This window comes from Elioraea rosea, from assembly GCF_007644105.1.
Classification (GTDB): Bacteria; Pseudomonadota; Alphaproteobacteria; order Acetobacterales; family Acetobacteraceae; genus Elioraea_A; species Elioraea_A rosea.
In genome coordinates this window covers 1-56,589 of sequence record NZ_VFAC01000010.1, presented here as the reverse complement: position 1 = coordinate 56,589, position 56,589 = coordinate 1, and the positions used below count along the sequence as shown (strand labels likewise).

Below are 56,589 nucleotides of genomic sequence, written 5' to 3'. Positions count from 1 at the left end.
GCTGGTCTCACGGCGCGCCGTTGGCGAGCCAGCCGCCATCGACAGGCAACACCGCGCCGGTGATGTGCGCCGCAGCGGGCGAAGCGAGGAACAGCGCGAGCGCCGCAACCTCCTCGGCCTGGCCGAGCCTGCGCTGCGGACTGCGCGCGGCGATCACCGACGTGTCGATGCGGCCTTGCGCGACGAGGGCGGAGACGAGATCGGTCTCGATGTAGCCAGGCGCGATGGTGTTCACGCGCACCCCGTGCCGCGCCCACTCGCAGGCGAGTGACCGCATCATGCCCGCCACCCCCGCCTTGGTCGCGCAATAGGCGGAACGATCGGCCGCGCCCGCGACCGAGTAGATGCTGCCGAGCGCGAGGATCACGCCGGAGCCCTGCGCGACCATCCTCCGACCGGCCGCCTGGGCGGTGAAGAACACGCCGTCGAAATTGAGCGAGACGATCTGCCGCCACCGCTCTGGCGTCAGCTCAAGCGCGGGGATCTTCGCCGCCACCCCCGCGTTCGCGACCGCGACGTCCACCCCGCCCCAGGCCGCATCTGCCGCGGCGAAGGCGGCTTCGATGTCGGCGGGATCGGAAGCGTCGCCGCGATGCGCGATCGCGCCATCGGGCAGGGCGTCGATGTCGTCACGGTCCTGCATCAGAACGCGCCCGCCATGTGCGGCGAATCCCTCCGCGATGGCCCGCCCGATGCCGCGCGCGGCGCCTGTGACGAGAACGCGAAGCCCCGTTTCGGGAACGGCGGAAAGCATCCTCACACTCCGAGATAGGCGCGGCGGACATGCGGGTCGCGCAGCAGCGCAGGGCCGGTGTCCTGCATCACGATGCGGCCGTTCTCCAGCACATAGCCGCGCGTGGCGATCGACAGCGTGTGGTAGATGTTCTGTTCCACGATCAGCACGGTCGTGCCCGCCGCCACGACGCGGTCGACGATCTCGAACACCTGCTTGACGATCATCGGCGCGAGGCCGAGCGAGGGCTCGTCGAACATCAGCAGCCGTGGGTTGGCCATCATTCCCCGCGCGATCGCGACCATCTGCTGCTCGCCGCCCGAGAGGCTTCCCGCGTACTGGTCGAGCCGCTCGCGCACGCGGGGGAACAGCGCCAGCACCTCCTCCATCCGCTCCGGGATGGCGGCGCGCGCGGCAGGCTTGTAGGCGCCGAGCATCAGGTTCTCGCGCACCGACATGAAGGGGAAGAGCTGCCGCCCCTCCGGTACGAGCGTGATGCCGAGATCGACGATGGCGGGGGGCTTCAGGGCCGAAACGTCGCGCCCGTCGATCAGCTTCCGCCCCGAGCGCGGGCGGACCAGCCCCGCGATCGTCCGCAGGATGGTCGTCTTTCCCGCGCCATTGGCGCCGACGATGGTGACGACCTCGCCGGGGGCGACGTCGATCGTGACATCCGACAGCACCTCGACCGCGCCGTAGCCAGCCGAGACGTTCTCAAGCCGAAGCAGCGACATATTCCTCGCCCAGATAGGCCTCGATGACGGTCCGGTCCTTCGCGATCGCCTCCGGAGAGCCTTCCGCGATCATCCGCCCGGAGTTGATGACGACGATGCGATCGCTGATCGCCATGATCGCGGCCATCACATGCTCGATCGCGATGATCGAGACACCGCTGTCGCGGATCGTGCGCACGAGCTCGACCGCGAGCGCGACGTCGGACGGGTTCAGCCCTGCCATCACCTCGTCGAGCAGCAGGATGCGCGGCCGCATCGCCAGCGCGCGCGCGACCTCGAGCCGCTTCGCACCGCCCACCGTGAGGCTCCGTGCCTCGAGGTCGAGCAGGTGGCCAAGCCCGCAGAGCGCCGCGACGCGCTCCGCCTCCGCTTCGGCCTCCGCGCGCGAGCGGGCGTGGTGGAACGCGCCGAGCATGATGTTCTCGCGCACGGACAGGCCTGCGAAGGGCTGCACGATCTGGAAGGTGCGGCCCACGCCGGCATCGGCGAAGCCGTGCGGTGCATCTGGCGTCACCCACTGGCCGGATGCGTCGCGCACGCGTACCGAGCCCTCGTTCGGCGGGAGGAAGCCGGAGAGAAGGTTGAACAGCGTCGTCTTGCCCGCGCCGTTCGGGCCGATGATGCCGAGCACCTCGCCCTCGCGCAGCGTCAGCGAGACGTCGTTCGTCGCCACGAGGCCGCCGAAGCGGCGCGTGAGGTTCCGCGCCTCGAGGATCGGCTCGCCGATCGGCGGGCGCGCGCGCGCCTCGTCGCGCGCTGGCGCCGCCGGGGGAGGGCGGTGCGCCGGGCCGGCCCAGAGGGCGAAGCGCGGCTTCAGCGCGCCGACGATGCCTTGCGGCATGGTCAGCACGATGCCGACGAGAACGAGGCCGTAGACGAGCCCGTGCAGCCCGTTTGCCGTCGCGCCGAGCCAGCCGCGCGCGGCCTCCGCGATCGGCACGACGAGGAGGGTGCCCGCCACCGGCCCCGCCACGGTCCCGAGCCCGCCGATCAGCGCGAACATCGCGAGCTGGATGGCGGTCGCGAGGCTGAACATCGTCTCCGGCTCGATGAAGTTCAGGTAGATTCCGTGGAACGAGCCGACGAGGCTCGTCAGCGCCGCGGAGACCGCGACGGCCGCGAGCTTCACGCGCGTGGTGTTCACGCCCACCGCCTCAGCCGCATCCTCCCGCTCGCGCACCGCGAGAAGCGCGTAGCCGAAGCGTGAGCGGCGTATGAGGGTGGCGACGGCGATGCACAGCACGAGCAGCCCGAAGGCGATGAGGACGGTGTTTTCCCTCTCGCGGAACAGCATCCAGGCCCAGCCGATGCGCTGCTCCATCCCCGTCGCGGTCGTCGCGAACATCGGCACGGGAATACCTGCGCTGCCGCCCGTGAAGTCCTTGAAGTGGATGGCGAGAAGCCGCACGACCTCGAGGAAGGCGATGGTCGAGAGCGTGTAGAAGGGCCCCCGCAGCCTCAGGCACGGCCAGGAGACGAGGACGCCCGCGGCCGCCGAGACGGCCGCGCCGGCGAGCATGCCGAACCAAGGAATGATGCCGAAATGCTGGTTCAGCAGCACCGCCGCATAGGCGCCGATGCCGTAGAAGATGGTGTGGCCCAGCGAGAGCTGGCCCGCGAAGCCGCCGACGATGTTCCACGCCGTCGCCATCGCCGCGTAGACGAAGATGGTGACGAACACATGCTGCCAGAATCCGGCATCGGCGATCAGCGGGATGATCCAGTACGGAAGCGCGAAGAGAAGCGCGAGCGCGGCGAGCCCGGCGATCGAAAGCGGCCTCACTCCGACCCCCTGACGCCGAACAGCCCCGCGGGCTTCAGCACGAGGATCAGAAGGAAGATGAGGAAGTAGACAACCTCCTTCAGGTCGGGCGCGACGTAGTAGCCGGCGAGGCTGTCGACCAGGCCGATGATCAGCGCACCGGCGACGGCCCCTTCGAGTGAACCCATGCCGCCGAGCACGACGATGACGAAGGCCGTCAGGGCGAAGTATGTGCCCACCGTCGGGAAGGCGGGGAAGAGCGGCGAGAGCACCGCCGCCGCGAGCCCGACGCAGGCAGAGCCGATGCCGAAGGTGATGATGTAGATGCGCGGCACGTCGATGCCCATAAGCGGTGCGGCGTTGCGGTTCTGCGCAACCGCGCGGATGGCGCGGCCGAGATGGGTTCGCTTCAGGAAGAGCACGAGCGCGGCGGTCGCCACCATCGAGACGGCGAAGGCGACGAGGAAGCCGCGCGCGACCGACAGCCCGGCAAAGCGCACCGGCTCACGCGCCCAGGGCAACTCGGAGGTGCGGATGTCAGCGCCGAACAGGATCAGCGCGAGGTTGATCAGCGCCGTGCCGACGCCCACGGTCGCGAAGATCTGGATATGCGGGTCGGCATCCATCAGCGGTTGGATGATGAAGCGCTGCATCGCCGCCCCCGCGGCGAACAGGATGACGACCAGCGGCACCGCGGCGAGATAGGGCGTGAGCCCGACCTTGGAGGAGAGCAGCCAGGCGCCGAACAGCCCGGCCATGAAGAGCTCGCCATGCGCGAAGTTCACGACGCGCACGATGCCGAACACGAGGGTGAGGCCGATGCTGATGAGAGCGAAGGCGCCGCCGAGCAGCAGGCCGTTCACGATTAGCTGCGGAAGCACTTCCATGCGGGAGGAACCGGGTCGTGTCGGAAAGGAGAAGGGGCGGCGTTGCCGCCGCCCCCCATGCGTCGTCTCAGGTGGCGCCGAGGCCGATGCGGAGCTCGGCCACCGCCGCCTCGGGCGGGAACACCGTCACCTGCTGCTCGCCCTGCCACTGCAGAAGGAACGGCCGTGCGCGCGTGTTCTGGCCCTTCTCGTCGAACTTCGCACCCCAGCCTGTCGGCGTCGTGTACTCGGGCACGTCTGTCGCGAGCACGGCGGCGCGCACGCGGTCCTTGTCCATCGAGCCGGCGCGGGCGAGCGCGTCGAAGAACACGCGCGCGCCCATGAAGTTCGCGAGGCTGTGGCCGGAGCGCGGCGGGTGGCCGTACTTGCGCGCATAGGCCTCGACGAACTGCTTCACGCCCGGCGCGACGCGCTCGTTCACCGCGAACTGGGTGAAGTCGACATTCAGCGTATTCTGGAAGTCGGACCCCACGGCCTTCATCGTGTCCGTCAGGCTGTATCCGGCTCCGGAGCCGATCACCGCCTTCGGCTTCCACCCCGCCTCCTTCATGCCGCGATAGAACAGGAGGATGTCGTTCTGGTAGCCGGTGTGCAGCACGACATCGACATTCGCCCCGCGCAGCCTCTGCACCACCGAGGAGAGGTCGACGGCGCGGACGGAGTAGGACAGGTCCTCCACCATCTGGTAGCCCAGCTGCTGGATGCGTGCCTTCTGCGCCGCCGACACGGTCGTGCCGTAGATGCCGTCCTCGCGGAGCACGGCGATGCGGAGCGATTTCGGGTCCTGCCCCAGCTTCTGCGCGATGCCGGTGACGGCGTCGACCGTCCCTTCGCCGAAGAACTTGGCGACTGGGCAGGTGCGGAACAGGTAGCGGAATCCGCGCTCGGTGATCGGGTCGGAGATCGCGCCAAGCTCGAAATAGGGGGTGCCGGCAAGCTCGGTCACCTGCGTTGCGGCGAAGGACAGCGGCGAGGCGTAGGTGCCGAAGATCGCCTGCACCCGCTCGACGCTCATCAGGCGGCGCGCCTCGCCGATCGCCTGGTTCTGGTCGACCGCGTCTCCGCGGATGATGCGGATGCGGGCATTGCCGATCCCGCCGGCCGCGTTGCGTTCCTCGACCGCGAGCTCGAAGCCGCGGAAGCTCTCGTCCCCGAGGAGGGCGAGGGGGCCGCTGAACGGGTAGAGCGCGCCGAAGCGGAGGTCCGATCCTTGTGCGGTGGCAGACCGTGCGGCCAATGCAACCGTCCCGGCGAGCGTGCCGGCCAGAACGTGTCTCCTCCTCATCCCCGTTTCTCCTTGTTGTGGCGGCGCATCTTGCGCGGGCGGGAACGGCTCGGCAAGACGGAGGCTGCTTGACGCGCGGCAGGCTGGCCAACACCTTCCGGTGACAACGGAAGCGGCGGGAGGAGAGGGCATGGCACTGCCAGCGACGATGCGGCACATCGCGACGACGGGGGTGGGCGGCCCCGAGGTCATGGCCGTCGCGAGCGGGCCGTTGCCGGTGCCGGGGCCGGACGAGCTTCTCGTCGAGGTGCATGCCGCGGGCGTGAACCGGCCCGACGTGCAGCAGCGTCGCGGTGCCTATCCGCCCCCGCCCGGTGCCTCGCCGATCATCGGCCTCGAGGCGGCGGGCGTCGTCGTCGGCATGGGCAGCCAGGTGAGCGGCTGGCAGCTTGGCGAGCCGGTCTGTGCGCTGACCAATGGCGGCGCCTATGCCGAGTACGTTGCCGTTCCGGCAGCGCAATCGCTTCGTCCGCCGAAAGGCTACGACCACCTGCGCGCGGCAGCACTGCCCGAAACCTACTTCACCGTCTGGGCCAACCTGTTCGACCGGGGCGGCCTGCGCGCGGGCGAGAGCGTGCTGATCCATGGCGGCTCGTCCGGCATCGGAACGACGGCGGTCCAGCTCGCCAAGGCCTTCGGCGCGACGGTGATCGTGACGGCGGGGAGTGCGGAGAAGCTCGCAGCCTGCCGCAGCCTCGGCGCCGATCACGGCATCAACTACCGCACGGAGGATTTCGTCGCCGAGGTCGCGCGCATCACCGACAGGCGCGGCGTCGATGTCGTGCTCGACATGGTCGGCGGCGACTACATCCCACGCAACATACGCTGCCTCGCGCTCGATGGCCGGCTCGTGCAGATCGCGTTCCTGCAGGGCTCGAAGGTGCCGGAGTTCGACATGCTTCCTGTGATGACGCGGCGGCTCACCCTTACCGGATCGACGATGCGGCCGCGCTCGACCGCACAGAAGGGTGCGATCGCCGATGCGCTGCGCGAGAAGGTGTGGCCGCATCTCGATGCGGGGCGCTGCGCGCCGGTGATCCATGCGACCTTCCCCCTCGAGCAGGTGGCGGCGGCGCATGCGCTGATGGAGAGCAGCGCGCATGTCGGCAAGATCATGCTCAAGGTCCGTTAGGGATGATCGACCTCTCCGGCCGCACGCTGGTCCTGACAGGGGCCGCTGGCGGTATCGGCTCTGCCATCGCGCGGCTGTTCCGCCGCGCCGGCGCGCGCATGCTGCTCGCCGATCGCGCCGCGCCCGCCACCCTCGCCGTAGCGCTCGACCCCACGGGAGAGCAGGTGGCCGCCGTGGCCTGCGACGTGACCGATACCGCCTCGGTGCAGGACATGGTGGCCGAGGCGGTCGCGCGCTTCAGCCGCATCGACATCGTCGTGCCCAATGCCGGCGTGTTCCCCGACGCGGCGCTCGAGGGGATGACGGATACCGCCTGGCGCGAGTGCCTCGCCGTCAACCTCGATGGCACGATGGCGGTGTGCCGCGCCGCGCTGCCGCACATGGGGCATGGCGGATCGATCGTCACGATCGCCTCCGTTGCCGGCCATCGCGGCAGCCGCGGCCATGTGCACTACGCCGCCGCGAAGGGTGCGGTACTCTCCTTCACGCGCTCGATCGCGAGCGAGCTTGCGCCGCGCGGCATCCGCGCCAATGCGGTGAGCCCGGGCGTCATCGGTACGGCAATGGTCACCGGCCTGATGGCGGAGCGTGGCGAGGCGATCCTCGCGCAGACGCCGCTGCGCCGCCTCGGCAGGGCGGAGGAAGTGGCCGGCGCGGTTCTGTTCCTCGCCTCCGACCTCGCCTCCTTCGTCACCGGCGAGACGCTGCACGTCAATGGCGGTCTGTACATGCATTCCTGAGGCCGCCCGCGAGCCCCGAGCCTGCGAGCAAGGCCGCCCGGCCGTCATTGCCCCGAAGTGTGCGCCAGTTAACCCCTGCTTCATGGTCGTTGCGGGAAAATGGGCCCGTGTCGCATGGCGTGACGACAACTCAGGGGATGGGCGGATGCGAGAGGCTGACGGGCCGGTGACCGATCTGTGCCGCGTAGCGATGGCGGCGGGCCTGCCGCGCTTCGACGTGGCCTTCCAGCCGATCGTCTGCACCGCATCGGGCGGCATCAGGGCCTACGAGGCGCTGCTGCGCGGCCTCGGCGGAACACCGGCAGACGGGGTGCTCGCGCGTGTTCCCGCGGCGCATCGTTCCGCCTTCGAGGTCGCGGCCGTCGCCGCCATCCTGCCGCGCTTCGCCGCATCCGCCTCGCCGGGCGACGTGCATGTAAACATCTCGCCTGGCGCGCTAGCGGGCGCCGACGACATGCTCGCCACTATCGCGGGCCTTGCCGGGGCGGCTGGGCTCGAGCCTGCGCGTCTCGTTGTCGAGATCACCGACGCGGCACGGATCGAGGATCCCGCCTGGCTCGCGCGCATCATCGCAGGAGCGCGGGGCAAGGGCCTTCGCGTCGCGCTCGACGATTTCGGGACGGGCTATGGCGGGATCGGCCTCCTGACGGAAGTCCGCCCGGATCTCGTCAAGCTCGACAGGACGCTGATCCGCGGCATCAACCACCACAGGATCAGGCACCCGATCGTCGCGCGCATTGTGGACGCGGCGGGGAGTCTCGGCGTTCCCGTCGTCGCCGTGGGCATCGAGACGGAGGGCGAGTTCCATTGCCTGTCCGAGCTCGGCCTCGGCTTCGTGCAGGGTTTCCTCGTCTCGCCGCCGAGCCGCGAGCGCCTCGCGCTTGCAGACGAGATCACGCTTCCCGTCCGCCGCGCGGTACCGCCCTGGCTCGGCGCAGTGCCGGGGCGCGAGGACTGGCTGCACCGGCACTGAGCGGCGACGCCGGCCCTTGCGGCGCGGCTTCGGGCATGCGCTCCTCGCGCACGCATGCCCAGCCGCCCGCTTCTCTCCCGCGCCGCGCTTGCACAGCTCGGCATCGTCGTTCTGGTGTTCGGTGCGGCGGGGCCGGTCATCAAGATCGGGCTCGCCGAGGCGACGCCGGCCTGGCTCGCGTTCTGGCGCGCCCTGCTGTCTGCCATCGTCACGGCCCTTCTCGTCGGCGCGCGCGGGCGCCTTGCCTGGCCGAAGCGGCGTGACTGGGCGGCGATCGTCGCCGTCGGGGTGTTCCAGCTCGCCGCCTTCTTCGCGCTTCTGCATGCCGCGCTCGCCGTGGTTCCCGTCGGGCGGTCGGTGCTGCTCTGCTACACGACCTCGCTCTGGCTGGTGCCGATCTCCATCCTCGTCATGGGCGAGCGGCTTGACCGGTATCGAGCGCTTGCCGTCGTGCTCGGCCTGTCCGGCATCCTCGTCCTCGCCAATCCCTGGACGCTCGACTGGTCGGACGGGTGGCAGGTCCTCGCGCATGGCCTGCTGCTCGCCGCGGCGCTCTCCTGGGCGATTGCGATCGCGGTGCTCCGTGGCACCTCTGCCGCGACGCCGCTGTCGGACCTTCTCCCCTGGCAGTTCGGCCTCGCCGCGATCCTTCTGCTTCCGGCCGCGCAGCTTCTCGAGCCCTCGGGCGGCGTCACGCTCGGCTGGTCCTCCGGCCCGGCGCTGCTCTATCTCGGCGTACTCGGCGGGCCTGTCGCGACCTGGGCGGCGGCGAGCATCTCGCGCCAGCTTCCCGTCATCGTCTCCTCGCTCGGGTTCCTCGGCGTGCCGGTCGTCAGTGTCGCCCTCTCCGTCGCCTTCCTTGGCGAGGCGGCGAGCCTCTCGCTTCTTGGTGGCGGTGCGCTGATCCTCGCGGGGCTGGCCACGCTCGCGCTCCGCCGCTAAGCCTGCCGGCATGGCAGTTCCGCTCAACGTCACCTCGCTCGGCCAGGGCCGGCCCCTTCTCGTCCTGCACGGGCTGTTCGGCCAGGGCGGCAACTGGGGCGGGCTCGCCAAGCGGCTGGCGCTGCGCCGCCGCGTGCTCCTCGCCGATCTCCGGAACCACGGCGACAGCCCGCACGATCCGCGGATGGACTACGAGGCGATGGCTGAGGACCTTGCCGCGCTGATCGAGGGCGAGGGCGGCAGCATGGACGTGCTCGGCCATTCTATGGGCGGCAAGGCGGCGATGCTGCTCGCGCTCCACCATCCCGCGCGGGTCGGGCGGCTCGTCGTCGTCGACATCGCTCCGGTGCGCTATCCGTCCTCGTTTCGTCCCTACGCGGAGGCGATGCTCGCCCTCCCCCTCAGGCCCGAGCTTCGCCGTGCGGAGGCCGATGCAGCGCTTCGCCCTGCTGTGCCGGACGCTGCTGTGCGCGCCTTCCTTCTGCAGAACCTCCGCTATGGTGAGGGCGGGCCGGCCTGGCGCTGCAACCTGCCCGTCATCGCCAGCGCGCTCGAGGCAATCTCGGGTTTCCCCGACCTGCCCGACCACCTCGCCTGGCCCGGCGAGGCGCTGTTCGTTTCGGGCGAGAACAGCCCCTATGTCGATGCGACCGGCCGCGCCGCGGCACTCGCCCGCTTCCCCGCCGCGGCCTTCGCGGTTGTCCCTGGCGCGGGGCACTGGGTGCATGCAGAGGCGCCCGAGGCCTTCCTGCGCGTCGTCGAGCCGTTCCTTGCCACGGGCGGGTGACGGAGAGCGGCAGCGCCCCACATCCTCCGCACGATGACCCTTCCCGAACCGACGCGTGCCGCGGCGCTTGCCCGCCTCGCCGCCTTTACCTCCGCCATGGGCCGCGCCTACGCCGCGACCCGCAACCACGACCACGGGCCGGAGAATCGCGGCAATGTCTCGCTCCTCTCCCCGCATGTCCGTCACAGGCTGGTGGGCGAGGAGGAGCTCGTTCACGCTGCGCTCGCCGCGCATTCGCCTTCCGCGTGCGAGAAGTTCGTCCAGGAAGTGGTCTGGCGCGGCTACTGGAAAGGCTGGCTCGAGCAGCGCCCGGCCGTCTGGGCCGAGTACCGCGCCGACGTCCAGCGCGAGACCCATGCGCTCTCGACCTCGGGCGGGCTGAGGCGCGCCTTCGAGGATGCGGTTTGCGGGCGCACCGGTATCAGCTGTTTCGATGCCTGGGCGCGCGAGCTGGTCGAGACCGGCTACCTACACAATCACGCACGGATGTGGTTCGCCTCGATCTGGATCTTCACCCTGCGCCTTCCCTGGCAGCTCGGCGCGGATTTCACTTACCGCCACTTTGCCGATGGTGACCCAGCCTCGAACACGCTCTCCTGGCGGTGGGTGGCGGGGCTGCACACGCGCGGCAAGCACTACCTCGCCCGCGCGGCCAACATCGCGCACTACACGAATGGCCGGTTCGATCCCGCGGGCGCACTCGACGAGCGCGTCCCGCCGCTCGACGGCGAGCCGCCACCGACACCCCGCCCCCTGCCGCGCCGCGACCCTGGGCCGGCGGGGCGCGTCGCGCTTCTGGTGACCGAAGAGGATTGCCTGCCGGAGACGCTTCCGCTCGGGCCTGCGCGCGTCGTCGCCCTCGCCGGGGCGACGTGCACCGACCTGCGCAGCCCCTCCGGCGTGGGTGCCGTCGCGGCACGGTTCGCTTCCGGTGCCGTGGACGATGCGCTCGCCCGCGGCGGTGCGGCGTTCGGGGTCGCGACGGAGCGGCTCGCGTCGTTCGACGGTGTCGTGGGCTGGGCGGCGGCAAGCGGCGCAGAGGCGGTGGTGACGGCTTATGTGCCCGTCGGCCCGGTGGCCGAGGCGCTCGAGGCGATCCGCCCCGCCCTCGCCGCGCGGGGCCTGCCGCTCATCCGCCTCCGCCGGAACTGGGACGAGGCGCTGTGGCCGCACGCGACGAAGGGCTTCTTCCAGCTCAAGACGAGGATCCCGGAGCTGCTTCGCGTCCTGCGGCAGGCGGCGGCATGACAGGCCTCGTCATCGAGGGGCTCACCTGCCGGTACGGTGACGCAACGGCGGTCGACCGTCTCGACCTCGCCGTGCCCGATGGCGCTCTCGTCTGCCTCCTCGGCCCGTCGGGCTGCGGCAAGACGACGACGCTCCGTGCGGTGGCCGGCCTCGCCGAGCCCGATGCCGGGCGCATCCTGCGCGGTGAGGAGGTGTTGTCCGAGCGCGGCCGCGTCGTTCCGCCCGAGGCGCGGCGCATGGCGATGATCTTCCAATCCTACGCGCTCTGGCCACACATGACGGTGGCGGGCAACGTCGCCTACGCGCTGCGGCTTCGCGGCATGCAGCGGGCCGAGCGGGACGCGCGCGTCGCCTCGGTGCTGCGCGCCGTGCGGCTCGAGGCGATGGCCGACCGCATCCCCGCCGATCTGTCGGGCGGGCAGCAGCAGCGCGTGGCGATCGCCCGCGCTCTGGCGATGGAACCGCGAACGCTTCTGATGGACGAGCCGCTCTCGAACCTCGATGCCGGCCTGCGCGAGGAGATGCGGTTCGAGCTGCGCCGGCTGCACGAGGCGCATGGCGTGACGACGCTCTACGTCACGCACGACCAGGCAGAGGCGATGGCGACGGCCGACCTCGTCGCGGTGATGCAGGCCGGGCGGCTCGCGCAGCTCGGCACGCCGGAGGAGATCTACGCCGTACCCGCCTCGGGCTTCGTCGCCCGCTTCATCGGTGCGGCGAACCTGCTTGCCGGCCGGCATCTCGGCGGCGGCATTGTCGCCTGCGGCGGCTTCGCCCTCGCCTGCGGGTCCGGCAGCCAGGCGCCCGCTGGCGCAGCACTCGTCGCGATCCGCCCGCACGCGATCCGGTTGGCCGAGCGTGCAGGCCCCAACGTCGTGCCGGCGAGGCTCCTGCGCGCGACCTTCCTCGGGCCGGTTCGCGAGCTTGCCTGCGAGGCGGAGGGTGGCTTCGCCCTGCGCGTGACGGTGCCCGCATCGGCGCCGCTTCCCGGCGAGGGCGCGCTGCTGCTCTGCCTGCCTCCCGAGGCCTGCCGGATGCTGCCTGGCGAGTGACGGCCGGCAGGCCCGCTCAGCGATAGACGATGTCGCGCAGGAACAGCGTGATGCCCGGCACGTAGCTGATGATCATCAGGCAGGCGACGATCACGGCGATGAAGACGGGCAGATACCGCATCATGCGATCGACCCCCGTCTCCGCCACCTGCGCGGCGGCGAAGAGGTTCACGCCGAAGGGCGGCGTGACCATGCCCAGCGCGAGGTTCACCACCATGATCGTGCCGAAATGCACCGGGTCGATGCCGAACTTGATCGCCGCGGGCGCGAGGATCGGCCCGAGCACGATGATCGAGGCCGAGGTCTCGATGAACATGCCGACGACGAACAGGAAGAGGTTGACGCCGAGCAGGTAGAGTGCGGGGGAGCCGAACACCGAGACCAGCCACTCTGCCATCATGTCCGGCACGCCCTGGCGGTTCAGCAGCCAGGAGAACAGCCCCGCCGTGGCGATGATGAACATGATCACCGAGGAGGTGACGACGGAGCGCCGGAAGATCGGCCAGAGGTCACGGAAGCCCAGCTCGCGGTGGATCACGAGACCGACGATAAGGGCGTAGAGGACGGCGATCACCGAGGCCTCGGTCGGCGTCGTGATGCCGCCATAGATGCCGCCCAGCACGATGACCGGCATGAGCAGCGCCCAGAACGCGTCCTTCGTCGCGTGCGGCACGGTGTCGCGCCCTTCGCCGTCACGCTTGCCCCAGCCATTGATCCGGCACCAGACGAGCACGGTGATGGAGAGCACCGCGCCGATCAGCAGCCCGGGCCCGAACCCGGCGATGAACAGCTCGGGGATCGAGGTCTGCGTCGCGACGCCGTAGAGGATCATCGGGATCGAGGGCGGGATGACGACGCCGAGCTCCGCGGCCGAGGCCTGAAGCGAGCCTGCGAAGGCGGCCGGATAGCCGAGCCGCTTCAGCGCCGGTACCATGATCGCGCCGATGGCGAAGGTGGTGGCGACCGAGGATCCGCTGATCGCCGCGAAGATCATGCAGGTGAGCACGCAGGTGACGGCAAGGCCGCCCTGCACGCCGCCGACGAGCGCGCGGGCGAAGTTCACGAGCCTCCGCGAAATCCCGCCGATCTCCATCAGGTTGCCGGCGAGGATGAAGAACGGGATGGCGGCGAGCGGGAACCGGTCGAGCGCGACGTAGATCTGCTGCGCGGCGACGATCAGCGGGAAGCGGGTGAACTCGACGATCCCGAGGATGGCGGCAAGCCCGATCGCGACGGCGACGGGCACCGACAGGGCGAAGAGCCCGAGCATCACCGCGAGCATGGTGCCGGCCATGGCGCGTGCCTCTCCCTACACCTGGCCTTCGGTGGCGTGGTCCTTCCCGGGGCTCCGATCGACCAGCGCGGCGAGCGCGCCGATGATGGCGAAGACCGAGCCGACGGGAATCGCCGCATAGCCCCAGGCGATCGACACCTCGAGCCCGGCGATCGACTGGAAGCGGACGCGCCTGGCCATTTCCCAGCCGAACCAGAACAGCACCGCGAACAGAAGCACGATGGCGGCGAAGATGATGATGTCGAGCACGAGCCTCGCCCGGCCCTTCAGCGCCATGCGCGCGACGTCGATCGCGACCAGCGAGCCCTGGCGGATCGCGCCGGCGACGCCGAGCAGAACCATCCAGACGAGCGCCTGCCGCACCAGCGCCTCCGACCAGGGCGAGGGCGCCTCGAGAAGGAAACGCGTGAACACCTGCCACGCCCCTGCGGTAACGGCGACCGCGAGCGCGAAACAGGCGGCCAAGAGGGCCGCCTGCGTCGTGATGCGGTCGATGCCGAGGACCGCGCGGGCGAGGCCCCGTGTCACGAACCGGGGCGCCAGTTGCGGATGCGGTCGATGTTCGCGGCGCCGAACTGCTGCGAGTAGGCCTGGAAGGCTGGCGCCAGAGCGGCCTGGAAGGCGGCCGTATCCACGTTCTCGCGCACCGTCATGCCGCGGCGGCGGAGCTCGGCCACGCCGGTCTGCTCGTCCTCCGAGACCTTGTTGCGGTTCGCGTCCACCGCCGCCTTGGCGGCCTGCATGAAGATCGCCCGGTCGGCCGCGTTGAGCCCGCCGAGGAAGCCCGGATTGCCGATGAGCACCGCGGGCGAGTAGACGTGGCGCGTCAGCGACAGGTAGCGCTGAACCTGGTTGAGGTTGTTGGCCACGATCACCGGGATCGGGTTCTCCTGCCCGTCCACCGTGCCCTGCTGCAGCGCCGGAACGAGCTCGGAGAAGGCCATCGGAGTGGGCAGCGCGCCGAGCGTGGTGAAAGCGCGCATGTGCACCTGGTTCTCCATGGTGCGCACCTTCAGCCCCTTCACGTCGTCCGGTGCGTTCACCTCGCGGCGGCTGTTCGTCAGGTTGCGGAAGCCGTTCTCCATCCACGCCACGCCGACGAGGCCGCGTGCGTTGAACTTGGCAAGGATCTCCTGCCCGATCTGGCTGTCGAGAACGCCGCGGGCATGCGCGTAGTCACGGAACAGGAAGGGGATGTCGAGAACCAGAACCTCGGGGACGAAGTTTCCGACGGGACCGGTCGAAGTGATGGTGAATTCCTGCGTGCCGATCTGCGTCGCCTCGATGCCCTCGCGCTCGTTGTCGTTGCGCTGGATCGTGACGCGGTAGCGGCCGTTCGAGAGCCGCTCCACCGCTTCCTTGAAGGCCTGGCTGCCGGCGCCGTAATGGCTCGCGAGTGGCAGCGGGTGGGTGATCGTCACGTTCGTCTGCGCAAGGGCCGGCGCGATCGCGGCGGGCGCGATGGCGGCGAGGCCGGCGAGCAGAAGGCGGCGCGTGGCGCGCATACGGATGTCCTCCCCTTTGGTGGGCACGTGATTGGGCCGGGAAGCCCGGCGGAGGCGGGACCATAAGCGAGCCGGAAGGCCGGGGCAACGCGCCGCCGCGGCGCCTCAAGCGCCCTTGAGCACCGCCACCCAGAACCCGGCCGAGGCGAGGGCGGCCGCCCCTGTCCACCACAGCCGCCGGTAGAGCGCCTGTTCTGTCGTGCCGTCGGCGGCAAGTGCCGCCGTGGCCGCAATCCGCATCGGCGCGAGGATGCAGAGCGCGCTGCCGGCGAAGTTCTGCAGCGCGGGCAGGAAGGCGTGGGGGAAGCCCTGGCTTCCCGCAAGCGCGGCCTGGATCGGCATCAGGATGCTGTTGGAGGCGACGTTGGTGCCGGTGAAGAACCCGCCCGCGGCGCCGAGCACCGGCGTGACGAAGGGCAGGACCGACGGCCCGGCCGCATCCGCGAGCGCCCTGGCAAGCGAGGCGGCCGCGCCGGACGCCCCGAGCCAGCGCGCGAACACGACATAGAGCAGCATCAGCAGAACCGGCATCCGCGCCCGCGCCGCCGCGCGCGCCAGCGCCTGGCCCGGTTCCGGCCGCCGCGCGAGCACGGAGAGGGAAACGGCAAGCATCATGGTCGCCGGGTGGTGCAGCAGCGCGATGCCCGGAAGCTCCGGAAAGGGCCGGAGCACGGCCACCCCTGTGAGCGCTGCCGAAAGCGGCGGCACCAGCCGCGTGGCGAGCAGCAGAAGGGCAAGCGCGACATAGGGCAGGGCGGCGCGGCGTGCGCGGGCATCAGCCCCGCCCTGCTCGGCCCAGAGCCGCGCGAGAAGCGGCGGCGACAGAGCGACGAGGCCGGCGATCTCGACCGTGGCGACGAGGTTCGCGCCTATGAGAAGGGCGGCGAGCACCGCCATCGTCGCCGCATCGGCCAGCCGCTCCCGCGCAGTCCCGCCAAGCCCCGCCTCGGCGGCGAGACGCCAGAACAAGGGGAGCAGGAGAAGAAGCCACAGCGCGCTCGCCGCTGACGTCCACGCCCCGAAGGCGCGGAGGTCGACGCCGGCAAGAGCGGCTCCGAGAAGCGTGCCTGGCCCGAGCGCGCCCCAGGGGATCAGCACCTGTGACAGCAGCGCGAGCGCTGCAGCAGCGGGGGGCGGCACGTCGAGGCGGCGCATCGCAGAGAGCGCGAACACGACGCCGATGCCGAAGCCCGTCACCGTCTCGAAGAACGGCCCGAGCAGGAACACGGCGGTAAAGAGGCGCGCATGGCTTCGCGGGCCGTCCTCGGCCCTCGCACCATCGGCCGTCGACACCGCCTCGTGGAACACGAGCCCGCCTGCGGTGATCGCTGCCGGCGCGAGGGCAAGCCAGGCGCCGCGCAGCGCCTCGATGCCGAGGAAGGGAAGCAGTGCCGTGCCAGCGGGAAGGGATACCGCCGCGGCGGGGACCGCAAGCGCCAGCGCGGCGGCAACCGGCGCGAGCGGCCCGCCGCGCCCGCGTGCGAGCACGATGATGAGAACGACGAGCGGTGCGGCCTGCAGCACGAGCAGCATCGCCCGATCCTGCCAAGGAGCGGCAGGATGCGCGATGACAGGCCGCCCGCCTGCCGGTATGACGGCAGGGCATGACACGCCCCGCCACCGCGCCCTGATGCTCGGCTTCCTTCTCCAGCGCCTTCTCTCGGCGGTGGTCGTGCTCGCTGCGATGTCCGTCATCGTCTTCGCCGGCGTCTACGCAATCGGCAACCCGATCGACGTGCTGATCAACCCCGCAGCAGACCAGGTGACACGGGCCGAGACGATCGCCCGCTACGGGCTCGACCGGCCGTTCTGGGAACAGTACTGGCGCTTCGCCTCAAGCCTTGTCTCGGGCGATTTCGGCACCTCCTTCGTGTTCAACATCCCCGCCCTGCCGCTCATCCTCTCGAAACTTCCCGCGACGCTCGAGCTCGCCCTGTCGGCGATGCTGATCGCGATCCTGCTCGGCATCCCGCTCGGCATGCTCGCGGGCCTGCGCCCCGAGGCGCCCTCGAGCCGGGCGATCATGGCCGGCTCCATCCTCGGCTTCTCCCTGCCGACCTTCTGGGTCGGGCTCATGCTGATCCTGATCTTCTCGGTCGAGCTCGGCTGGCTTCCCTCGGGCGGCCGCGGCGAGACGGTCGTGATCGCCGGCATCGAGTGGTCGTTCCTCACCATCGACGGGCTTGCCCATCTCGTCCTGCCCGCGCTCAACCTCGCGCTGTTCAAGCTCTCGCTGATCATCCGGCTGACACGGGCGGGCATGCGCGAGACGATGCTGGCCGACTACGTGCGCTACGCCCGCGCCAAGGGTCTGTCGCGCGCCCGCGTGGTCGGCGTGCACGCGTTCCGCAACATCCTCATCCCCATCGTGACCGTGCTCGGGCTCGAGTTCGGCTCCGTCGTCGCCTTCGCGGTGGTGACGGAGACGATCTTCTCCTGGCCCGGCATGGGCAAGCTGATCATCGACAGCATCCTGACGCTCGACCGGCCGGTGATGGTCGCCTACCTCATGCTGGTCGTCGCGATGTTCGTGCTGATCAATTTCTGCGTCGACATCGCCTACGCCACGCTCGACCCGCGGGTGAGGCTCGGGTCGCGATGAGTGCAGCAAAGGCGGAACGCCCCGCGGCGCTGTTCTGGGCAGAGTTCGCCGAGAGCCGCGTGGCCGTGTTCGGCCTCGTCGTGTTCGCGCTCGCCGTGCTCGCCGCGGTGTTCGCGCCCTGGCTCACGCCGCAGAACCCGTACGACCAGGCCGGCCTCGCGCTGATGGATGCGCGCCTGCCGCCGGGCACGGTCGGCACCGGCGGCTACGCGCACTGGCTCGGCACCGATGCAGCGGGGAGGGACGTGTTCTCCGCGATCCTCTGGGGGCTGCGCACGAGCCTCTTCGTCGGCGTCGCGGCGGGGGCGGCCGCGCTCCTTCTCGGCACGACGCTCGGCCTCGCTGCCGCCTTCTTCGGCGGGCGCATCGAAATGCTCCTGATGCGCATTGTCGACCTACAGCTCTCCTTCCCCGCAATCCTGCTGGCTCTCGTGCTCGTCGCCTCGCTCGGGCAGGGACTCGCGCAGGTCGTCACCGCGCTCGTCGCGGCGCAGTACGCATATTTCGCGCGCACGGTGCATGGCGCGGCGCTGTCGGAGAGGCGGAAGGAGTACATCGAGGCGGCCTCGGGCATACCGCTGAAGCCCGCGCGCATCCTGCTCCGCCACCTCCTGCCGAACTGCCTGCCGCCGCTGATCGTGGTCGCGACGGTCCAGGTCGCGAACGCGATCGCAATCGAGGCGACGCTGTCCTTCCTCGGCGTCGGGCTTCCCGTCACCGAGCCCTCTCTCGGCACGCTGATCGCCAACGGGTTCCAGTTCATGCTCTCGGGGCGCTACTGGATCAGCGTCTATCCCGGCATCGCGCTTCTCATCGTCATCGTCTCGATCAACCTCGTCGGCGACCGGCTGCGCGACGTGCTGAACCCGAGGCTGAGGAGGTGAGCGCGCTTCTGACCCTTGCGGGCATCTCGAAGCGCTTCTCGCGCCCGGCAACGGTGGAGGAGAGGCTTCTCGCCCTGTTCGGACGGGCGCCGCCGCCCCGCACCGTGCACGCCGTCGATTCCGTGTCGCTCGACGTTGCGGAGGGCGAGGTGCTTGGCCTCGTCGGCGAGAGCGGCTGCGGCAAGTCCACGCTCGGGCGCATCGCCGCGGGGCTGCTCGCTGCCGAGGACGGCATTGCGCGCCTCGGCACCGAGCTGGTGGCCGAGGCAGCAGGCGGGCGCGTGGTCAAGCGGACCACGGCCGTGCAGATGGTGTTCCAGGACCCGTTCGCGAGCCTTAACCCGCGCATGAAGATCGGCGATGCGATCGCCGAGGGCCCGCTCGCGCACGGGCTCTGGGCGGCGTCGGAGAAGGGCGAGCGCGTCGCCGCCACGCTTCGCGATGTCGGGCTCGATGCCTCCTACGCCCAGCGTTTCCCGCACCAGTTCTCCGGCGGGCAGCGCGCGCGCATCGGTATCGCCCGGGCGCTGGCGATGGACCCGCGCCTCGTCGTGGCCGACGAGGCCGTCGCTGCGCTCGATGTCTCGATCCAGGCCCAGGTGCTCAATACCTTCCTCGAGCTGCGCACGCGGCGCGGACTGTCCTGGCTGTTCATCAGCCACGATCTCGGCGTTGTCGGCCACCTCGCCGACCGCGTGGCCATCATGTATCTCGGCCGGATTGTCGAGCTCGGCCCGGCCGAGGCTGTGTTCGCCGCGCCCGCACACCCCTACTCGAAAGGGCTTCTCGAAGCCGTACCGAGGCTGGATCGCCGCCGCGCAGGCTTCCACCCCGTGCGCGGCGAGATCCCCTCGCCGCTCTCACCGCCGCCGGGCTGTCATTTCCACCCACGCTGCCCGCATGCCGCGCAGCGCTGCCGGGAGGAGAAGCCGATGCCGCGGATGATCGCGCCCGGCCGCGAGGTCGCCTGCCATTTCGACCTCGCCTGAGCCCCGACGTCACGCCGCCTGCAGGCTGCCCGCGCGCGCCGCCTCGATGAAGCCGGGAGCGGGTTCGTCGAAGCGGAAGCCGTAGCGGTCGCCGCTGCGCGAGGCGACCGTGCAGCGCGCCGTCGCACCGCCCGCGAGGGCAACCGTTCCGCTCTCGCCGTCTGCGAGATCCGCCGCCGAGCTCGCCGCGAAGCCGCCGGGCGCGACGTCGCGCAGATGAAGCGCGACGGTGCCGCCGCGATGCTTGAACCGCGCCGGGACATCGACCGGCATGCGCGCACCGGTCCGCCGATCGACATCGTTGACGGAGGTGCGGACCACGCGCGTGACGTCGCTGCCGAGCTGGGCGACCGACGCGGCCAGAGAGGCGATCGACGCACCGACGGCGGCCGCCTGCGCGCCGGCATCGACCGCTGTGACGGAGACCTCGCCGATCCGGTCCGTCACCTCGCGCGAGGCGGAGGCCGATTCCGCCACCGTGCGTGCGATCTGCTGCGTGGCGGCAAGCTGCTGCCCCACCGCGGCGCTGATCGTGGCCGCGACCTGGTCGACCTCCCGCACGCCGCCGATGATCGCGCGTACGGCGGCGATCGAGGCGTCCGTCTCGCGGCGGATCTCGGCGATGCGCTGGGCGATGTCGTCGGTCGCCTTCGCCGTCTGGTTGGCGAGGCTCTTCACTTCGCCGGCGACCACGGCGAACCCCTTGCCTGCCTCGCCCGCGCGTGCGGCCTCGATCGTGGCATTGAGCGCGAGAAGGTTGGTCTGCCCGGCGATCTCGCTGATCAGCCGCACGACCTCGCCGACATTCGTCACGGCCGAGGAGAGCGCGGCGACGGCCCTTTCCGTGCGCTCGGCATCGCCGGCGGCGCGCTGGGCCGTCGATGCGGTCTGCCGCACCCGCGTGGCGATCTCGTCGATGCTCGTAGTGAGCTCCTCCGCGGCCGTGGCGACCGTCTCCGCCGAGGCGAGGGAATGCCGGGCCGCGGCGGCGACGGCCTGCGCGCTCGTGCCCACCCGCTCCGTCGCGCCGGCGACGGATGCGGCATCGGCGCTGATCCGTGCTGCCGTGTCGCGGGTGTCCTCCAGCGTCCTGTGGGTCGCCTGCTCCACCTTGTCGGCCATGTCGCGCAGCGCGAGCCGGCAGGCCTCGACGGCCTCGACCCTGAGCCGCTCATGCTCGCCGCGGAGCCGCTCCGCCTCCGCGCCGGCGTCGCGCAGCGTGGCGACCGCATCGGCCATCTGGCCGAGTTCGTCCTGCCGGCCTGATGCGGGCACGGCCGTGCGCCAGGCTCCTGCGGCGATCTGCCGGGTCGCGGCGGCCAGTGCAGCGAGTGGGCCGAGGGCGCGCCGCTGGATGACGATGCCGGTGGCGAGCACGACGAGAAGCGAGAGGATGCCGAGGAGACCGAAGGTGCTTCCCCAGAATGCCGCGCTTGCCTTGGCCTCGCCGAAGGCCGCCTCGGCGGCGGCCACCTCGTGGGCCATCAACGCGTCGATGGCTTCCGTCAGCGGATCGAGCGTCTGGTAGAGGCGCTCGCGGACCAGCGCATCGAGGGAAGCGGCATCGCCCGAGGCGAGAGCGGCAAGCGCATCCCGCGCCAGGGCATCGGCGTCCGCGAACCCCTGCTGCACGCCGGCGACGAAGGGGCGACGGGCGGGCTCGACCGGCCGGGCGGTGTAGTCGCGCCAGGCCGTCGCGATCGAGGACTGGGCCTTGCGGATGGACGCTGCGCCTTCGGCCGCCTGCCAGGCCCCGAGGCGCACCTTGTGCGTGGCATCGACCACGAATACGGCATAGGCGTCCGAGATCGTCTTGAGGTGCCTGAGCGGCACCACCCGCTCCTCGTAAAGTGCATGCAGCCTCGCCGAGCTGCCCGCAGCCATGGCAAAGGAAAGAGCCGCGAAGGCAGCGATGAGGAGGGCCAGGGCGGCCTGCGCGGAGGTGATGGTCCGGCCGATCGTCATGCGCATCGGTGTCTCGTCTGTCCGGGGAAGCGGCGTGCCGGGCCTACCTCTGCCAGGGCCGGGTGAAGCTCTGCTTAATGAACGGCCGGCAACCCCCTGAGCGGCATGGCACGGAAATGGTGGAAACCCGTTTCGACCCCGTCCGGAACAGAACTGAAACATTGTCACGCGAAGGTGGTCCCAACCCAGAAGGAGAGACACCACCATGGCCATCACCGGCACGTTCAGCGCTTCGGCGGGGATCCTGACCCTGTTCGGAGACAGCGCTCTCAACCAGCTCGTCATCAGCCGCGACGCGGCCGGCAAGATCCTGGCCAATGGCGGGGCCATCCCGATCGTCGGCGGGACGCCGACGGTTGCGAATACGGCCCAGATCAACGTGTTCGGCCTCGGCGGCGACGACGTCCTGACGCTCGACGAGAGCAACGGCGCGCTGCCCAAGGCGCAGATGTTCGGCGGCACGGGCAATGACGCGATTACCGCGGGCTCGGGCAACGACCTGCTGTTCGGCGAGAGCGGCAACGACACGCTGCTTGGCAGGGGCGGTTTCGACCAGCTCTTCGGCGGCTCGGGCAACGACGTGCTGATCGGCGGCGACGCCGATGACCAGATGTTCGGCGGCGATGGCGATGACCGGATGATCTGGAATCCCGGCGACGACAGCGACCTGATGGAGGGCGGTGCCGGAAACGACACCGCCGAGGTCAATGGCGGCGGCGGGGCCGAGATATTCACCGTCACCGCCAATGGCGCGCGGGTTCGCTTCGACCGTCTCGATCCGGCTCCCTTCGCGCTCGATATCGGCACCACCGAGAACCTTCTCGTGAAGATGGGCGGGGGCGATGACAGGTTCTCCGCCACCGGAAACCTCGGTGCGCTGATCAAGATCACCGTCGATGGCGGCGCAGGCGACGACACGATCCTCGGCAGCAATGGTGCCGACGTGCTGATCGGTGGCGACGGCGACGATTTCATCGATGGCCAGCAGGGCAGCGACGTCGCCTTCCTCGGCGCCGGCGACGACGTGTTCCAGTGGGACCCGGGCGACGGGTCCGACACGGTCGAGGGTCAGGACGGGCTCGACACGATGCTGTTCAACGGCTCGGCGGGTTCGGAGGTCTTCCAGGCCTCGGCGAATGGCGGTCGCGTGACGTTCACGCGCAACCTCGGCAACATCGTGATGGATCTCGACGACGTCGAGACCATCACCCTCAATGCGCTGGGCGGCACCGATACGATCACCGTCAACGACCTCTCCGGCACCGACGTCACGGAAGTGGCGGTGAACTTCAGCGGTGCGATCGGTGGCACCGCGGGGGACGGGGCCGCGGATGTCGTGATCGCGAACGGCACCGGTGGCGCCGACGTCATCGACGTGTTCGGCGCCGGCAGCAGCGTGCTGGTGGCCGGCCTCTCCGCTCTCATCTCGATCAGCAATTCGGAAGGCGCGAACGACAGCCTCGTGATCAATGGCGGCGGCGGCGATGACGGCATCACCGCGACGACGCTTCCCGCTGGCGTGATCAAGCTCACGATCGACGGCGGCGCGGGCGACGACACGATCCTCGGCAGCCAGGGCGCCGACGTCATCCTCGGCGGCGACGGCGACGATTTCGTGTTCGGCGACAACGGCAACGACCTCGCCTTGCTCGGCGCCGGCGACGACGTGTTCCAGTGGGACCCGGGCGACGGCAACGACACGATCGAGGGGCAGGACGGCACCGACACGATGCTGTTCTTCGGCTCGAACGCGTCCGAGGCGATCAACATCGTCGCCAATGGCGGCCGCGCCCTCTTCCTGCGCGACATCGCCAACGTCACGATGGACCTGAACGACCTCGAGGTGATCCAGTTCCGCGCCCTCGGCGGAGCCGAGAACATCGTCGTTGGCGATCTCTCCGGCACGGACGTGACCGACATCGAGATCGACCTGCGCGGCCCGAACGGAGGCGGCGACGGTGCGGCCGATACCGTGACGGTGAACGGGACGAATGGGGCTGATGTCTTCGGCGTCGCGGGCGATGCCGGCGGCGTGCGCGTGTTCGGGCTTCAGGCGACGGTCGACATCTTCGAGTCGGAGGTCGCCAATGACCGCCTGGTGCTGAACGGCCTTGGCGGAGACGACGTGATCGACGCCACGAGCCTCGAGGCGGGCGCCATCAAGCTCACGATGAATGGCGGCCTCGGCAACGACGTTCTGCTCGGCAGCGAGGGGGATGACCTGATCAACGGCGGCGATGGCGACGACCTCGCCCTGATGGGCGCAGGCGACGACACCTTCGTTTGGAACCCCGGCGACGACAATGACACGGTCGAGGGCCAGGCCGGGTTCGACACGCTTCAGTTCAATGGCGCCAACGTCGCCGAAACCATCAACATCTTTGCCAATGGCGGACGCGCGATCTTCTTCCGTGACGTCGCCAATGTGACGATGGATCTCGATGACGTCGAGCAGATCGCCTTCAAGGCGCTCGGCGGTGCGGACACGGTGGTGGTCCACGATCTCTCCGGCACCGATGTCACGGAGATCCTCATCGACCTGTCCGCTGCAGCCGGTGGCGGTGACGGCCAGTTCGACCAGGTGATCCTGAACGGCACGAGCGGCGACGATGTGGTTCTCGTCGTCGGCGACGGCTCGGAGGTGACGGTGTTCGGCCTCGACTACCTGGTGAGGATCATCGGCTTCGACGCGGCGCTCGACCGGCTCGTTATCAACGCGCTGGCCGGCGACGACGTGGTCGAGGCTTCGGGTCTCGACGTCTCCGGCATGCTGCTGACGGCCGATGGCGGGGCCGACGATGACGTGCTGATCGGCGGCGACGGGGCCGACACTCTGCTCGGCGGCCCGGGCGACGACGTGCTGATCGGCGGGCTCGGCCTCGACATCCTCGATGGCGGGGCCGGCGACAACATCGTTATCCAGTAGCCTGGCAGAGGCGGCGGCGGGCGGGGTTCCGACCTCGCCCGCCTAGCTGCGCCGCTCGCGCGCGACCGCCGCCTCACGCCGGGTGATGTAGATCGCGCTGCCGACGACGAGGATCGCGCCGGCCCCCGTCCACCAGTCCGGATGCTCGTCGAACATCAGGGTTCCGGCGGCGGTCGCGAAGAGCAGCCTCGTGTACCCGAGTGGCGCGATGACGGTCGCGTCGGCCAGGCGGAAGGCGCTGATCCAGAGCTGCATGCCGGCAGGCCCCGTGATGCCCATCAGCAGAAGCCAGAGCGCCTGCCACGCCTCCGGCATCGCCAGCTGGGGCAGCGATGCGGGAAGCGAGCCGGCGAAGGTGACGATGCCGATATAGAGCATGATCGTGTCGGTGCGCTCGGTCGCCGAGAGGCGCTTCGTCGTGAGAACGATGCCGGCGCCGAACAGCGCCGAGGTGAGGCCGACGAGGATGGCGGGATCGAAGCCCGCACCGAACGGGCGGGCGACCACGACGACGCCGAGGAAGCCGATGATCGTCGCGGTCCAGCGGCGCCAGCGCACCACCTCGCCGAGCACCGGGCCGGCAAGCGCGGTGACGAACATGATCGAGGTGAAGGAGAGGACGGTCGCCGTCGCGAGGTCGAGATGCTGGAACGACCAGTAGTAGAGGCCCCAGCAGATCAGGCTGAAACTGCCCCGCGCGAAGTGCATCCAGGGGTGCGACGTCCGCAGCACGATCGTGCCGCGCCGCGCGAGCGAGGGAACCACCCAGAGAAGCTGCGCCGCACTGCGCACGAGCATGATGGTGGTCACCGGCACCGAGCCGGCGAGCAGCTTCACGAAGACGGTCTCGAGCGTGAAGAGCAGCGCCGCAGCAAGCGACAGCGAGACGGCGCGCAGCATCACCGAGGGGGCGGGGGAGGACATGAAGCGGTGCGCGCCGGGCGGGTGCCCGGCGCGCACACGGAACTCAGCGTGGGCGGATGAAGTAGGCGAGGGTGTCCTCGTCGGCACGCGGCGTCCAGGAAAGGTTGGCACGGCCTGCCCAGACGGTCGGCAGCGTCACGATCGGGATCTGCCCGCCATCGGCCACGGCCTTGTCCTGCGCCTCCTGGAACAGCGCCCGGCGCTTGGCGTCATCCAGCGTGCCCATCGCCTCGGCGATGATCTTGTCGATCGCCTCGTTGCAGTAGGAGCTGACGTTGAACGCCCCATAGCGCCCGCCCTCGCGCTTGCAGTGCACGAAGGAGGACAGCGCATAGCCCGCCTCGCCGGTGAGCGTGCCCCAGCCCGCCATGGTGATCGGATAGTCGCCCCGGGTGCGCGCGGGGAAGAACACCGTGCGCGGTTGCGCGTTCACCTGGACCTCGAGCCCGACGCGGGCAAAGAGCTGGCCGAGCGCCGTGCAGGTCGCCCCGTCTCCCGGAAGCCTGTCGGAGGAGCAGTAGAGCGGGAAGCGGAACCCGTTCGGGTAGCCTGCCTCGGCCAGCAGCGCCCGGGCGCGGGCGACGTCGTGCCGGAGCGGCGCGGGGTTCGGGTTCGCGCCGAACATATAGTTCGGCATCAGCTGGTTCGCGACCACGGCCGTGCCCTCGAACACCGACTGCGCGATGCCCTGGCGGTCGATCGCGAGAGACAGCGCCTCGCGCACCTTCGGGTCGCGGAACGGGTTGCGGGGCAGCGGAGTGCCCTGCTTGTCGGTGATCATGCGCATGGCGGGAAGCGACATGTCCTCGCGCATGTCGGGGTAGAGCATGAACGTGTAGATGCTCTCGCCCTGGAACACCGAGACGTTGCGCTCGCGCTTCAGCCGCGTGATGTCGCTCACCGGAACGTAGTTCACGAAGTCGACCCGGTTGGAGAGCAGGCCGGCCACGCGTGCGGCGTCGTTGCTGATCTCGACGAGCGTGACGCGGTTCCACGGCGCGTCGCCGCGCCAGTGCCCGGCCACCCGCTCCATCACGAGGTCGCCGCGCGGCGACCACGAGACGAACCTGAACGGCCCGGTGCCGATGGCGGCGCGGCCGGAGTTGAACTCCGGCGCCTTGCTGTCTCGCGCGATGCGCGAGGACACGATGAAGAGCCGCGTCATGTCCTGCGGCAGAGCGGCGTTCGGCACGTTGGTGCGGATGCGCACGGTCAGGTCGTCGACCACGTCCACCCCGGCGATCGAGCGCGTGTAGATGACGAGCCCGCCATCCGGGCCCGGAACGTTGGGAATGCGCTCGATCGAGAACTTCACGTCTGCCGCCGTCAGAGGCGAGCCGTCGTGGAACTTCACGTCGGGGCGGAGCTTGAACTCCCAGGTCGTGTCGTTGACCACGCTCCAGGAGAGGGCGAGGCCGGGCTGCACCTGCAGGTTCTCGTCGACCCAGACAAGCGGGTCGAAGATGTTCTTCAGTGCCGCTGCATGGTTGCCGAGCGCCATGTAGTGCGGGTCGATCGCCTCCGGCCCTGCGCGCACGCCGATGCGCAGGTCCTGGGCCGCGGCGGGGAGGGGAAGGAGCAGCGCGGATGCGACGGCAAGCGCCCCGAGCCTTGGCATGAAGCGTGGTCGTTTCATCTCTTTTCTCCCCCTTGCGTGAGCCTCGGGGCAGCGTAACGTCGCGCCGCCCGCAGCGGAAGGGACAGCGAAGGCGGGTGGAAGCGGGAAGGAAGCCGAGCGCGTGCGCATCGCCGAGATGAACTGGATGCAGGTGGAGGAGCGGCTCCGGTCTGACGACCGTGCCGTCCTGCCGATCGGGTCGACCGAGCAGCACGCCTATCTCTCCCTCGGCGTGGATGCGATCCTCGCCGAGCGGGTGGCGGTGGAAGCGGCCGGCCCGTCGGGCGTGCCGGTCTTCCCCGTCATGCCCTATGGGCTTGCGCCCTATTTCCTCGCCTATCCCGGCTCAGTCTCGCTCCGCGTCTCGACGCTTCTGGCCGTCGTCGGCGACATCCTCGACAGCCTCTCGGGCCAGGGGTTCCGGCGTGTGCTGATCGTCAACGGCCATGGCGGGAACAACCCCGTCGATGCCTTCGTGCGCGAATGGGCGGCGAACCGGCCCGGCCATCGGGTGCGCTTCCACAACTGGTGGAACGCGCCCCGCACCTGGGCTGCGGTGCAGGCGACCGATCCGGTCGGCAGCCACGGTTCGTGGATGGAGAACTTCCCCTGGACGCGGCTTGCCGGCGTCGCGATGCCCGAAGGCGCGAAGCCGCCGATCGACACCGCGGCGATCGCCGGGCGGCCTGCCGCGGAGATCCGCGCGCTTCTGGGCGACGGCAATTTCGCGGGCCGCTACCAGAGGGCGGATGAGGAGATGCTGGCGATCTGGCGCATCGCCGTCGAGGAGACGCGGGCGCTGATCGAGGGTGGCTGGTGAGGGGGGCGAGGATGCCAGGCGATCCGATCCTGATCTGGGGTGCAGGGGCGATCGGCGGAACGGTCGGCGCCTATCTCGTTCGGGCGGGGCACGACGTCACCTTCGTCGACATCGTCGAGGAGCATGTGCGCGCGATCGCCGATGCCTCGCACGGGCTCGCCATCACCGGGCCGGTCGAGGAGTTCTCCGTCTCCGCGCCGGCCTTCCTGCCCGGCGAGCTCGCCGGCACCTGGCGCAAGGTGTTCCTCTGCGTGAAGGCGCATCACACGGAGGAGGCAGCGAAAGCCCTCACGCCGCATCTCGCGGCGGATGGCTACGTGCTCAGCCTGCAGAACGGCCTCTGCGAGACGGTGATCGAGCGCGTCGTTGGCCGCGAGCGGACGATGGGTGCCTTCGTCAACTTCGGGGCCGACTGGATGGGGCCGGGAGAGATCCTCTACGGCAATCGCGGCGCGGTGGTGCTCGGCGAGCTCGACGGGCGCATCACCGGCAGGCTCGAGAGCCTGCACAGGCTGATGCTGGACTTCGACGACCGTGCCATCATGACCGACAACATCTGGGGCTATCTCTGGGGCAAGCTCGCCTATGGCGCGATGCTGTTCGCCCAGGCACTCGGGCAGGACAGCATCGCCGGCTCGCTGGCCAACCCCGCCCTGTTCCGCCTCTGGCGCGCGCTCGGCGGCGAGGTGATGGCGGTGGCGGAAGCGGAGGGCGTGAGGGCGGAGGGCTTCAACGGGTTCGATCCCGCCGCCTTCGGCCGCGGCGGAACGGAGGCGGCGGCGCAGGCCTCGGTCGATGCCATGGTCGCGCACAACCGCGCCAGCGCGAAAACCCACAGCGGCGTCTGGCGCGACCTCGCGGTGCGCAAGCGGCGCACGGAGGTGGATGTGCAGATCGGCCCGATCCCCGAAATCGCCGCGCGCCATGGGCTTGCCACGCCGCTCGTCGACCGTCTCGTCGCGATGATCCACGAGATCGAGGAGGGCAGGCGGCCGATGACGGATGCGAACCTGCTCGAGCTTGCCGGGGCGGTGCCGGCATGAACATCCGATTCGACGGGCGGGCCGTTGCCGTCACCGGCGCGGGCCACGGCATCGGCCGCGCCATCGCGCGCGCCTTCGCCGAGCGTGGGGCCCGCGTCTTCGCCTGTGACCTGAATGCCGATGCACTGCAAGTGACGGCGCGCACACCAGGCATCGAGACGGCGCTGCTAGACGTCACCGCTCGCCCCGACGTTCGCGCCTGGGTGGCAGGAATCGAGAAGGCAGCGGGCGGTGCGCTCGATGTGGTGGTGAACAATGCCGGTGGAGTCTGCGGCCAGCCCGGCCGCCCGATCGAGCAGATCGGCGATGAGGACTGGGACGCGATCGTGCGCGTGAACCTGACAGCCGCCTTCGCCGTCACGCAGGCCGCTGCGCCGGCGATGAAGGCGCGGGAGTGCGGGCGCGTCGTCAACATCTCCTCCGGCGCGGGGCTTGGCGTGTCGAAGACCGGCATCCAGGCCTACGCCAGCGCCAAGGCCGGCCAGATCGGGCTCACGCGCCAGCTCGCGCATGAGCTCGGGCCGTTCGGCATCACCGTCAACAGCGTCGCTCCCGGCTTCGTGCTGTCGAACCCGGCAACGATGCGGCAGTGGGATGCGTATGGCGAGGCGGGCCAGCGCGCGCTGCTCGCTGGCGTCGCCGCCCGCAGGCTCGGCACGCCCGAGGACATGGCCCATGCCGTGCTGTTCCTCGCGAGCGATTACGCCGGCTACATCAACGGACAGACGATCAGCGTGGACGGAGGGAAGTGATGGACGCGCGCACGACGGACAGCCCCGAGGCCTGGTTGCGCGCCAACCGCGAGCGGTTGTGGGAGGAGTACAAGGAGCTCGTCCGCATCCCCTCCGTCAGCGCCAAGCCAGACCATGCGGGCGAGGTGCGCCGCGCGGCCGACTGGGTGGCCGAGCGCTGCCGCAAGGCGGGCCTCGACAAGGTGCAGATGCTCGACGCCGGCGGCCACCCGACCGTCTATGGCGAGTGGATGGGCGCGCCGGACGCGCCGACCATTCTCGTCTACGCGCATTTCGACGTGCAGCCGGCCGAGCCGCTCGAGCTCTGGACTAGCCCTGCCTTCGAGCCGACGCTGCGCGACGGCCGCCTCTACGCCCGCGGCTCGTCCGATGACAAGGCGACGCTGTTCATCTCGCTTGCCGCGATCGAGGCCTGGATCACCACCTCCGGCAGGCTGCCCTGCAATGTGAAGGTGTTCTACGAGGGCGAGGAGGAGATCGGCTCACCGACGCTCGCCGGCATCCTCGACCGCCACGGCGACCTTCTCTCGGCCGATCTCTGCCTCTCCGCCGATGGCGGCATGATGTTCCCGGACAGGCCGGATGTGTCGGTCGGCAATCGCGGCATCTGCAAGCTCGAGTTTACCCTGCGCACCGCGGCGAAGGACCTGCACAGCGGCAGCTTCGGCGGCGCGATCCTGAACCCCCTGTCGGCGATGGCGAAGCTCATCGCCACGCTGCACGGCGACGATGACCGCGTTGCCGTGAAGAACTTCTACGACGGCGTACGCGAGACCACCGCGCAGGACCGTGCCGAGCTCGCCTCCGTTCCGTTCGACGAGGCAGCCTGGCTTTCCGGCGTCGGCGCGAGCGTGGTGTGGGGTGAGCGGCAGCGCACCGTCCTCGAGAAGCTCTGGCTTCGCCCGACGCTCGAGGTGAACGGCATGTGGGGTGGCTACCAGGGCGAGGGCTCGAAGACCGTCCTGCCCTGCGAGGCGCACGCGAAGATCACCTGCCGCCTCGTTCCGGGGCAGGACCCGCGCAAGGTACAGGAGGCGGTGGCGGCGCATCTGCAGGCGCACTGCCCGGAGGGCGCGACGATTTCCGTGCGGCTCGGCGGTGGCGGTGCCGCTGCCTACGAGATCGCGCCGGACCATCCCGCCCTTGCGACGATCGAGGGCGTGCTCGAGGACGTCTATGGCATGCCCTGCTTCCGCACCCGCATCGGCGGCACGCTGCCGCTCTGCGCCGTGTTCAAGGAGCGGCTGGGCCTCGACACCGTGCCGATGTCGTTCTCGACAGGCGATGAGGATTTCCACGCGCCGAACGAGTTCTTCCGCGAGGCGAGCTTCGACCGGGGGCTGACCGCCTGGGCGCGGGTGTACCCGGCGCTGGCGACGCTGCCTCGGCGCTGAGCCTATTCGGCCGCCTGCGTCGCGGGCCCTGACAGCTGCGTCGCGACGAGGTTCGCGAACACCCCGCCTCTCGACACGAGCTCGTCGAAGCGGCCTCGCTCCGCGATCCGCCCCTCCGAGAAGACGAGGATCATGTCGGCCTCGCGCACGGTGGAGAGCCGATGCGCGATCACGAAGGTGGTGCGGCCGGCCATCAGCGCGCGCAGCGCCTCCTGGACCTTCGCCTCCGTCGCGGCATCGAGCGCGCTCGTCGCCTCGTCGAGGATGAGGATCGGCGGGTTCTTGATCAGCGCCCGGGCAATCGCGAGGCGCTGGCGCTGCCCGCCCGAGAGCGAGGCGCCGCGTTCGCCCACCATCGTGTCGTAGCCCTGCGGCTGCTTCATGATGAAGTCATGCGCCTGGGCGAGCCGGCACGCCTCCTCGATCTCGGCCTCCGTCGCGTCGGCGCGCCCGATGCGCAGGTTCTCGCGGATGGAGCGGTTGAACAGCAGGCTTTCCTGGAACACGACCCCGATATGCGCCCGCAACGATTCGAGGCTCACGGCGCGGAGATCGGTCCCGTCGATCGTGATCCGCCCCGATTGCGGGTCCCACAGACGCTGCAGAAGCGACATCGTCGTCGACTTGCCCGCTCCCGTCTGGCCGACGAGCGCGACGGTTTGACCCGGCGCGACGGCGAAGGAGACGTCGCTGAGGATCGGCGGCCCGCCCGGATAGGCGAAGGTGACGCTCTCGAACGCGACCTCGCCAAGCGGCCGCGCCATCGCCGGAAGGCCCGGCGGGTCGGCCACGTTGGACTTCGTGTCGATCACCTCGAAGTAGAGTGCGACGCCCGGCGCCTGCATGAACATGGTCGAGACGAAGCCCATCGCCTGCTCGAGCCGGCCGATCAGCAGCGTGGCGAAGCCCATGAAGGTGACGATCTCGCCGACGCTCGCCTGGCCGCGAAGGTGCAGCGCTGTGCCGAGGACGAAGATGGCGATGACCGTCATCGTCGAGGCCGCGCGGGTGAGCACGGTGAGAAGCGCCCACCAGGTGAGCACGGGGTTCTGCGCCGCGAGAAGCCGCCGCACCGTGTCCTGGAACAGCCGCGCCTCTGCCGAGAGGCGCACGAAGCTCTGCACCACCATGACGTTGGAGAGCGCATCGCCCGCGGTGGCGGCGAGTGCGGCGTGGTGGCTCTCGACGGTGCGCTGCGCCTGCTGGGTGCGGGTGATCACGACGGCCGCGGCGACGGCGAAGAGGATCGCGAGTGCGATCAGCAGGATGGCGAGCCGCCAGTTCAGCAAGAGCGTCAGCGGCAGCAGGACGAGCGCGATCAGGAAGGTCGAGAGGTGGTCGCGGAAGAAGCCGAGCCATACCCAGAACAGGTTGTCCGCGCCAGACAGCATGATCTTGAGCAGCCGGCCCGAATGCGTATGGCCGTGGAAGGAGAGCGGCAGGCTCAGCACGTGCTGGAAGAACCGCTCCATCGCCGCGAGGCGGTTGCGGTGGGCGAGCTTGTCGGCCTCGAGCGAGACGAGGATGCTCGCGACGATGCCGCCCAGGCCCACGGCGGCCCAGAGGGCGAGCAGAGTGAGTGTGCCGGTCCACACCTCCGAAGGCGGGCGCCCCGCGCTGGAGGCCAACATGTCGACGACCCGACCGAAAAGAAGGGGCTCGGCGAAGGTGAGGAACGCGAGCAGGACATTGGCGAGGGCGAGCGCCGTCGCGAGCCGCTTCTCGGGGCGGAGCTCGGCCAGGACTCGGAGGTAGAGGCGGGTGAAACCCATCGGCGCACTGTATCAGTGCGAAGGCGGCAGGATCAGGGCGTCCGCCATGACGCGGGCACGTGTCGGAAGGGCAACCCGAGCAGGTCGAGCGCTGCCGGGCCGGGGCTGTCGCATTCCACGAGAGCCGCGAGCCGGCTCGCGAAGGCGGCGCGGAAATGGTTCTTCGCCTTGTTCACGATCAGCCGCGTCGCGCCGAGGTCGATGCCGTGGAGGGCGAAGAAGCCCGGGTCGATCGCCGCCTCGCGACGTGACGTGACGATGACGCGCACCGTGCCGACGCGCAGCACGCAGGTCGGGCCGAGATCGACCGGCGCGCCGCGCTCCATCGGGCCCTCGTTGACGAACCGCCCCTCCGTTAGGCGCTCGACGGTCGCTGCCACCGTCACGGGCGGGCCGAACGCAACCGTGTGCCGTGCCGCGAGCGGGCGGGTGAGCGCACCGCCGAGGCCGGCCGCGCGGGCTGCCTCCACCGTCTCGGCATCGTGCAGGAAGGCGAAGAGGACGGGGACGTCGGGGGCGCGCGCGAGCAGGGCCCGCAGCACGCCGGGCGTGTCGGCGATGCCACCCGAGAGCGGGTTGTCGGCCGGGTCGAGCACCGCGACGAGGCCGGGCGGGGCAGCGAGCGCCGTCTCGAGCGCGGCCTCGGGCGTGGGAAGCGTCACTGAGAACCGCCCCGCGGCGATCTTCGCCGAGAGGGACGCGGCAAGGCGGTCCGCCACTGCCTGGGCTGCGCGGCGGTCACGGTCGGCCGTGACAAGGATGGACGGGCCGGCGAAGGGCGTGTCGCCCCAGGAGAAGCCGCCGAAGGGGCTCGCATCGAGGATCGGCCCCACCTCCTCCTCCTCCGCCTCGGCCCAGAGCTCCGCCATCGGCCCCGCCTCGCTTCGCATGTGGAAGGAGTGGATCACCTTCGGCACCTTGGCGATCGCGACCACCGGGGAGATCCGGCCCGCCACCGTCGCGTCGAGCATGGCGAGAACCCGCCCGGCCGTCTCGGCCATGTCGATATGCGGGTGGGTCCGGTAGGCGGAGGCGCAGTCCATCAGCGAGGCGATCTCGGGAGCGAGATTGCCGTGGATGTCGAAGCTCACGCCGAGCGGCACGCCTTTCGTCGCGGCGCGGACCGCACGGAGGATGGTGAGCTCGGGCGCGGGATCGTCCTCCGCGCAGCCGCCGCCGTGCAGCGAGAGGTAGACGGCATCGTAGCCGCCGCGCGCCAGAGCCCCGGTGACGGTTTCGAGCCAGCCCGGAACGATGTCCTTCGTCAACGGGCCGCCCGGCTGGGCGGAGAGGGAGAGGATCACATCGGCCGTCCAGCCCGCGTTCGCATCGAGGAAGCCGGCAAGCCCGCCGAGCTCGGTCCCCGTTCCGCGATAGCGGGCGATCGCCTCCGTCCCGCTCACCCATTCGCGCGAGGCGAAGGCCTCCCGCGTCGTCGGCGTCGGGGTGAAGCTGTTGCCTTCGAACCAGAAGCGGGCGACGGCGAGGTGCGGCATCAGTCCTGACGTTTCGGGCCGGGGTTTAGCGCAAGCGCTGCGGCGGCGAGGAAGGCGGCGAAGGCAAGCAGTCCGGCGACGAGGATCGCCACCTTCACCGAGGCGTAGCCGCCGAACGTCTCCCACATCCAGGCAGCGGCATAAGGGCCGGCCGCGCGCGCCATGATGCCGGGTGCCACCATCGCGCCCGCGACTGCGCCATAGCCCTCCCGGCCGAACAGCTCAGCCGGCACCGTGCCGCGAATGATGGTGAGGATTCCGGCCGACACGCCATACAGCACGACATAGCCCCAGGCAGCGCCAGGCACCGTTCCCGCCGCCATCAGCGCCACCACCGCGACCGGCTGGAAGGCGGAGGCGAGGATCGCAACCCGCGTCGGCCGAAGCCGCGACAGCCCTGCGAGCTCGAGTACGCGGCCCGCCACCTGGAACACGCCGGTGAAGGAGGCGATTGCGACGGCCTCGGTGTTCGACAGCCCCGCCTCCTGCAGCATCGGGATGGCGTGGACGCCGACGACGGAGAAGAGCAGCGCGCCCGCGGTGAGCGCGAGCGCGACCATCCAGAACGCCGGAGCGCGCAGCACCGGGCCGAGTGGGCGGCGCTGCTTCTGCGCCACCCCGCCGCTCACCTTCGGCAGAAGGAACACGTGCAGCGGCAGGCAGACGAACAGCGTCACCGCAGCCCAGAACGCATAGGCCCCGCGCCAGCCCGTGTGCGGCAGCAGCGCTGCCGTGACGGGCCAGGCAACGGTGGAGGCGAGCCCGCCCGCGAAGGTGAGGTAGGTGATCGCGCGGCGCGCATCCGCGCCGAAGCTCGCGGTGATCGTCGCGAAGGCAGGTTCATACTGCGTCGCCGCCATCGCGATGCCGGTGACGATCCAGGCGAGGCCGAACACGAACGGGTTCGGGGACACCGACAGGGCGAAAAGCGCGAGCGCAGAGAGAAGCGAGCCGACCGACATCACGAGCCTGCCGCCGAAGCGGTCGATCAGCGCGCCGGCGGGGAAGGAGGCGAAGCCTTGCGCGAGCAGCCCGACGGAGTAGGCGCCGAAGATCGCTTCGCGGCTCCAACCTTCCGATGCCGCAATGGCCGGCGCGAGCACGGCGATGGCGTAGTACTGCGAGCCCCAGGCGACGATCTGCGTGACGGAGAGCGCGGCGACGGCTCTCCACGGAGGACCCGCTGGCGCGGACGATGACATGCGCGCGAGGCTAGCCCTGCGGCCACCACCCCGAAAGGGGCATCAGGGGCGTTTCAGCATCGCCGTGAGCGCATCGCCAAGGCCGAGCGAGGGGCGGTTCCTCGGTGCGGCGAACCCGCCCGCCTGCGGCTTCGGCAGGCCCAGCGCCACCAGGCCCTCCGCGAACTTCACCGCCGCGGCGATGCCATCGACGAGCGGCACGGGTACGTCCTTCTGGATGCGTCCGCCCATGCCGGCAAGCGCGGCTCCGCCGAGCAGGACCGCATCGGCGCCGTCCGCGGCGAGGCCGCGCGCCGCCTCCGTCACCTTCGCGGCGACGCCATCAGGGTCGGAGGCGGCGTCGTAGGGCGAAGCGGCGACGACGGCGATGCCCGAGAGGCGCGCGGCGAGGCCGTGGCCCGCGATCACCTCCCGGTAGAGATCGGGCGAGGAGAAGGTGACGAGGCCGAAACGGCCACCGAGAAGGCAGGCAGCCAGACAAGCCGCCTCGGTCATCCCGATGACCGGGATCGGAAGGAGCTGCCGCGCGGCGGCGAGCGCGGTGTCATAGGAGACGGCGAGGATCGCGGCGTCGCAGCCCGCGTGATGCTCGGCGAGCGTCTCGAGGAGCCCGTGCGCGGCGATCGCGTTCTCGGCGCGCGAGGAGATGACGGCGGGGCCGAAGCGCGGCGTGACGGCGACGATCTCCGTGCCGGGGGCGGCGGCGGCGCGGGCCGAGGCAGCGCAGATCTCCGTCACCGCCTCGGTGGTGTTGGCATTGGCGAGAAGGATGCGCATCACGCCTCGCTCCGTGCCGCGTCGCGGCGGGCGAGTGCCTCGCCGAAACGCTGCCGCTTGCTCGGGCAGGGCCTCAGCGGCACGCCGGCGCGGCGCATCAGCGCATCGAGGAAGGCGGAAGCAGGCGTCAACGCGCTGTGCGGCACTTCAAGCTCCAGTTCGTGGTGGATGCTGCCATCGGGCATCTCGGACCGGTCGAGCGCGACCGTGGCCTCCATCCCGTCCGGCAGCGTGGCCGTGCAGAGGGTGCGCTCGTTGCGGAATTCGCCGATCGCCTCGATCGGCGCGCCACCGGCCGCGGCCTCGATGGCATCGGCGAGGGCCTGAGCCATCGGCGCGGGAGCGGCCCCGCGGAGGCAGGCGATCGGGTCGGCCGCGCCTGCGGCGAGCCTGTCGGCCAGCGAGGGTGGCACCGGCCGCTCGGCTTCGGCGCGCGCGGCGAGAAGCGAGGGCGCACCCTGCGGCGCCTCGCCCTTGGCGGTCATCCGCCAGGCATCGTCCTCGTGCCGCAGCCTGAGCGAGAGCCGCGCGGCGGAGAGATCGCCGCGTGCCGTGTCGAAGATGACGTTGCGCTGGCGCACGACGCGACGTGGGCCGCTGAGCGCGGCAAGGACCCTGTCACGCTCGGCCGGGCCGGCAAGCATCGCCTTGAACTCGTGTTCGATTCCCTCGCCCGTCATCGGTCCCGTCCGTTCCGGGCGAGCGCAGCACACACGGCACGCGCGGGCAAGGCGCGGCCTCTGGACAGCCGCGCCGGCGGGGGCGACCGTGCGCGGGCAAGTGACGAGGGAAGAACACGGAATGACCGATCCCAATGCTTTGCCGCTCGAGACCGAGGCGGTTCTCGCCGGCCTCCGGTCGTGGGTCGAGGTCGAGAGTCCGACCTTCGATGCCGCTTCGGTCAACCGGATGATGGACGCCGCCTCGCGCGACCTCGCGGTGATCGGCGCGCGCATCGAGCGGATCCCAGGCCGGATGGGCTTCGGCGACTGCGTGCGCGCCCGCTTCCCGCAGGCGGCGCTCGGCGGCGGCGAGGACCGTCCCGGCATCCTGGTGATGAGCCATCTCGACACGGTGCATCCTGTCGGCACAGGCGGCGCCTCCGGCCCGCTCGCGTTCCGGCGCGAGGGCAGCGGCGCGGCCGAGCGTGCCTACGGTCCCGGCATCTGCGACATGAAGGGCGGTGCCTATGTCTCGCTCGCCGCGATCGGCGGGATCCTCGCCGCAGGGGCGGCGACGAAGCTTCCGGTCACTGTTCTGTTCACGCCCGACGAGGAGGTCGGCAGCCCCTCGACACGCGACCTGATCGAGGCCGAGGCGGCGCGCCACAAGGTGGTGCTGATCCCCGAGCCGGCGCGGGCCGATGGCGGCGTGGTATGGGGCCGCTACGCGATCGCGCGGTTCGCACTCGAGGCGGTCGGCCGCCCCAGCCATGCCGGCGCGCGTCTCGCCGAGGGCCGCAGCGCGGTGCGCGAGATGGCGCAGCAGATCCTCGCGATCGAGGCGCTCTCGGGCGAGGACGCGACCACCTCCGTCGGTGTCATCCAGGGTGGGCAGTGGGTGAACTGCGTGCCGACGGTCTGCCGCGGCGAGAGCCTCTCGATGGCCAAGCGCCAGGAGGACCTCGACGCGCTCGTCGAGAAAATGCTCGCTCTTCGCCCAACCGGGAACGACGTGCAGTTCAGCGTCCGCCGCACCTACACACGGCCGGTGTGGGAGCCGGACGACCGGGTGCGCGCGCTGCATGCGAAGGCGGAGGCGATCGCGAAGTCGGTCGGCATCGGCGCGCTGCCGGCGAGCTCCGCTGGCGGCGGCTCGGACGGCAATTTCACCGGCGCGATGGGCATCCCGACGCTCGACGGGCTCGGTGTGCAGGGCGGCGGCATCCATACGCTTGAGGAGCACGTGCTGGTCGCCTCCCTCGTGCCCCGCGCGCGGCTGATCGCGGGGCTGCTGATGAGCCTGGAGGGTTAGCGGATCGCGCCGCGTCGCGTCGGGGCCGACCGGGGGATCGACCACGCCTCGCATGCGCTGGCGGCGGCTGCTGCGTCACCCGGCCGGCAGGCCTGCGCGTGCGAGACCGGAGAGCAGGCGTTCCAAAGCCTCCGGTGCCAGGACGCCCGATCGCCTGAGCCGGTCGACCGTAAGATCGGGATAGGCGTGGCGAAGGGTCGTCAGGGATCGCCTCGCCTCGGTCGCTGCGCCGGCGTGCATCGCCGCGGCGGTCAGGAACCTGTTCTGCCACACGTGGGATGGATTTCGCTGCAGCACGCGCGCCAGCAGCCGGGCCGAACGCCCATAGTCGCCCACCATGAAGGTGGCGACGCCGAGACCGAAGAGCGTGTGCAGCCCACCGGCACCATGGGGCCAGGCGTGATAGGCGCGCTTGAAGCGTTCGACCGCGACCGGGCCATTGCCGCGGAAGTTCTCGATGAAGCCGAGGCGGCGCCAGACGAAGGGCTGGTTGGGGTCGAGCGCGAGCGAGCGGTGGGCGAGCGCCTCGGCCTCGTCCAGTCGACGCGTCAGCGACAGCGCATGGGCCGTGATCGCGAGCACCTCGGCATCGTCCGCATTGAGCAGCAGCGCGCGCCGCGCATGCGACAGCGCCCGCTCCCGGGCCTGGTCCGGCTCGGCGATGAAGGCATGATTGGCGCAATGTCCCAGGCACGTGGCGAGGAACCCGTGTGCGAACGCGTTTCCCGGGTCGCGTTCCAGCGCCTCGCCCAGCAGGTCGAGAACCATGAAGGCCGTGTCGCGGTCAGGTATGAGGCCGACGGCGCGGGCACGAGCGACGAGGGTCTCGGAATCGGCAAGGTGCCGGGGCGTCCGGCGGGCCCTGTCGGCCGTGTCGGTCGCGACGGCGCCGGCAGCGGCGGCAACGGCGCGGCTCGCCCAGTCGATACGCTCGCGGGTGCGCAGCGTCTCGCGCCAGGTTGCCAGCACGATGCCGCGCGCGGGGTGCACCAGTTGCAGGGAGACACCGTTCGGCTCGAGCGTTCCCTGGAGACGATAGAGCGTGCGCGGATCGACCCCGCGGCCTTCATCGGCGGCGAGCGCGAGGGCATGCGAGCGGCACAGCGCCGCCGCCAGCGCATCCGTGGCGCGCCGTGCGGCGCGCATGTCGGTGCCCGCAAGCGGCCGCAGCATGACCAGGCCTTGCGACGGGCGTGACTGCGGCCCAGGGCGTGCGGCGCGCGCGCCCCGCAGCGTCGCCGACGGCGCCTCGCCGAACCTGCGCGCATACGCTGCCGCAAACCGCCCCGGATGGCCGAAACCGTGCCGCACGGCCGCCTCCAGCACCGATGCGGCCTGGCCGGAAGCGAGGGTGCGCCGCACCGCCTCGAAGCGCAGATGAACCACGTAGTCCCGTGGCGAAAGACCGAGAGCCCGCAGGAAGGCGCGCTCCAAGCCGCGCTGCGAGAGCCCCGCCGCCGCGGCGACCGCCGGCACGGACAGGGGCGCGGCCGCATCGGCCGCCAGCGAGGCGTGGATCGCCTCGATTGCACGGCCCATCGCCGCCGGCTGGCCGGCCGCGCCCCGCCGGGGCTGCTTCGCGGAGCCGCAGAGGGATCGGTCCATCCCGCGTCCCCTTTGCCTCACCGCTGAATGATACCACTCCGGAAACGACGAATCTCGGACAGAAGTGTCGCAATCCGGACTGACCGGCTCGCCCGATGGATGGAGCTTGGCGCGACGTCCATCAACGGGAGGCTGGGATGCTCCGAACCAAGGCGTTGTCCATCCTGATCGCGGCCTCGGTTGTCGCGCCCGTGCTGGCGCAGCCGGTGTCGCCCTCTGCCATGCCGACGCTGCTGATCGCGGCCCCGTCGGCGATCGCCGTGCCGCCGCCGCCCGACGCCGCGGCGACGGCGCGCGAGCTGGACGCCCTGCGCCGCCAGGCGCTCGAGCAGGTTCCCGACCTTGCGCTACGGCTTCGGCAATGGGAGGCCGGTGGGCCGGCCTATCGCTGGAACGCCGTCGCAGTGTCCGACCAGGTGGACCGTTTCGTCCGCTCCAACCAGGCAGCGCGGACGCTCGCGCTGGTACACGCCGCGATCCATGACGCGACCGTCATCGTGCAGGCGGCGCGCGCGCGGCATCAGCGCCCCTCTCCAGCATCGCTCGACCCGTCACTGGCGCTGCCGGGCGCGCGAGCGGTTCCGTTCTCCTATCCGTCTGAGGCCGCGGCGACCGGCGAGGCGGCCTCGATCATCCTCGCCGCGCTCATTCCCGACCGCGCCGACGCATACAAGGCGATGGCGCGCCATTCTGTTGCCCTCCGCCAGCAGGCCGGGCTCGAGTTCGCAAGCGACGCCGAGGCGGGCCGTTCCATTGGCGCGGCAATCGCCGCCGTTGCGCTGGAGCGCGCCCGCGCCGATGGCTTCGATGCACGCTGGACCGGCAGCGTGCCCACCGGCCCGGGCTTCTGGCACGGAGCGAACCCGGCCTTTCCCATGGCCGGGACGTGGCGGCCGTGGGTTCTGCCGGCCAATGATGCGTTGCGCCCGCCCCCGCCTCCCGCATTCGATTCAGCGGCAACGCGCGCCGCGATCGCCGAGCTCAAGGCCTGGCCGCGCTCGCCCAAGGCCAATCACGACGCCATCTACTGGGACGTGTTCGGCGGCAACCGCATCTTCCAGTTCTGGAACGCCGAGCTCTCGCGTCTTGTGCTGGAGTACGACCTCGCCGCCGACCCGGTGCGGACGGCGGCTGCTTTCACCGCGGTGAACATCGCCCTCCATGACGGCGGCGTCGCCTGCTGGGATGCCAAGTATGCCTACTGGTACCTACGGCCAAGCCAGCTCGATCCGGAGGTGCGCACGCTGTTCCCGAACGCGCCGCACCCTTCCTACCCGTCGGCGCACAGCTGCTTCTCCAGCGCGGCCGGCCTCGTCCTGGCGCGCCTCTTCCCGGCCGAAGAGGCGCGTTTCGCCACGCTGATCGAGCAGGCCGGCGTGGCACGGCTGGTCGCAGGCCTGCACTACCGCTTCGACATCGAGGCGGCCAACACCATCGGCCGGGGTGTCGCCGAGCTCGTGATCGGGAAGCTTGGGCCGGCTCTCCGCTGACCGGTCGCTTGACGGAAGGCGGAACGCCCCGGCCGCGAACCGTTCCCGGTCGGTCCCGGTCAGGTCCGTTGCGCCGTCGGCGGCCTGTTCGGTGGCATGATCAATGCCAGGAACCAGAGCGAGCCGGCGGCGAGCGCGGCGGCGTAGAGGCCGAGCGCGCCGCCGATGCCGGCGAGGTCGGCCGCGATGCCTGACAGCGGCTGCAGAACGGCGACGCCGAGGAAGAAGGCGAGGTTCACCGCCGACAGCGCCTTGCCGAGCGACGCGTCCGGGCTCAGCGCCCGCGTCATCGCGTAGAGCAGAACGTGGCTGCCGAGGGAGAGGCACACGAGCGCCATCGCGCCGATGTCGATCACCCGCCCGGCTCCGCCCATGGCGAGCAGCGCCAACGGCGCCGCGCCCGCGAGATGGATCAGCCCCATCGCCATCGCCCGGTCGGGCAGGCGCCGGTCGAGCCAGCCGAACAGGATGGGAGCGGCGATCATCACCGCGCTGAGCCCGGCAAGCACGCCGCCGGAGCCGGCAAGCGAGAAGCCGAGATGGTCGGTGAGATACGGCCCGGCCCAGAGGCCGCGCAGCCCGATCAGCGCCGCGTAACCGACGAGGGCGAGGACGACGGGCGCGCGCAGCCGGCGGCCGACGAGAAGGGCGAGCACCTCGCGCGCCTCGGCGCCGAGACCGCGCCGCATCGCCCCCTCCGCCCTCGGCAGCTCCGGCACGACGCGCCAGACGGCGGCGAGAACGGCGAGGCCGAAGCCGGCGACGACCGCGTAGGCGAGCCGCCAGCCACCCCAGCCGATAAGCAACGCCGAGGGCGTTCCGGAAAGCAGAAGCCCGAGCCCGCCAATGCCGGGGAGATAGCCCGCAACCGCGCCGAACCGCTCCGGCGGCAGGGTGCGTGCGGCAAAGGAGAGCGGGGCCATCATCAGCCCCGCGCAGCCGAAGCCGGCGACGACCTGGGCGAGCGCGAAGCCGGCCTGGTCCGGCGAGGCGGCCGCGCCCGCGCAGCCGGCGGAGGCGACGAAGAGCAGGATCATCGAGGTGCGGCGGGGCCCAAGCCTGTCGATCATGATGCCGACGGGGACCTGGCCGACCATGAAGGAGGCCGCCATCAGCCCCGTCGCGACGGCCAGGCCCTGTTCGGTGAAGCCGAGCTCGGCGATCAGCCCCGATGCGGCGATCGCGGGCAGGGTGCGGACCCACTGGCTGATGACATGGCCCCAGACGAGAACGCCGAGGCAGGCGAAGGGGGAGGGGGGCTGCCTTGCCGCGCCCGTCACACCACGGCCGTCGGGACGGGCCTGTGCACCCACACCTCGCAGGGCACGCCTAGCAGCTCGCCCATGCCCTCGTTCACCGCGCCGAGCCGGCCGGCAAGCCGCGCCGACGGTGCGTTGCCCGGCTTGATGTAGGAGACGATGCGCTCCGCCCCAGTCGCCTTGAAGGCCCAGGCGAGCGCGGTGCGGCAGGCCTCCTCGGCGAAGCCCTTGTGCCAGGCGTGGCGGGCGAGCGCGTAGGCGAGCTCGGGCTCCGGCCAGCCGGCGAGGTGGAGGATTCCGGCGCGGCCGATGAACGTACCCGTGGCCGTCTCCTCGAGCGCGAAGGTGCCGTAGCCCTTGAGCGCCCACTGTCCCATCATCACCGCCATCGAGGTCCAGCTTTCCTCGCGAGTGCGCGGCATGCCCGCATTGGGGCCGACCCCGAGGTGTCGCATCACCTCGGGATCGGCCTGCATGGCGGCGTAGGCGTCGAGATCGCTCTCGCGGAAGGCCCGGAGCGTCAGGCGTTCAGTGGTGAGCGTCGGGATCTGCATGGCCGGAACGTGGCACGGAAGCGACCGATCCGCCACGTCCTCCCGATGCGCCGCACGGACAGGCCACCGCCCGCTACAGCACCGCGGTGGGCGCCACGGTCGAGCCGGTGCCGCCCTTCACCTTGAGCGGCTGCATGATGAAGGCGAACTCGCTCTGCCCTGCCCCGGCGAGGTCGTTCAGCCGCATGTTCTCGAGAAGGTGCACGCCGTGCACCGCGAGCGCGAGCTGGTGAACGGGAAGCGAGGCATCCGGCATCGTCTTGCTCGGCGCCACCTCGACCGGCCAGTTGTCGGAGCCGAGGATGATCGGCTCCTGCCGGATCAGCCACTCCGCGGCGGCGACGCCGATGCCCGGGCAGGTGCGGACATAGCGGGCATTGTCGGTTCCCCAGAGCGCGTCCCAGCCGGTGCGGATGATCACGACGTCGCCGCGCTCGATCCGCACGTTCTGCCGCGACATCGCCTGCTGCAGGTCCTCGACCGTGATCTCGTACTCGTCGGGCAGGGTGCGCACGCCCTTCAGCGTGGCGACATCGATCAGCACGCCGCGCGTGAACACCTGGCCGATCTCGTCGACCCCCATCTTGGTGAAGCCGCCGCGCGAGGCGATCTCCGGCACCTTGGTGCAGTTGTAGGTCTCGTCGCCGATCGTCTGGTGCGGGAAGGCATCGAGCTGGGTGCCGACCTGGCCGATCTCGGTGACGACGAGCTCCTCGTTCGAGCCGCGGCGATTGGCCTGCGGGTTGATGAACTGCTGCTTCAGGTGAACGTCGAAGCGCCTGGTGCCGAAGAACGGCATCGCGGTCTCGAGCTTGTGGCCAAGCTCGACGACGCGGCCGCTCTTGATCAGGCGGGTCGCCCTCTGCACCTGTTCGGGGGTCTGGAGGTTCATCGCGCCGCGCGTGTCGGCAGCGCCCCATTTCGAGGGACAGCGATCCGCCGCCGCGGGGGGCGACCAGGGGGCCTGGGCGGAGGCGGGGGTGGCGCGGAACCCGGCGGCGAGGCCGGCACAGGCAAGGCAATGCGCGAAGAAGCGGCGCGAAAGCGACATCGATAGTCCTCCCGTTCTGCGTGCGGTTCTCTCCGCAGTCGCAACGGGCGACCGTAACGGAATGATTCCAGCCACTCCAGACGGCGCGGCGGAGCCGGCCTGCAATCGCCGGAATGGCTGATGCGGCAGGGTGCGAATCGGTCCATCATCGTGACAGTCGGATGACCGTTCGCGACGGGAGGCGGGGCGGCCGGGGGCGCGCAACGCCGGGTCGGGCGGGATTGGACGACGACCCGGGTCCGGGCGATTCCGCGCGGGCCCGCAACGAGCAAGGGACCGATGCTCGCGATCGACTGGGGGCTTTCGACCTTCCGGGCCTGGCGGCTCGCCGATGACGGCGCCGTGCTCGGCCAAATCGCCGCGGCCCGCGGCATCCGCTCCGTCGCGCCCGGCGGGTTCGCCGCGGCCCTGTCCGACCTGCTCGCCGCCTGGCCGGACGCCGCGTCCGAACCGGCGCTGCTGTGCGGCATGGTGGGAAGCAGGCAAGGCTGGGCGGAGGCGCCCTACACGGCCTGCCCGGCCGAGGCCGCCGACATCGCGGCAAACCTCCACCCTGTGGCGGACCGGCCCGGCACCTTTCTCGTTCCCGGCCTCTGCTACCGGAATGAGGGGACGGCGGACGTGATGCGCGGGGAGGAGACGCAGATCCTCGGGCTTCTCGGCGCGCTCGGCGCCGGCCGCCACACCGTGTGCCTGCCCGGCACGCACAGCAAATGGGCCGAGCTCGACGGCCTCACGATCACCGGTTTCCGCACGGCGATGACCGGCGAGATGTTCGGCCTGATACGCACGCACTCGACGCTCGCCTCCCTGATGCCTGACGACCCGGGAGGCGATGCCTGGGGCGAGGCGTACCGTGCCGCCTTCGACGCAGGGCTCGACCGTGCCGGCGCGCCGGGCGGGCTGCTGAACCATCTCTTCGGCATCCGCGCCGCGGCGCTGACGGGCGACCTCACGCGCGCAGCGCTGGCGCCGTTCCTCTCGGGTCTGCTGATCGGCCACGAGATCGTCGCGCTGGCCCCGCCCGCTGGCACCGTCCATCTCGTCGGCGCGCCCGGGCTTGTTGCCCGCTATGCCCGCGCGCTCGAGCGGCGCGGCCTCCTCGTCCGCTGCCATGGCGAGGAGACGGCAGCGCACGGGCTCGCCGCGATCGGGCGCGCGCACGGGCTGATCGGCCGTGCGGCCTGAGGGCGGCGCGATGAGCCGGCTCGCCCCCTGGCTCTCCCGCTCGCCGCTCGTGGCGATCCTCCGCGGGGTGCGGCCGGAAGAGGCGGTCGCGATCGGCGAGGCGGTGGCGGAGGCGGGCTTTGCCGTCATCGAGGTCCCGCTGAACTCGCCCGGCCCGTTCGCGAGCATCGCCGCGCTGGCCGCGCGCTTCGGCGAGACGGTGCTCGTCGGCGCGGGCACGGTGCTGCGCCCGGCGGATGCGGCACGGGTCGTCGAAGCGGGCGGGCGGCTCGTCGTCATGCCGCATGCCGACACGGCGGTGATCGCCGCAGCCCGCGCAGCCGGCGCGCTCGTCCTGCCCGGCTGCTACACCGCGACCGAGGCCTTCGCCGCAATCGACGCCGGCGCCGATGCGCTGAAGCTGTTCCCTGCCGAGATCGGCGGCCCGCCGCTCCTGCGCGCGCTGCGGGCCGTGCTGCCGCGATCGATGCCTGTCCTGCCTGTCGGCGGCGTGACACCGGCGACGCTCGCGGCCTGGCGGGAGGCCGGCGCCGATGGGTTCGGCATCGGCTCGGCGCTCTACCGCCCCGGCGATTCGCCCGAGACCGTCGCCGCCCGCGCCCGCAGCTTCGTCGACGCCCTCAGTCCGCCGCCTCGCTGATCAGCGGCACATGCGGGGCCGCGGCCGGTGCGAGCGTGCCGGCGAGCCGAGGGTCGGGCGCGATTTCGACCTGCTGGCGCACCGGGCGGAAGCCGGATCGGAGGTAGAAGGCAAGCGCTCCGGGATGGTCGAGCGTGCAGGTATGCACGGTGACTCGGCTGACCTTCCGCGTCGTCCAGGCCTCGGCCATGGCGTGGGACATCATGAACCGGCCGACGCCGCTGCCGATGAGGTCGGGGATCACGCCGAAGAACACGATCTCGCACGCCCCCGGCTCGCGGAAGGAGAGCTCGACCAGCCCCGCATCCTCCCCCTCCGACTCGAGCACCCAGATCACGGAGGCCGGGTCGGACAGCAGGGCGGCGAGCTGTCTGTCGCTCAGCCTCAGGCGGCTGAACCAGAGCCAGGGCTCGCCGATGCGCCGGAACAGCGACCGGTAGGCGTCCGGCGCAAGGGCACGCTCATGCCGGAGCGCCCAGCCATCGCGTGACCGCGGCGTGACGGCCGCGGGCGGCGCCGTCATGGCGAGATGGGTGACGATGGTCGCGACCCGGCCAGGCGGGACATCGTGGAACCCGTCCACGAGCTTTGTAATGCCTGCATCTGTGGTCATCAGGAGGTCCTCGTGGCGGAGCGGTCGACGCTTCCGCCTGGGCGCGTGGCGCGGATGCCTTCCGATGGGCGAGGGCCTTGGGCGCGCAGGCAGTCATTCTGATGTCGATGGCGGGGCCGGCCTCGTCGCCGCGATGCGATCCTGGCGGCGAGGGGCGCTGGAGGCATGGCGCAGGCTCGGGTCTGCGCGCGAGTCGCAGCCCTCCTGCTTGCGTTCCGGCGTTCCGTCCCGTTCATCGGGTCCGGATGATCGACCAGGAGGCGCTGCCTTCCAAGCCCCCGCCATGGGTTTGACCGTGGCTGAGGGGGCCAAGTCCGCGCAGATCGGTCACACCTGTGGCATTGTCGCAACAGGTCGCGAAAATCGTGGTCACAGGTGGTGTTCGAACGCTTGGGGGGTGGTGCGCCGCAAGATCGTCTTCGCTAATGTCCTGGCACCGCGAGGTAGGGATGCAGAGGGCCGCTGTTCGGCACCGCATGCGGCTCTCTCGCTCGGGATGGGTAAGGAGAGAAACGAATGAAGCTCCGCAACGTGCTGCTGGCCGCCTCGCTGGGCGTTCTGCCGGCCGCGGCCGCCAACGCTCAGTTCGCCGGTCCGGCGTCGACGTGGGAAGGGATCTATGTCGGCGCCCTCGGCGGCTACAACATGCTCGAGGACATTGACCTCCCGACCGGGGGCAAGGCCGAATTCGATGGCGGATGGGCCGCGCTCGCCAGGGTCGGCTACGGCTGGAAGTTCCAGGGCGGTCTCGGCCTCGGTCTTGAGCTCGAGGGGTCGTATCGCAGCAACGACGCCGACAGCGTGAGCATCCTTGGTAGCTCGGCCGGTGGCGGCGGTGACAACAAGGTCATGGCCGCGATGGTGAATGCCGTCGTCAGCTATGACCTGGGCCCGAATGCCTGGAACATCACGCCCTACATCGGTGCTGGTGTCGGGTACGCCTGGAATGAGCTGAGTGTCCGGAACCAGGGCATCACGGTCGTCGACGACACCGAGGGCCACTTCGCCTACCAGGGCATGGTCGGCCTCGCCTTCCCGATCGCCGCCGTCCCTGGCCTCTCGCTCAATGCCGAGTATCGCTACTTCGCGCTGCTCGAGGAGAGCTACAGCACCTCGTCCGCGTTCCGCGCCGCTGGTGGCGTCAGCTCGGTCGATGTGGAGACGGCGAACCACACCTTCCTGGTCGGCCTCACCTACGCCTTCGGCATGACGCCGCCCCCGCCGCCGCCCCCGCCGGCAGCGGCTGCTCCGGCGCCCGCGCGCACCTACCTCGTGTTCTTCGACTTCGACAGCTCCGCGCTGACCGACCGCGCCCGCCAGATCATCGGCGAAGCGGCCGCCAACGCGCCGCGCGTCCAGACGACGCGCATCGAGGTCACGGGCCACACAGACACCGTGGGCACGGCCGCTTACAACCAGGCCCTCTCGGTCCGCCGCGCCAACGCGGTTGCCGCCGAGCTCGAGCGCCGTGGCATCCCCCGCAGCCAGATGACCATCACTGGCCGCGGCTTCAGCCAGCCGCTCGTGCCGACGGGCGCGAACGTCCGCGAGCCGCAGAACCGGCGCGTGGAGATCGTCCTCCGCTGAGCGGAGCGATCATCGCCTGATACGGAAGGGCGCCTTCGGGCGCCCTTCCTGTTTTTCCGGCGGTTCCTTCCTGGCCAACCGAAGGACGGGCCTGACCGGCCGCGGGGCGCAGCGGCCCTGAGGCCCGGGCCGGAAGGACGAGGCCAAAGGGAAACGGCGCCCGGGTTGCCCCGGGCGCCGTTTCGTTGAAGCCGTGTCTCAGCCGGTCAGCGGCGCTGGGTCGTCGCCGGCCGCGCCTGCTCGGCGGAGCGGATCTCGCAGGGGCGAACGTCCCAGGCGAGCGGCAGCGAAGCGCTGGCCGACGCCGCCGTCAGCTCGGCCGAGTTCTGGATCGTCGCCACACGCTCGAACAGCGGGCCGACTTTGCCGCAGAACGTGCTGCCGAGGCGGATGCCTTCCTGCGACTGGGCGTTGGCGAGCGAGGTGATGTACTCGTTCAGCGCCCGCTGCCCTCCGGCGGCCCGGTTGAAGTAGCCGCTGAGGTTCCGGTGCGCGCCGGCGAGGTCGGACTGCCAGCGGGTGACGAAGGCATTGTACCGGTCGTGCATGCCGCAGGAGAGGGCACCGACCATCAGGTGCGTCTGCAGCGCGCGAAGCTCGAAGGCAGACTTCTCACGCGCATTGACGCAGGAGGCGACAGCCGTTCCTGTCGCCGCGATGCCAAGGACGGCGACCGTCACGGTCGTCAAAAGCATATGCCGCACGGGTTCAGGCTCCTTCTTCCCCGGCCCGCGACTCGGACGAGCGCCGGCGCGTTCTTGGCGCAAAGGTATCGGTGAAACCGCATCGCCGATCAAGCGTTCGAGTCGCCCCGCCGCCTGGGCACACCCGAGTGTCATCGCCATGCCACGCTGCTTGGCTGCACCATACCCGCGCGATAGCATCCGCGCAGGGGAGAGGCGCGCCGGCCGCATGCGGAACGCGGAGGAACGGCGATGGACGGGGAGACGAGCGGCGTGCCTGGATCGACCATGGCCGGGCTGCCCCTGCAGGCGACGGCGGAGCCTGTTGGCGCGCAGGATGCGCCCATCATGCTCCCGGGCTATGACCCGGCGAGCTTCATCTGCGAGCTCACCTCGCGCCGGCCGGGCGACGGCGGCGCGCTCGGCACCATTCTGCGCCGGCTTGCGGCCCTTCCGGTCGAGGAACTCCGGAGGCGGTCCGCCGCAGCCGAGCGTGACCTGTTCAACCTCGGCATCACCTTCACCGTCTACTCCGACGCGACTGCGATCGACCGCATCCTGCCCTTCGACATGGTGCCCCGCGTCATCACGGCGGCCGAGTGGCGCACGCTCGAGGCGGGCGTGAAGCAGCGCGTGACGGCGCTGAACCTGTTCCTGCGCGACGTCTACAACGGAAGGAAGATCCTGAAGGACGGCGTGGTGCCGGAGGACCTCGTCCTCGGCAACCCGAACTACCGGCCGGAGATGCAAGATTTCCCGGTGCCCTTCGGAACCTACGTGCATATCTGCGGCACCGATATCGTGCGCGACGAGGCGGGCGAGTTCCGCGTGCTCGAGGACAATGCCCGAACCCCCTCGGGCGTCTCCTACGTGATCGAGAACCGGCACGCGATGCTGCGCGCCTTCCCGGACCTGATGCACGGCATCCGGCTCCGCCCGGTCGACGGCTATGGCATCAAGCTGCAGGAGGCGATGTGCGCGATCGCGCCGGAAGGCGTGGACGATCCGCAGGTCGTGCTGCTCTCGCCCGGCATCTACAACTCGGCCTATTTCGAGCACGTGTTCCTCGCCCGCGAGATGGGCGTGCCGCTTGTCGAAGGGCCCGACCTCGTCGTCGAGAACGACCGGGTGTTCATGCGCACCACCGCCGGGCACGCGCCCGTGCACACGATCTACCGCCGCATCGACGACACCTTCCTCGACCCGACCGTGTTCCGCCCCGACAGCATGCTCGGCGTGCCAGGCCTGATCGCCGCCTGGCGCAAGGGCAACGTGGCGCTCGCCAATGCCGTCGGCACCGGGGTGGCAGACGACAAGGCCCTTTACGCCTACATGCCGCGCATCATCCGCTACTACCTCGCGGAGGACCCGATCCTGCAGAACGTCGAGACGCGCATCTGCCGCGAGCCGGACGGACTGGCCGCGACGCTCGCCGATCTCGCCAACCTCGTGGTCAAGCCGGTCGGCGAATCGGGCGGCTACGGCATCACCATCGGGCCGCGCGCGACCAAGGCAGAGCTCGAGGCCTGCCGGGAGAAGCTGCTCGCCGACCCTGCCAACTGGATCAGCCAGCCGGTGATCGGCCTCTCCGTCTGCCCCACCCTGACGCCGGACGGGCTGCGCCCCCGCCATCTCGACCTCCGCCCCTACGCCATCACCGGGCGCGACACCTGGGTGCTACCGGGCGGGCTCACCCGCGTTGCGCTGAAGCCCGGAAGCCTCGTAGTGAACTCCTCGCAGGGCGGCGGCTCCAAGGACACCTGGGTGCTGGTGGACGAGTGAGATGAACCGCATCGTCTCCGCCGGCCCCCAGCCGCTTCTCGCCCGCTACGGCGAGAGCCTGTTCTGGATGGCGCGCTATCTCGAGCGCGTCGAGAACCTCGCCCGCGTGCTCGACGTGACGCAGACCTTCGAGGCCTCCGGCCGGCCGTCCCAGGCCTGGGAAAGCGTCGTGCGCATCAACGCAGACGAGAAGGAGTTCGCCCGGCGCTACGGGGCGGCCACACCCGAGGCGGTGCGCCGCTTCTACCTTCTCGACACGGACAACACGACTTCGATCCCCGCCTCCGTTGCGGCGGCGCGCCAGAACGCGCGCACCCTGCGGCCATTGATCAGCACCGAGATGTGGGCCCAGCTCAACGTGTTCCAGGGCTGGACCGCCGCGCTGACCGAGGAGGAGGTGGCGGGCGACGGACTGTCGCGGCTGTGCGCGCGGATCAAGGAGAGCGTGCAGCTCCATACCGGCATCACCGAAGGCACGTTCTACCGCGACCAGGGCTGGCACTTCCTCCAGCTCGGCCGCTTCATCGAGCGGGCAGACCAGACGACGCGGCTTCTCGACATCAAGTACCACCTGCTTCTTCCCTCGCTCGCCGATGTCGGCTCCGCGCTCGACCTCTCGCAGTGGCATGCGCTGCTGCGCGCGGCGGCCGGCTACCACGCCTTCCGCCGAATCCATCCCCGGGAGCTCACGCCCCGCGCTGTCGCCGATTTCCTTCTCCTGAACGGCGCGTTCCCGCGCTCCGTCCTGGTCTGCGTGCGGCAGACCGAGTTCACGCTCGAGCAGCTTCGCGCGCGCTACGGGCTGCGCGGCACCCGCGAGGCGGCAGAACGCGTCGAGGAGCTTCGCGCCGGGCTCGAGGAACGCGACATCGACCGGATCGTCGACAGCGGGCTGCACGAGTTCCTCGACTGGGTGCAGCGTATGCTGATCGCCATCTCCGGCTCGATCGGCACGGCCTTCTTCCGGGACTGGCGGCCCAGCGCGACGCAGTCGCAGGACCAGTGACGCGATGCAGTCGCAGGAGCAGTAGGGAGCGTTTCCGTTGAAGCTTGCGGTGCTGGATGACTGGCTCGGCGTCGCGAAGGCCTCCGCCCCCTGGGAGAGGCTCGCGCCGCATGGCGTGAAGATGGAGGTGTTCGAGCGGCCCTTCGCGAGCGAGGACGAGGCGGCGAAGGCGCTCGCGCCGTTCGATATCCTCGTGCCGACGCGCGAGCGCACCTTCTTCCCTGGCTCGCTGATCACCAGGCTGCCCAGGCTCCGCTTCATCGCCCAGACCGGCCGCATCCCCGGCACGCTCGACCAGGAGGCCTGCCGCGCGCGCGGCATCGTGCTGTCGACGACCGGGGGCGACCTCGTTCCGGCGGCGACGGGCGAACTCGCCTTCGCGCTGCTTCTCGCCTGCGCGCGTGGCCTCACCGAGGGCGATGCCGGGATGCGCCGGGGGCGCTGGCAGGATGGCGTGCCGGCGGGAATGGTTCTCGAGGGGCGAACGCTCGGGCTGCTCGGGCTCGGCCGCATCGGCGCCCGCGTCGCTGGGATGGGCCGGGCCTTCGGCATGCGGGTGATCGCCTGGAGCCAGAACCTCACGCCGGAGCGCGCGGCCGAAGGCGGCGCCGTCGCGGTCGACAAGCGCACGCTGTTCGCCGAGAGCGACGCGGTGTCGCTGCATGTCGTGTTGAGCGAGCGCACGCGCGGCATCGTCGATGCCGAGGCGCTCGGCGCGATGAAGCCCGGCGCGATCCTGGTCAACACCGCGCGGGGGCCGCTCGTCGACGAAGCGGCCCTCCTTCGCGCGCTGTCCGAGGGGCGGATCCGTGCGGGGCTCGACGTGTACGGCACCGAGCCCGTGCCCGATGACCACCCGATCCGTTCCGCGCCGAACACGGTCCTGTCGCCGCATCTCGGCTTCTCGGCCGCGCCGATCTTCCGGCAGTTCTACGGCGAGGCGCTCGAGGCGGTGCTTGCCTGGCTCGCCGCGGGCGCGCCGAAGGCCGGCTAGCTCTCAGCGCGCCTTCGGCCGCCGCTTCTGCGGCTCCGGCGCCGGGCGCGTCGGGTCGTTCGCTGCGCGGCGGCCGCCGAGCAGGCGTGCCACCTCCTCGTAGCGCGCGAGCGCCTCGCCCTCGAGCGGGCCGGTCGCCTGCGCGACATCGCGGATCGCGGCGAGCACGCGTTCGCGTGTCGCGGCGTCCTCGGGAACCATCGCGGGAATGGCGGCGAGCGCGGCCGCACGGTCGAGCCGCATCAGCGCGCATTGCTCGCGCAGCATCGCCTTGAAGGCCGCGAGCGTCATCCGCTCGGGGACGGAGCTGCGCATGCGCTCGAGCACCTCGAAGCTCCGCTCGTCGGCCGCGCGCATCTCGAGCACGTGCACGAGGCTTCGCACGAAGCCCTCCCGCGTGCCGCCCACGGCCATGCGGGCGCGGAGCGCGGTGTCGAGGCGCCCGAGCTCCGCCTCGTTGCCGGGATCCTGCCCCGGGCTGTGGCGGATCGGCGCCGAGCCGGAGACGCCGGCAAGGGCCTGCACCAGCGGCGAGCCGTAGATCGCGAAGAACTTCGTCTCGACCATCGCGTCGCGCGCGCGGCCCCAAAGCTCGAGCGTGCCCGCGATCGCGTCCGCCGCCACGTCCTGCATCGCGACGAAGGGGTTGTCGGGTGCTGCCGGCGCGCGCGAAGAACGGACATTCTCCGCAATGGCCTCGAGCGGCCGGACGAGGGGGTTGCGGTCGGTCATCAGCTCGTAGGGCAGGCGCGCGGGATGCATCCGCCGCGCCCAGTCGCCGAGCGCGGGGCTCGCCGCCGCACGCAGCGCCGGGCCGAGCCAGAGCCTGTAGAGCCCGAGCATCGCCTCGGAGACCCGCGCGGCGGCGGCAAAGGCGCGGTCGTCCTGCTCGCCGTTGATGCCGTAGGCGCGGATGTCGTCGAGCCGACGGGGCTCGAAGGAGACGAAGAAGTCGCCCTCGACCAGCGCCTCCCCCGCAGCGCCCTTGCGTGGCCTGATCACCGCCTCGTAGAGCCCGGGCGGAAGGATGTCGATCAGGTCGATGTTCTCGGTGAACTCGCGGTGTTCCTTCTTCGAAACGGAGGAGGAGACGAAGATGCCGAGATGGCCGATCGTGTCGTGCACGCAATAGACGATCGTCTGCCCATGCGCCCGGATCTCGTCCTCCGACGCGTAGAGATCGGTGATCCAGCCGAGCGCCTGGCCCGGCGGGGTGATGTCGTCGCCGCGCGAGCAGAACACGACGATCGGCCCGGGCACGGAACGGAGATCGATCTGCGTGCCGTCGGCGAGACGCACGCCGCAGGAGGCCAGCCGGTTGCCGACGAAGAGCGTGTCGACGATCCAGGCGATCTCCTCGGCGCCGAGCAGCACATGCCCGCCCCACCAGCGCTCGAAGCCGAGATAGCGCGGCCCCTCTGTGTCGACCTTGCGCCAGAGGTTGTACTGCTTGGTCCAGTACGTGTTGGCGGGGTTGAGCTGCTCAAAATTCGTCACGAGCCAGGCGCCGTCGAACACGCCGCCGCCGGCATCGCCGAGCAGATGCGCGGGCCACGAGCCGCCGAGCATGCCGCCCGTGTAGCGCATCGGTGCGAAGCCGCGCTGTCCGTTCCAGTAGGAGAGCGGGGCGCCGGCGAGGATGATCGGGCCGAAGACGCCGGGCCGCGCGGCCGCCGCGATCATCGTCTGCCAGCCGGCCTGGCAGTTGCCGATGACGCAGGGCGGGCCCTCCGCCTCGGGATGGCGCTGCGCCACTTCGGCAACGAACGCGGCTTCGGCGAGCGCGACGTCCTCGATCGTCTGGCCTGGGATGGGCCGCGGGGTGAAGCCGATGAAGTAGCAGGCGTGCCCGGCCGCGATCGCCATGCCGATCTCGCTGTCGGGCTTGAACCCGCCGATGCCTGGACCGTGGCCTGCGCGGGGGTCGACCACCACGAAGGGCCGCGCCCCGGGTCGTGGCACCGGCGCGCCCTCGGGCGGGGGAATGCGCACGAGGCCGTAGTTCACCGGCCGAGGCAGGTCGGTGCCCTTCATCACGACCTCATGGTCGAACTGGAGCACGTGCGGCACGGTCTCGGCCTCGTGCGCCACGTACTGGTTGCCACGCTGGCGCAGCACGTCGAGGAACAGGATGGTCCTCTGCGCCGCATCCGTGGCGTAGGCCCAGAGGCCGAACGGATCGAGGCCTGACGCATCGAAGCGGGACGGATCGAACTGGGGCATGGCCGCCTCCTGTCTTTCGCGCCCGCAGCATAGCGGCGCTTCAGGATCGGTGGTGCGACTATTCCGTCACCGCGTCCTTGCGCTGGATCAGCCCAGGCTTGAATCAGGAGGTCGCGAAGGCCCTGTCCCCGGCATCGCCGAGGCCCGGCACGATGTAGCCCCTGTGGTCGAGCCCGCGGTCGAGCGCGGCGGCGAGGACGCGCGCCTCGGGGTGGGCGGCAGCGAGGGCAGCGACGCCCTCGGGGGCTGCCAGAACGGCGGCGACCGTGACGTCCCCGGCGCCGCCGGCCCGCAGCCGCGAGACCGCGGCGATCGCCGTGCCGCCTGTCGCGAGCATGGGGTCGAGCACGATCGCCCCGCGCTCCCCGAGATCGGCCGGCGCCTTGAAGTAGTACTCGACGGGCTTGAGCGTCTCGTGGTCGCGCCAGGCGCCGAAATGCGCGACCGGCGCGTCGGGCAGGAGCGTCTGGAACCCGTCGAGCAGGGCGAGGCCGGCACGCAGGACAGGGACGAGGCAGGGAAGCTTCGACCCAAGCACCGGTACCTCGGCCTCCTCGAGCGGCGTGGTGATGCGCTTGGTGCGGGTGGCGAGCCCGCGTGTCGCCTCCGCGGCAAGGAGCAGGGCGATGCGCCCGAGCGCGGCGCGGAACGCGGGCGGCGCCGTCCCCGATCGCCGCAGCACGGCCAGCGCGTCGGCCGCGAGCGGGTGATCGAGAAGCAGGGGCGTCATCGATCGGTGAGCCGGAGCTCGATACGACGGTTGCGGGCGAAGGCGGCCGGACCTTCGGTGGCATCGAGCGGCTGGAACTCACCGAAGCCGGTCGCGGCGAGGCGGTTCTCCGGCACGCCGAGCAGCGCGAGGAGCCGCACCACGGTGATGGCGCGCGCGGCGGAAAGCTCCCAGTTCGTGGTGAAGCGCCCCGTGCCGGCGATGGGCGTGCGGTCGGCGTGGCCGTCGACGCGGAGGATCCAGTTCACCTCGGGGGGAATGTCGTTGGCGATCTCGCGGATCACGCCGGCGATCTGGCGGATCTGCTCCACCCCCTCGGCCTGGAGGTCTGCGCTGCCGACGGGGAACAGCACCTCCGACTGGAACACGAACCGGTCGCCGACGACCTGGATTCCCTGCCGGTTGCCGAGCACCTCGCGAAGCCGGCCGAAGAATTCGCTCCGGTAGCGCTGCAGCTCCTCGACGCGGGCGGCGAGCGCGAGGTTGAGGCGCTGGCCGAGATTGGCGATCTGCGCGTCCTTGTCGCGACCCTCCGCCTCCGCCGCCTCGAGCGCGCCGCTGACGCGGGCGATCTGCGCGCGAAGCTCCTCGATCTGCCGGTTGAGAAGCGCGACCTGCGCGCGCGCGCTCTCGCCGAGGCGGCGTTCCTCGTCGAGCAGCCGCGCCGTGGCCGCGCGGCGCTCCTCCTCCGAGGCTGCGCGGGCCGCGACCTCCGCAACTCGGCGCTCGAGCTCGTCGCGCAACGCCGTCAGCGCCTGCACCTGGCCCTCGAGCCGCGCGATGTCGGAGAGGCGCAGCTCGATCGTCTCGCGGCCTGTCGTCACCTGGCGGTCGAGCGCGGCGATCTGCTCGCGCATCCGCTCGAGCTGCGCGCGCTCGTCCTCGAGCTGGCGGCGGGTGTCGGCGAGCGCGCGGGCCGCCTCGATCGCGGCGCGCTGCCGTTCCGCTGCCTCGCGGGCGGCATCCTCGGCC

Annotated in this window: 49 protein-coding genes; 23 read left to right on the top strand and 26 right to left on the bottom strand. The window is 70.8% G+C overall.

The features are described from left to right. Positions 1-7: 7 nt before the first annotated feature. The 5 genes from FIF60_RS08900 to FIF60_RS08880 form a co-directional block, all read right to left on the bottom strand. Positions 8-754 carry an SDR family NAD(P)-dependent oxidoreductase gene (locus FIF60_RS08900; RefSeq protein ID WP_144185719.1) on the bottom strand — a complete coding sequence of 249 codons (747 nt, stop codon included), beginning with the start codon at positions 752-754 and terminating at the stop codon, positions 8-10. 2 nt (positions 755-756) lie between these two features. Continuing rightward, entirely contained in the window at positions 757-1,467 is a 711-nt protein-coding gene (locus FIF60_RS08895) for an ATP-binding cassette domain-containing protein (protein ID WP_204251143.1), read from the bottom strand. Then, positions 1,448-3,250, bottom strand: coding sequence for a branched-chain amino acid ABC transporter ATP-binding protein/permease (locus FIF60_RS08890; RefSeq protein ID WP_144185718.1), 1,803 nt, complete (start codon positions 3,248-3,250; stop codon positions 1,448-1,450). The genes FIF60_RS08895 and FIF60_RS08890 overlap by 20 nt, the downstream gene beginning before the upstream one ends. Next, positions 3,247-4,116, bottom strand: a complete 870-nt coding sequence (locus FIF60_RS08885) for a branched-chain amino acid ABC transporter permease (protein WP_144185717.1) — start codon at positions 4,114-4,116, stop codon at positions 3,247-3,249. The genes FIF60_RS08890 and FIF60_RS08885 overlap by 4 nt, the downstream gene beginning before the upstream one ends. 67 nt (positions 4,117-4,183) lie before the next feature. Next, entirely contained in the window at positions 4,184-5,401 is a 1,218-nt protein-coding gene (locus FIF60_RS08880) for an ABC transporter substrate-binding protein (protein ID WP_144185716.1), read from the bottom strand. Positions 5,402-5,531: 130 nt separating this feature from the next. On the opposite strand from FIF60_RS08880, the gene FIF60_RS08875 reads away from it, so the two are divergent. From FIF60_RS08875 to FIF60_RS08845, 7 genes are all read left to right on the top strand, one after another. Further along, positions 5,532-6,533 carry an NAD(P)H-quinone oxidoreductase gene (locus tag FIF60_RS08875; protein WP_144185715.1) on the top strand — a complete coding sequence of 334 codons (1,002 nt, stop codon included), beginning with the start codon at positions 5,532-5,534 and terminating at the stop codon, positions 6,531-6,533. A gap of 2 nt (positions 6,534-6,535) precedes the next feature. Then, the gene (locus FIF60_RS08870; protein WP_144185714.1) at positions 6,536-7,273 is read left to right on the top strand and encodes an SDR family oxidoreductase; all 738 of its coding nucleotides are present in this window, start codon (positions 6,536-6,538) and stop codon (positions 7,271-7,273) included. Between the two features lie 145 nt (positions 7,274-7,418). Then, entirely contained in the window at positions 7,419-8,246 is an 828-nt protein-coding gene (locus tag FIF60_RS08865) for an EAL domain-containing protein (protein WP_158639128.1), read from the top strand. A gap of 54 nt (positions 8,247-8,300) precedes the next feature. Continuing rightward, on the top strand, positions 8,301-9,188 hold the full coding sequence (locus FIF60_RS08860; protein WP_144185712.1) for a DMT family transporter: 888 nt from the start codon (positions 8,301-8,303) through the stop codon (positions 9,186-9,188). 10 nt (positions 9,189-9,198) lie between these two features. Continuing rightward, positions 9,199-9,975, top strand: a complete 777-nt coding sequence (locus FIF60_RS08855; protein ID WP_144185711.1) for an alpha/beta fold hydrolase — start codon at positions 9,199-9,201, stop codon at positions 9,973-9,975. Between the two features lie 33 nt (positions 9,976-10,008). Beyond that, positions 10,009-11,223 (top strand): FAD-binding domain-containing protein, encoded by a 1,215-nt coding sequence (locus FIF60_RS08850; RefSeq protein WP_144185710.1) that lies wholly within the window; start codon positions 10,009-10,011, stop codon positions 11,221-11,223. Further along, positions 11,220-12,275, top strand: a complete 1,056-nt coding sequence (locus FIF60_RS08845; RefSeq protein WP_144185709.1) for an ABC transporter ATP-binding protein — start codon at positions 11,220-11,222, stop codon at positions 12,273-12,275. The genes FIF60_RS08850 and FIF60_RS08845 overlap by 4 nt, the downstream gene beginning before the upstream one ends. Positions 12,276-12,291: 16 nt before the next feature. On the opposite strand, the gene FIF60_RS08840 is transcribed toward FIF60_RS08845, so the two are convergent. The 4 genes from FIF60_RS08840 to FIF60_RS08825 all read right to left on the bottom strand — a co-directional run bounded on the left by FIF60_RS08840 (position 12,292) and on the right by FIF60_RS08825 (position 16,607). Further along, positions 12,292-13,569 carry a TRAP transporter large permease gene (locus FIF60_RS08840; protein WP_144185708.1) on the bottom strand — a complete coding sequence of 426 codons (1,278 nt, stop codon included), beginning with the start codon at positions 13,567-13,569 and terminating at the stop codon, positions 12,292-12,294. Positions 13,570-13,584: 15 nt separating this feature from the next. Then, entirely contained in the window at positions 13,585-14,097 is a 513-nt protein-coding gene (locus FIF60_RS08835; protein WP_144185707.1) for a TRAP transporter small permease, read from the bottom strand. Next, entirely contained in the window at positions 14,094-15,074 is a 981-nt protein-coding gene (locus FIF60_RS08830; protein WP_144185706.1) for a DctP family TRAP transporter solute-binding subunit, read from the bottom strand. Before FIF60_RS08830 ends, FIF60_RS08835 begins: the two co-directional genes overlap by 4 nt. Positions 15,075-15,179: 105 nt before the next feature. Continuing rightward, entirely contained in the window at positions 15,180-16,607 is a 1,428-nt protein-coding gene (locus FIF60_RS08825) for an L-lactate permease (RefSeq protein WP_158639127.1), read from the bottom strand. A gap of 34 nt (positions 16,608-16,641) precedes the next feature. Here FIF60_RS08825 and FIF60_RS08820 point away from each other — a divergent pair, with 34 nt between their 5' ends. From FIF60_RS08820 to FIF60_RS08810, 3 genes are read left to right on the top strand one after another with little or no spacing between them, the layout of a single operon-like run. Further along, on the top strand, positions 16,642-17,676 hold the full coding sequence (locus FIF60_RS08820) for an ABC transporter permease (RefSeq protein ID WP_456305145.1): 1,035 nt from the start codon (positions 16,642-16,644) through the stop codon (positions 17,674-17,676). Further along, positions 17,673-18,560, top strand: coding sequence for an ABC transporter permease (locus FIF60_RS08815; protein ID WP_144185703.1), 888 nt, complete (start codon positions 17,673-17,675; stop codon positions 18,558-18,560). Before FIF60_RS08820 ends, FIF60_RS08815 begins: the two co-directional genes overlap by 4 nt. Next, positions 18,557-19,549 (top strand): ABC transporter ATP-binding protein, encoded by a 993-nt coding sequence (locus FIF60_RS08810; protein WP_144185702.1) that lies wholly within the window; start codon positions 18,557-18,559, stop codon positions 19,547-19,549. The genes FIF60_RS08815 and FIF60_RS08810 overlap by 4 nt, the downstream gene beginning before the upstream one ends. Positions 19,550-19,558: 9 nt before the next feature. Here FIF60_RS08810 and FIF60_RS08805 read toward each other — a convergent pair whose 3' ends face one another. Next, positions 19,559-21,520, bottom strand: coding sequence for a methyl-accepting chemotaxis protein (locus FIF60_RS08805; protein ID WP_158639126.1), 1,962 nt, complete (start codon positions 21,518-21,520; stop codon positions 19,559-19,561). A gap of 199 nt (positions 21,521-21,719) precedes the next feature. Between FIF60_RS08805 and FIF60_RS08800 the strand changes: the two genes are divergently transcribed. Next, a complete protein-coding gene (locus FIF60_RS08800; protein ID WP_144185700.1) occupies positions 21,720-24,440 on the top strand; it encodes a beta strand repeat-containing protein in 2,721 nt (906 codons plus the stop codon). Positions 24,441-24,482: 42 nt separating this feature from the next. Here FIF60_RS08800 and FIF60_RS08795 read toward each other — a convergent pair whose 3' ends face one another. Beyond that, positions 24,483-25,364, bottom strand: a complete 882-nt coding sequence (locus tag FIF60_RS08795) for a DMT family transporter (RefSeq protein ID WP_204251142.1) — start codon at positions 25,362-25,364, stop codon at positions 24,483-24,485. Positions 25,365-25,407: 43 nt separating this feature from the next. Continuing rightward, on the bottom strand, positions 25,408-27,000 hold the full coding sequence (locus tag FIF60_RS08790) for an ABC transporter substrate-binding protein (protein ID WP_144185699.1): 1,593 nt from the start codon (positions 26,998-27,000) through the stop codon (positions 25,408-25,410). A gap of 103 nt (positions 27,001-27,103) precedes the next feature. Between FIF60_RS08790 and FIF60_RS08785 the strand changes: the two genes are divergently transcribed. The 4 genes from FIF60_RS08785 to FIF60_RS08770 are packed head-to-tail and all read left to right on the top strand — an operon-like array spanning position 27,104 to position 30,991. Beyond that, the gene (locus tag FIF60_RS08785) at positions 27,104-27,802 is read left to right on the top strand and encodes a creatininase family protein (protein WP_144185698.1); all 699 of its coding nucleotides are present in this window, start codon (positions 27,104-27,106) and stop codon (positions 27,800-27,802) included. A gap of 11 nt (positions 27,803-27,813) precedes the next feature. Further along, the gene (locus tag FIF60_RS08780; protein WP_144185697.1) at positions 27,814-28,845 is read left to right on the top strand and encodes a ketopantoate reductase family protein; all 1,032 of its coding nucleotides are present in this window, start codon (positions 27,814-27,816) and stop codon (positions 28,843-28,845) included. Continuing rightward, positions 28,842-29,597 (top strand): SDR family NAD(P)-dependent oxidoreductase, encoded by a 756-nt coding sequence (locus tag FIF60_RS08775; RefSeq protein ID WP_144185696.1) that lies wholly within the window; start codon positions 28,842-28,844, stop codon positions 29,595-29,597. The genes FIF60_RS08780 and FIF60_RS08775 overlap by 4 nt, the downstream gene beginning before the upstream one ends. Next, on the top strand, positions 29,597-30,991 hold the full coding sequence (locus tag FIF60_RS08770; RefSeq protein WP_144185695.1) for a dipeptidase: 1,395 nt from the start codon (positions 29,597-29,599) through the stop codon (positions 30,989-30,991). Before FIF60_RS08775 ends, FIF60_RS08770 begins: the two co-directional genes overlap by 1 nt. Before the next feature lie 2 nt (positions 30,992-30,993). Here FIF60_RS08770 and FIF60_RS08765 read toward each other — a convergent pair whose 3' ends face one another. The 5 genes from FIF60_RS08765 to FIF60_RS08745 are packed head-to-tail and all read right to left on the bottom strand — an operon-like array spanning position 30,994 to position 36,918. Continuing rightward, a complete protein-coding gene (locus tag FIF60_RS08765; RefSeq protein ID WP_144185694.1) occupies positions 30,994-32,763 on the bottom strand; it encodes a glucan ABC transporter ATP-binding protein/ permease in 1,770 nt (589 codons plus the stop codon). Positions 32,764-32,795: 32 nt separating this feature from the next. Next, positions 32,796-34,259, bottom strand: coding sequence for a M81 family metallopeptidase (locus tag FIF60_RS08760; protein WP_144185693.1), 1,464 nt, complete (start codon positions 34,257-34,259; stop codon positions 32,796-32,798). Beyond that, positions 34,259-35,461, bottom strand: a complete 1,203-nt coding sequence (locus tag FIF60_RS08755; protein WP_144185692.1) for an MFS transporter — start codon at positions 35,459-35,461, stop codon at positions 34,259-34,261. The genes FIF60_RS08760 and FIF60_RS08755 overlap by 1 nt, the downstream gene beginning before the upstream one ends. Before the next feature lie 42 nt (positions 35,462-35,503). After that, positions 35,504-36,238, bottom strand: coding sequence for an aspartate/glutamate racemase family protein (locus tag FIF60_RS08750; RefSeq protein ID WP_144185765.1), 735 nt, complete (start codon positions 36,236-36,238; stop codon positions 35,504-35,506). Next, on the bottom strand, positions 36,238-36,918 hold the full coding sequence (locus FIF60_RS08745; RefSeq protein ID WP_144185691.1) for a CYTH domain-containing protein: 681 nt from the start codon (positions 36,916-36,918) through the stop codon (positions 36,238-36,240). The genes FIF60_RS08750 and FIF60_RS08745 overlap by 1 nt, the downstream gene beginning before the upstream one ends. 121 nt (positions 36,919-37,039) lie before the next feature. Between FIF60_RS08745 and FIF60_RS08740 the strand changes: the two genes are divergently transcribed. Beyond that, the gene (locus tag FIF60_RS08740) at positions 37,040-38,212 is read left to right on the top strand and encodes a M20/M25/M40 family metallo-hydrolase (protein ID WP_144185690.1); all 1,173 of its coding nucleotides are present in this window, start codon (positions 37,040-37,042) and stop codon (positions 38,210-38,212) included. Between the two features lie 75 nt (positions 38,213-38,287). Here FIF60_RS08740 and FIF60_RS08735 read toward each other — a convergent pair whose 3' ends face one another. Then, positions 38,288-39,817 carry a helix-turn-helix domain-containing protein gene (locus tag FIF60_RS08735; RefSeq protein ID WP_144185689.1) on the bottom strand — a complete coding sequence of 510 codons (1,530 nt, stop codon included), beginning with the start codon at positions 39,815-39,817 and terminating at the stop codon, positions 38,288-38,290. 137 nt (positions 39,818-39,954) lie between these two features. Here FIF60_RS08735 and FIF60_RS08730 point away from each other — a divergent pair, with 137 nt between their 5' ends. Next, a complete protein-coding gene (locus tag FIF60_RS08730; protein ID WP_158639125.1) occupies positions 39,955-41,307 on the top strand; it encodes a phosphatase PAP2 family protein in 1,353 nt (450 codons plus the stop codon). A gap of 59 nt (positions 41,308-41,366) precedes the next feature. Here the strand turns inward: FIF60_RS08730 and FIF60_RS08725 are convergent, their stop codons facing one another. The 3 genes from FIF60_RS08725 to FIF60_RS08715 all read right to left on the bottom strand — a co-directional run bounded on the left by FIF60_RS08725 (position 41,367) and on the right by FIF60_RS08715 (position 44,171). Then, positions 41,367-42,587, bottom strand: a complete 1,221-nt coding sequence (locus FIF60_RS08725) for an MFS transporter (RefSeq protein ID WP_158639124.1) — start codon at positions 42,585-42,587, stop codon at positions 41,367-41,369. After that, positions 42,584-43,120: a GNAT family N-acetyltransferase gene (locus tag FIF60_RS08720; RefSeq protein WP_144185686.1), complete on the bottom strand. Its 537-nt coding sequence runs from the start codon at positions 43,118-43,120 to the stop codon at positions 42,584-42,586. The genes FIF60_RS08725 and FIF60_RS08720 overlap by 4 nt, the downstream gene beginning before the upstream one ends. 73 nt (positions 43,121-43,193) lie before the next feature. After that, entirely contained in the window at positions 43,194-44,171 is a 978-nt protein-coding gene (locus FIF60_RS08715; protein WP_144185685.1) for a cyclase family protein, read from the bottom strand. A 279-nt stretch (positions 44,172-44,450) separates the two neighbouring features. Between FIF60_RS08715 and FIF60_RS08710 the strand changes: the two genes are divergently transcribed. After that, complete coding sequence (locus FIF60_RS08710) at positions 44,451-45,359, top strand: 2-dehydro-3-deoxygalactonokinase (protein ID WP_144185684.1); 909 nt, start codon at positions 44,451-44,453, stop codon at positions 45,357-45,359. A 10-nt stretch (positions 45,360-45,369) separates the two neighbouring features. After that, on the top strand, positions 45,370-45,999 hold the full coding sequence (locus tag FIF60_RS08705; RefSeq protein WP_144185683.1) for a 2-dehydro-3-deoxy-6-phosphogalactonate aldolase: 630 nt from the start codon (positions 45,370-45,372) through the stop codon (positions 45,997-45,999). On the opposite strand, the gene FIF60_RS08700 is transcribed toward FIF60_RS08705, so the two are convergent. Next, the gene (locus tag FIF60_RS08700) at positions 45,980-46,612 is read right to left on the bottom strand and encodes a GNAT family N-acetyltransferase (protein ID WP_144185682.1); all 633 of its coding nucleotides are present in this window, start codon (positions 46,610-46,612) and stop codon (positions 45,980-45,982) included. The genes FIF60_RS08705 and FIF60_RS08700 overlap by 20 nt on opposite strands. A gap of 516 nt (positions 46,613-47,128) precedes the next feature. Between FIF60_RS08700 and FIF60_RS08695 the strand changes: the two genes are divergently transcribed. Then, on the top strand, positions 47,129-48,199 hold the full coding sequence (locus FIF60_RS08695; protein ID WP_144185681.1) for an OmpA family protein: 1,071 nt from the start codon (positions 47,129-47,131) through the stop codon (positions 48,197-48,199). Between the two features lie 206 nt (positions 48,200-48,405). Here FIF60_RS08695 and FIF60_RS08690 read toward each other — a convergent pair whose 3' ends face one another. Continuing rightward, entirely contained in the window at positions 48,406-48,903 is a 498-nt protein-coding gene (locus FIF60_RS08690) for a hypothetical protein (protein ID WP_144185680.1), read from the bottom strand. A gap of 327 nt (positions 48,904-49,230) precedes the next feature. On the opposite strand from FIF60_RS08690, the gene FIF60_RS08685 reads away from it, so the two are divergent. Genes FIF60_RS08685 through FIF60_RS08675 form a run of 3 tightly spaced genes read left to right on the top strand, consistent with a single transcriptional unit; the run spans position 49,231 to position 52,664 of the window. Then, on the top strand, positions 49,231-50,664 hold the full coding sequence (locus tag FIF60_RS08685) for a circularly permuted type 2 ATP-grasp protein (protein WP_204251144.1): 1,434 nt from the start codon (positions 49,231-49,233) through the stop codon (positions 50,662-50,664). Position 50,665: 1 nt separating this feature from the next. Next, the gene (locus FIF60_RS08680; protein WP_144185679.1) at positions 50,666-51,670 is read left to right on the top strand and encodes an alpha-E domain-containing protein; all 1,005 of its coding nucleotides are present in this window, start codon (positions 50,666-50,668) and stop codon (positions 51,668-51,670) included. Positions 51,671-51,707: 37 nt separating this feature from the next. Then, complete coding sequence (locus FIF60_RS08675) at positions 51,708-52,664, top strand: D-2-hydroxyacid dehydrogenase family protein (protein WP_144185678.1); 957 nt, start codon at positions 51,708-51,710, stop codon at positions 52,662-52,664. Between the two features lie 3 nt (positions 52,665-52,667). Here FIF60_RS08675 and FIF60_RS08670 read toward each other — a convergent pair whose 3' ends face one another. The 3 genes from FIF60_RS08670 to FIF60_RS08660 form a co-directional block, all read right to left on the bottom strand. After that, positions 52,668-54,887: a DUF3141 domain-containing protein gene (locus FIF60_RS08670; RefSeq protein ID WP_144185677.1), complete on the bottom strand. Its 2,220-nt coding sequence runs from the start codon at positions 54,885-54,887 to the stop codon at positions 52,668-52,670. A 103-nt stretch (positions 54,888-54,990) separates the two neighbouring features. Continuing rightward, positions 54,991-55,617, bottom strand: coding sequence for a uracil phosphoribosyltransferase (gene upp, locus FIF60_RS08665; RefSeq protein WP_144185676.1), 627 nt, complete (start codon positions 55,615-55,617; stop codon positions 54,991-54,993). Further along, a partial coding sequence (locus FIF60_RS08660; protein ID WP_144185675.1) for a peptidoglycan -binding protein occupies positions 55,614-56,589 on the bottom strand: 976 nt, incomplete at its 5' end. The genes upp and FIF60_RS08660, both read right to left, overlap by 4 nt.

Excerpts from the sequence above, each read along its gene's own strand:
- FIF60_RS08800 (WP_144185700.1), top strand. The coding sequence starts at position 21,720 with ATGGCCATCACCGGCACGTTCAGCGCTTCGGCGGGGATCCTGACCCTG.
- FIF60_RS08685 (WP_204251144.1), top strand. The coding sequence starts at position 49,231 with ATGCTCCCGGGCTATGACCCGGCGAGCTTCATCTGCGAGCTCACCTCG.
- FIF60_RS08865 (WP_158639128.1), top strand. The coding sequence starts at position 7,419 with ATGCGAGAGGCTGACGGGCCGGTGACCGATCTGTGCCGCGTAGCGATG.
- FIF60_RS08765 (WP_144185694.1), bottom strand. The coding sequence starts at position 32,763 with ATGGGTTTCACCCGCCTCTACCTCCGAGTCCTGGCCGAGCTCCGCCCC.
- FIF60_RS08670 (WP_144185677.1), bottom strand. The coding sequence starts at position 54,887 with ATGCCCCAGTTCGATCCGTCCCGCTTCGATGCGTCAGGCCTCGATCCG.
- FIF60_RS08775 (WP_144185696.1), top strand. The coding sequence starts at position 28,842 with ATGAACATCCGATTCGACGGGCGGGCCGTTGCCGTCACCGGCGCGGGC.
- FIF60_RS08740 (WP_144185690.1), top strand. The coding sequence starts at position 37,040 with ATGACCGATCCCAATGCTTTGCCGCTCGAGACCGAGGCGGTTCTCGCC.
- FIF60_RS08720 (WP_144185686.1), bottom strand. The coding sequence starts at position 43,120 with ATGCAGATCCCGACGCTCACCACTGAACGCCTGACGCTCCGGGCCTTC.
- FIF60_RS08900 (WP_144185719.1), bottom strand. The coding sequence starts at position 754 with ATGCTTTCCGCCGTTCCCGAAACGGGGCTTCGCGTTCTCGTCACAGGC.
- FIF60_RS08790 (WP_144185699.1), bottom strand. The coding sequence starts at position 27,000 with ATGAAACGACCACGCTTCATGCCAAGGCTCGGGGCGCTTGCCGTCGCA.
- FIF60_RS08895 (WP_204251143.1), bottom strand. The coding sequence starts at position 1,467 with ATGTCGCTGCTTCGGCTTGAGAACGTCTCGGCTGGCTACGGCGCGGTC.
- FIF60_RS08850 (WP_144185710.1), top strand. The coding sequence starts at position 10,009 with ATGACCCTTCCCGAACCGACGCGTGCCGCGGCGCTTGCCCGCCTCGCC.
- FIF60_RS08870 (WP_144185714.1), top strand. The coding sequence starts at position 6,536 with ATGATCGACCTCTCCGGCCGCACGCTGGTCCTGACAGGGGCCGCTGGC.
- FIF60_RS08825 (WP_158639127.1), bottom strand. The coding sequence starts at position 16,607 with ATGCTGCTCGTGCTGCAGGCCGCACCGCTCGTCGTTCTCATCATCGTG.
- FIF60_RS08860 (WP_144185712.1), top strand. The coding sequence starts at position 8,301 with ATGCCCAGCCGCCCGCTTCTCTCCCGCGCCGCGCTTGCACAGCTCGGC.
- FIF60_RS08855 (WP_144185711.1), top strand. The coding sequence starts at position 9,199 with ATGGCAGTTCCGCTCAACGTCACCTCGCTCGGCCAGGGCCGGCCCCTT.
- FIF60_RS08735 (WP_144185689.1), bottom strand. The coding sequence starts at position 39,817 with ATGGACCGATCCCTCTGCGGCTCCGCGAAGCAGCCCCGGCGGGGCGCG.
- FIF60_RS08830 (WP_144185706.1), bottom strand. The coding sequence starts at position 15,074 with ATGCGCGCCACGCGCCGCCTTCTGCTCGCCGGCCTCGCCGCCATCGCG.
- FIF60_RS08885 (WP_144185717.1), bottom strand. The coding sequence starts at position 4,116 with ATGGAAGTGCTTCCGCAGCTAATCGTGAACGGCCTGCTGCTCGGCGGC.
- FIF60_RS08760 (WP_144185693.1), bottom strand. The coding sequence starts at position 34,259 with ATGCCGCACCTCGCCGTCGCCCGCTTCTGGTTCGAAGGCAACAGCTTC.
- FIF60_RS08840 (WP_144185708.1), bottom strand. The coding sequence starts at position 13,569 with ATGGCCGGCACCATGCTCGCGGTGATGCTCGGGCTCTTCGCCCTGTCG.
- FIF60_RS08700 (WP_144185682.1), bottom strand. The coding sequence starts at position 46,612 with ATGACCACAGATGCAGGCATTACAAAGCTCGTGGACGGGTTCCACGAT.
- FIF60_RS08750 (WP_144185765.1), bottom strand. The coding sequence starts at position 36,238 with ATGCGCATCCTTCTCGCCAATGCCAACACCACCGAGGCGGTGACGGAG.
- FIF60_RS08805 (WP_158639126.1), bottom strand. The coding sequence starts at position 21,520 with ATGCGCATGACGATCGGCCGGACCATCACCTCCGCGCAGGCCGCCCTG.
- FIF60_RS08710 (WP_144185684.1), top strand. The coding sequence starts at position 44,451 with ATGCTCGCGATCGACTGGGGGCTTTCGACCTTCCGGGCCTGGCGGCTC.
- FIF60_RS08770 (WP_144185695.1), top strand. The coding sequence starts at position 29,597 with ATGGACGCGCGCACGACGGACAGCCCCGAGGCCTGGTTGCGCGCCAAC.
- FIF60_RS08680 (WP_144185679.1), top strand. The coding sequence starts at position 50,666 with ATGAACCGCATCGTCTCCGCCGGCCCCCAGCCGCTTCTCGCCCGCTAC.
- FIF60_RS08815 (WP_144185703.1), top strand. The coding sequence starts at position 17,673 with ATGAGTGCAGCAAAGGCGGAACGCCCCGCGGCGCTGTTCTGGGCAGAG.
- FIF60_RS08745 (WP_144185691.1), bottom strand. The coding sequence starts at position 36,918 with ATGACGGGCGAGGGAATCGAACACGAGTTCAAGGCGATGCTTGCCGGC.
- FIF60_RS08755 (WP_144185692.1), bottom strand. The coding sequence starts at position 35,461 with ATGTCATCGTCCGCGCCAGCGGGTCCTCCGTGGAGAGCCGTCGCCGCG.
- FIF60_RS08695 (WP_144185681.1), top strand. The coding sequence starts at position 47,129 with ATGAAGCTCCGCAACGTGCTGCTGGCCGCCTCGCTGGGCGTTCTGCCG.
- FIF60_RS08880 (WP_144185716.1), bottom strand. The coding sequence starts at position 5,401 with ATGAGGAGGAGACACGTTCTGGCCGGCACGCTCGCCGGGACGGTTGCA.
- FIF60_RS08795 (WP_204251142.1), bottom strand. The coding sequence starts at position 25,364 with ATGTCCTCCCCCGCCCCCTCGGTGATGCTGCGCGCCGTCTCGCTGTCG.
- upp (WP_144185676.1), bottom strand. The coding sequence starts at position 55,617 with ATGACGCCCCTGCTTCTCGATCACCCGCTCGCGGCCGACGCGCTGGCC.
- FIF60_RS08705 (WP_144185683.1), top strand. The coding sequence starts at position 45,370 with ATGAGCCGGCTCGCCCCCTGGCTCTCCCGCTCGCCGCTCGTGGCGATC.
- FIF60_RS08845 (WP_144185709.1), top strand. The coding sequence starts at position 11,220 with ATGACAGGCCTCGTCATCGAGGGGCTCACCTGCCGGTACGGTGACGCA.
- FIF60_RS08820 (WP_456305145.1), top strand. The coding sequence starts at position 16,642 with ATGACAGGCCGCCCGCCTGCCGGTATGACGGCAGGGCATGACACGCCC.
- FIF60_RS08875 (WP_144185715.1), top strand. The coding sequence starts at position 5,532 with ATGGCACTGCCAGCGACGATGCGGCACATCGCGACGACGGGGGTGGGC.
- FIF60_RS08730 (WP_158639125.1), top strand. The coding sequence starts at position 39,955 with ATGCTCCGAACCAAGGCGTTGTCCATCCTGATCGCGGCCTCGGTTGTC.
- FIF60_RS08780 (WP_144185697.1), top strand. The coding sequence starts at position 27,814 with ATGCCAGGCGATCCGATCCTGATCTGGGGTGCAGGGGCGATCGGCGGA.
- FIF60_RS08715 (WP_144185685.1), bottom strand. The coding sequence starts at position 44,171 with ATGTCGCTTTCGCGCCGCTTCTTCGCGCATTGCCTTGCCTGTGCCGGC.